General features: G+C 61.4%; 42 protein-coding genes (1 of these 42 running past the window's edge). 24 read left to right on the top strand and 18 right to left on the bottom strand.

Annotated elements, in window-relative coordinates:
• Positions 1–211 precede the first annotated feature (211 nt).
• Positions 212–1726: a fumarate hydratase gene (locus DWU98_RS01150; protein ID WP_115493640.1), complete on the bottom strand. Its 1515-nt coding sequence runs from the start codon at positions 1724–1726 to the stop codon at positions 212–214.
• 141 nt (positions 1727–1867) lie between these two features.
• Complete coding sequence (locus DWU98_RS01145) at positions 1868–2512, bottom strand: outer membrane protein (protein ID WP_115493639.1); 645 nt, start codon at positions 2510–2512, stop codon at positions 1868–1870.
• A 499-nt stretch (positions 2513–3011) separates the two neighbouring features.
• Here DWU98_RS01145 and DWU98_RS01140 point away from each other — a divergent pair, with 499 nt between their 5' ends.
• The gene (locus DWU98_RS01140; RefSeq protein WP_115493638.1) at positions 3012–4940 is read left to right on the top strand and encodes a S53 family peptidase; all 1929 of its coding nucleotides are present in this window, start codon (positions 3012–3014) and stop codon (positions 4938–4940) included.
• A gap of 200 nt (positions 4941–5140) precedes the next feature.
• Positions 5141–6013, top strand: a complete 873-nt coding sequence (locus tag DWU98_RS01135) for a PhzF family phenazine biosynthesis protein (protein WP_115493637.1) — start codon at positions 5141–5143, stop codon at positions 6011–6013.
• Positions 6014–6071: 58 nt separating this feature from the next.
• Here DWU98_RS01135 and DWU98_RS01130 read toward each other — a convergent pair whose 3' ends face one another.
• Positions 6072–6677, bottom strand: a complete 606-nt coding sequence (locus DWU98_RS01130) for an outer membrane beta-barrel protein (protein ID WP_158544920.1) — start codon at positions 6675–6677, stop codon at positions 6072–6074.
• A gap of 235 nt (positions 6678–6912) precedes the next feature.
• Between DWU98_RS01130 and DWU98_RS01125 the strand changes: the two genes are divergently transcribed.
• The 3 genes from DWU98_RS01125 to DWU98_RS01115 all read left to right on the top strand — a co-directional run bounded on the left by DWU98_RS01125 (position 6913) and on the right by DWU98_RS01115 (position 11344).
• Positions 6913–8232, top strand: coding sequence for an APC family permease (locus tag DWU98_RS01125; protein ID WP_115493635.1), 1320 nt, complete (start codon positions 6913–6915; stop codon positions 8230–8232).
• Positions 8233–8558: 326 nt separating this feature from the next.
• Positions 8559–9095, top strand: coding sequence for a (2Fe-2S)-binding protein (locus DWU98_RS01120; RefSeq protein ID WP_115493634.1), 537 nt, complete (start codon positions 8559–8561; stop codon positions 9093–9095).
• The gene (locus DWU98_RS01115; RefSeq protein ID WP_115493633.1) at positions 9092–11344 is read left to right on the top strand and encodes a xanthine dehydrogenase family protein molybdopterin-binding subunit; all 2253 of its coding nucleotides are present in this window, start codon (positions 9092–9094) and stop codon (positions 11342–11344) included. The genes DWU98_RS01120 and DWU98_RS01115 overlap by 4 nt, the downstream gene beginning before the upstream one ends.
• Positions 11345–11413: 69 nt before the next feature.
• Here the strand turns inward: DWU98_RS01115 and DWU98_RS01110 are convergent, their stop codons facing one another.
• The 3 genes from DWU98_RS01110 to DWU98_RS01100 are packed head-to-tail and all read right to left on the bottom strand — an operon-like array spanning position 11414 to position 14953.
• Positions 11414–11911: a GFA family protein gene (locus DWU98_RS01110; protein WP_115493632.1), complete on the bottom strand. Its 498-nt coding sequence runs from the start codon at positions 11909–11911 to the stop codon at positions 11414–11416.
• Positions 11912–11926: 15 nt separating this feature from the next.
• Entirely contained in the window at positions 11927–13909 is a 1983-nt protein-coding gene (locus tag DWU98_RS01105; protein ID WP_115493631.1) for a hypothetical protein, read from the bottom strand.
• A gap of 54 nt (positions 13910–13963) precedes the next feature.
• Positions 13964–14953, bottom strand: coding sequence for a hypothetical protein (locus DWU98_RS01100; protein WP_230474610.1), 990 nt, complete (start codon positions 14951–14953; stop codon positions 13964–13966).
• Positions 14954–15263: 310 nt separating this feature from the next.
• Between DWU98_RS01100 and fusA the strand changes: the two genes are divergently transcribed.
• Both fusA and DWU98_RS01090 read left to right on the top strand, forming a co-directional pair.
• Positions 15264–17303 carry an elongation factor G gene (gene fusA / locus DWU98_RS01095; RefSeq protein WP_115493630.1) on the top strand — a complete coding sequence of 680 codons (2040 nt, stop codon included), beginning with the start codon at positions 15264–15266 and terminating at the stop codon, positions 17301–17303.
• 123 nt (positions 17304–17426) lie between these two features.
• A complete protein-coding gene (locus DWU98_RS01090) occupies positions 17427–17924 on the top strand; it encodes a GreA/GreB family elongation factor (protein WP_115493629.1) in 498 nt (165 codons plus the stop codon).
• Positions 17925–17994: 70 nt separating this feature from the next.
• On the opposite strand, the gene DWU98_RS01085 is transcribed toward DWU98_RS01090, so the two are convergent.
• Together DWU98_RS01085 and DWU98_RS01080 are read right to left on the bottom strand one after the other, a co-directional pair.
• Positions 17995–18543: a type 1 glutamine amidotransferase domain-containing protein gene (locus DWU98_RS01085; protein ID WP_115493628.1), complete on the bottom strand. Its 549-nt coding sequence runs from the start codon at positions 18541–18543 to the stop codon at positions 17995–17997.
• Positions 18544–18628: 85 nt separating this feature from the next.
• Positions 18629–19108: an SET domain-containing protein gene (locus DWU98_RS01080; protein WP_115493627.1), complete on the bottom strand. Its 480-nt coding sequence runs from the start codon at positions 19106–19108 to the stop codon at positions 18629–18631.
• A gap of 354 nt (positions 19109–19462) precedes the next feature.
• Here DWU98_RS01080 and DWU98_RS01075 point away from each other — a divergent pair, with 354 nt between their 5' ends.
• The 6 genes from DWU98_RS01075 (at position 19463) to DWU98_RS01050 (ending at position 26789) form a co-directional block, all read left to right on the top strand.
• Positions 19463–19960: a hypothetical protein gene (locus DWU98_RS01075; protein ID WP_115493626.1), complete on the top strand. Its 498-nt coding sequence runs from the start codon at positions 19463–19465 to the stop codon at positions 19958–19960.
• A gap of 25 nt (positions 19961–19985) precedes the next feature.
• Positions 19986–21761 carry an acyl-CoA dehydrogenase C-terminal domain-containing protein gene (locus DWU98_RS01070; RefSeq protein WP_115493625.1) on the top strand — a complete coding sequence of 592 codons (1776 nt, stop codon included), beginning with the start codon at positions 19986–19988 and terminating at the stop codon, positions 21759–21761.
• A gap of 253 nt (positions 21762–22014) precedes the next feature.
• Positions 22015–23976, top strand: a complete 1962-nt coding sequence (locus tag DWU98_RS01065; protein WP_230474609.1) for a CocE/NonD family hydrolase — start codon at positions 22015–22017, stop codon at positions 23974–23976.
• A gap of 200 nt (positions 23977–24176) precedes the next feature.
• The gene (locus DWU98_RS01060; RefSeq protein WP_115493624.1) at positions 24177–24650 is read left to right on the top strand and encodes a GNAT family N-acetyltransferase; all 474 of its coding nucleotides are present in this window, start codon (positions 24177–24179) and stop codon (positions 24648–24650) included.
• Between the two features lie 94 nt (positions 24651–24744).
• On the top strand, positions 24745–26352 hold the full coding sequence (locus DWU98_RS01055) for a flavin monoamine oxidase family protein (protein ID WP_115494125.1): 1608 nt from the start codon (positions 24745–24747) through the stop codon (positions 26350–26352).
• Positions 26349–26789 carry a c-type cytochrome gene (locus DWU98_RS01050; protein ID WP_115493623.1) on the top strand — a complete coding sequence of 147 codons (441 nt, stop codon included), beginning with the start codon at positions 26349–26351 and terminating at the stop codon, positions 26787–26789. Before DWU98_RS01055 ends, DWU98_RS01050 begins: the two co-directional genes overlap by 4 nt.
• Positions 26790–26979: 190 nt before the next feature.
• Here DWU98_RS01050 and DWU98_RS01045 read toward each other — a convergent pair whose 3' ends face one another.
• A complete protein-coding gene (locus DWU98_RS01045; RefSeq protein ID WP_115493622.1) occupies positions 26980–27741 on the bottom strand; it encodes a SapC family protein in 762 nt (253 codons plus the stop codon).
• A 258-nt stretch (positions 27742–27999) separates the two neighbouring features.
• Between DWU98_RS01045 and DWU98_RS01040 the strand changes: the two genes are divergently transcribed.
• The 3 genes from DWU98_RS01040 (at position 28000) to DWU98_RS01030 (ending at position 33423) form a co-directional block, all read left to right on the top strand.
• On the top strand, positions 28000–28599 hold the full coding sequence (locus tag DWU98_RS01040; RefSeq protein WP_115494124.1) for an HNH endonuclease: 600 nt from the start codon (positions 28000–28002) through the stop codon (positions 28597–28599).
• Between the two features lie 180 nt (positions 28600–28779).
• Positions 28780–30594, top strand: coding sequence for a 1-deoxy-D-xylulose-5-phosphate synthase (dxs, locus tag DWU98_RS01035; RefSeq protein ID WP_115493621.1), 1815 nt, complete (start codon positions 28780–28782; stop codon positions 30592–30594).
• A gap of 228 nt (positions 30595–30822) precedes the next feature.
• Entirely contained in the window at positions 30823–33423 is a 2601-nt protein-coding gene (locus tag DWU98_RS01030) for an MMPL family transporter (RefSeq protein ID WP_115493620.1), read from the top strand.
• Between the two features lie 41 nt (positions 33424–33464).
• On the opposite strand, the gene DWU98_RS01025 is transcribed toward DWU98_RS01030, so the two are convergent.
• The 3 genes from DWU98_RS01025 to DWU98_RS01015 form a co-directional block, all read right to left on the bottom strand.
• Entirely contained in the window at positions 33465–35774 is a 2310-nt protein-coding gene (locus DWU98_RS01025; protein ID WP_115493619.1) for a TonB-dependent receptor, read from the bottom strand.
• A 224-nt stretch (positions 35775–35998) separates the two neighbouring features.
• On the bottom strand, positions 35999–36862 hold the full coding sequence (gene prmC / locus DWU98_RS01020) for a peptide chain release factor N(5)-glutamine methyltransferase (protein ID WP_115493618.1): 864 nt from the start codon (positions 36860–36862) through the stop codon (positions 35999–36001).
• Positions 36863–36983: 121 nt separating this feature from the next.
• A complete protein-coding gene (locus DWU98_RS01015; RefSeq protein WP_115493617.1) occupies positions 36984–39668 on the bottom strand; it encodes a M1 family metallopeptidase in 2685 nt (894 codons plus the stop codon).
• A gap of 145 nt (positions 39669–39813) precedes the next feature.
• Between DWU98_RS01015 and DWU98_RS01010 the strand changes: the two genes are divergently transcribed.
• The 7 genes from DWU98_RS01010 to DWU98_RS00980 all read left to right on the top strand — a co-directional run bounded on the left by DWU98_RS01010 (position 39814) and on the right by DWU98_RS00980 (position 51446).
• Complete coding sequence (locus tag DWU98_RS01010; protein WP_158544919.1) at positions 39814–40569, top strand: response regulator transcription factor; 756 nt, start codon at positions 39814–39816, stop codon at positions 40567–40569.
• Between the two features lie 426 nt (positions 40570–40995).
• Complete coding sequence (locus tag DWU98_RS01005) at positions 40996–45477, top strand: ESPR-type extended signal peptide-containing protein (RefSeq protein ID WP_158544918.1); 4482 nt, start codon at positions 40996–40998, stop codon at positions 45475–45477.
• 151 nt (positions 45478–45628) lie between these two features.
• Positions 45629–47560: a S8 family serine peptidase gene (locus DWU98_RS01000; protein ID WP_115493614.1), complete on the top strand. Its 1932-nt coding sequence runs from the start codon at positions 45629–45631 to the stop codon at positions 47558–47560.
• A gap of 127 nt (positions 47561–47687) precedes the next feature.
• Positions 47688–48632: a DNA-binding transcriptional regulator OxyR gene (oxyR, locus tag DWU98_RS00995; protein WP_115493613.1), complete on the top strand. Its 945-nt coding sequence runs from the start codon at positions 47688–47690 to the stop codon at positions 48630–48632.
• A 148-nt stretch (positions 48633–48780) separates the two neighbouring features.
• Positions 48781–49200 carry a rubrerythrin family protein gene (locus DWU98_RS00990; RefSeq protein ID WP_115493612.1) on the top strand — a complete coding sequence of 140 codons (420 nt, stop codon included), beginning with the start codon at positions 48781–48783 and terminating at the stop codon, positions 49198–49200.
• 276 nt (positions 49201–49476) lie between these two features.
• Positions 49477–50820 (top strand): heterodisulfide reductase-related iron-sulfur binding cluster, encoded by a 1344-nt coding sequence (locus DWU98_RS00985; protein WP_115493611.1) that lies wholly within the window; start codon positions 49477–49479, stop codon positions 50818–50820.
• A 44-nt stretch (positions 50821–50864) separates the two neighbouring features.
• Positions 50865–51446 carry a DUF3501 family protein gene (locus DWU98_RS00980; RefSeq protein WP_115493610.1) on the top strand — a complete coding sequence of 194 codons (582 nt, stop codon included), beginning with the start codon at positions 50865–50867 and terminating at the stop codon, positions 51444–51446.
• Between the two features lie 99 nt (positions 51447–51545).
• Here DWU98_RS00980 and DWU98_RS00975 read toward each other — a convergent pair whose 3' ends face one another.
• The 6 genes from DWU98_RS00975 to lgt form a co-directional block, all read right to left on the bottom strand.
• On the bottom strand, positions 51546–52064 hold the full coding sequence (locus DWU98_RS00975) for an adenine phosphoribosyltransferase (RefSeq protein ID WP_115493609.1): 519 nt from the start codon (positions 52062–52064) through the stop codon (positions 51546–51548).
• A 188-nt stretch (positions 52065–52252) separates the two neighbouring features.
• The gene (locus DWU98_RS00970) at positions 52253–52531 is read right to left on the bottom strand and encodes a putative signal transducing protein (RefSeq protein ID WP_115493608.1); all 279 of its coding nucleotides are present in this window, start codon (positions 52529–52531) and stop codon (positions 52253–52255) included.
• Between the two features lie 43 nt (positions 52532–52574).
• On the bottom strand, positions 52575–53534 hold the full coding sequence (locus DWU98_RS00965) for a Nudix family hydrolase (RefSeq protein ID WP_230474608.1): 960 nt from the start codon (positions 53532–53534) through the stop codon (positions 52575–52577).
• A 9-nt stretch (positions 53535–53543) separates the two neighbouring features.
• Positions 53544–54032: a dihydrofolate reductase gene (locus DWU98_RS00960; RefSeq protein WP_115493607.1), complete on the bottom strand. Its 489-nt coding sequence runs from the start codon at positions 54030–54032 to the stop codon at positions 53544–53546.
• 137 nt (positions 54033–54169) lie between these two features.
• A complete protein-coding gene (locus DWU98_RS00955; RefSeq protein ID WP_115493606.1) occupies positions 54170–54964 on the bottom strand; it encodes a thymidylate synthase in 795 nt (264 codons plus the stop codon).
• A gap of 10 nt (positions 54965–54974) precedes the next feature.
• Positions 54975–55871, bottom strand: coding sequence for a prolipoprotein diacylglyceryl transferase (gene lgt / locus DWU98_RS00950; protein WP_115493605.1), 897 nt, complete (start codon positions 55869–55871; stop codon positions 54975–54977).
• 168 nt (positions 55872–56039) lie between these two features.
• Between lgt and DWU98_RS00945 the strand changes: the two genes are divergently transcribed.
• Positions 56040–57671: the 5' portion of a S9 family peptidase gene (locus DWU98_RS00945; protein ID WP_230474607.1), read on the top strand. 330 nt of this gene lie beyond the right edge of the window; 1632 of the gene's 1962 nt are visible here — the first part of the coding sequence; its start codon is at positions 56040–56042; its stop codon lies beyond the right edge, outside the window.

Here is a 57671-nt window from a genome sequence, read left to right as displayed (position 1 = left end):
GTCAATTCCGCCAGTGTTGCGCTGCGTCAGCCGGAATGCAACCGGCGATTGGGCATATCGTTTGGATGGCTAAATGCGGGACGCCCTCCCCCGCTTGCCGGGAGGGCTTCGGTGGCGTGAGCTTGCCGCAAAGTTCGAGTTCGATGCGCATGGCTGCACCCCACCCCGGCCCTCCCCTACTGCACGTAGAGAAGGGAGCAGATGGTCGCATTCATTCAACCAATACAGGAATCTTGCCGATCTTCGCCTGCCACTCGCGCGGCCCCGTCTTGTGCACCGAGGTACCGGCCGAATCCACGGCCACCGTCACCGGCATGTCCTTGACCTCGAATTCGTAGATCGCCTCCATGCCCAAATCCTCGAATGCCAGCACGCGACTGGCCTTGATGGCCTTGGACACCAGATATGCCGCGCCGCCCACCGCCATCAGATACACCGACCGGTGCTTCTTGATCGCCTCGATGGCGGCCGGGCCGCGCTCGGCCTTGCCGACCATGCCCAGCAGGCCCGTCTGCGCCAGCACCTGTTCGGTGAATTTGTCCATGCGCGTGGCGGTGGTCGGGCCGGCCGGGCCGACGACTTCTTCGCGCACCGGATCGACCGGGCCCACGTAATAGATGAAGCGGCCATTGAAATCGACCGGCAGCGTCTCGCCCTTGTTCAGCATATCCACCATGCGCTTGTGCGCGGCGTCGCGGCCGGTGAGCAGCTTGCCGTTGAGCAGCAGCACTTCGCCGGGCTTCCAGGTCGCCACATCCTCGCGCGTGAGCGTGTCCAGATTCACGCGGCGGCCCTTGGAGGTGTCGTAGGTGAGCTTGGGCCAGTCTTCCAGCGACGGTGGATCGAGCATCACCGCGCCCGAACCATCCAGGGTGAAATGCGCGTGGCGCGTGGCCGCGCAATTGGGAATCATCGCCACCGGCAAGTTGGCGGCGTGAGTGGGGTAATCCTTGACCTTTACGTCGAGCACGGTGGTGAGGCCACCCAGCCCCTGCGCACCGATACCGAGCGCGTTGACCTTCTCGTACAGCTCGATGCGCAGTTCCTCGGCGCGATTGCGCGGGCCGCGCGCGATCAGATCCTGGATATCGATCTCTTCCATCAGTGCTTCCTTCGCCAGCAGCATCGCCTTCTCGGCCGTGCCGCCGATACCGATGCCCAGCATGCCCGGCGGGCACCAGCCGGCGCCCATGGTCGGTACGGTTTTGAGCACCCAATCGACGATGGAGTCGGAAGGGTTGAGCATGACGAACTTGGACTTGGCCTCCGAACCGCCACCTTTGGCCGCGACGATCACATCGACCGTATCACCCGGCACGATCGAAACATTGATCACTGCCGGCGTATTGTCTTTCGTGTTGCTGCGCTTGCCGGCCGGATCGGCCAGCACGCTGGCGCGCAGCTTGTTGTCCGGATCGTTATAAGCACGGCGCACGCCCTCGTTGACCATGTCCTCCAGGCTCATCGTCGCGTCCCAGCGCACATTCATGCCCACCTTCAAAAACACGGTGACGATGCCCGTGTCCTGGCACAGCGGGCGATGCCCTTCGGCGGCCATGCGCGAGTTGATCAGGATCTGTGCCATCGCATCCTTGGCGGCGGGCGATTCCTCGCGCTCATAGGCTTTGGCGAGGCTGGTGATGTAGTCGACGGGGTGGTAGTAACTGATGTACTGCAGAGCGTCGGCGACGGACTGGATCAGATCGTCTTGCTTGATGATGGTCATGGCGATGGCTTCGGCTGGGGAATGACGCCCGGCGAGCCTTGCACTCGTTGGGCATAACCACCTTATTGTGCCCCAAATACGCCCTGCATAAAAAAAGCGGCCGCACGAGGCGACCGCTTTGGATAGCAATAAACAGTTGAATCAGAAGCGATATTCAGCCTGCAGCGAGTACATGCCGATGCGGTTGCTGCCTTCGAACATGCTGCGGTCGCCACCGCCCTTGCTAACCGGCGCACGATACGTGTCATAGGCAAGACCGACGCTGAAGTGCTGGTTGACGTTGTAGCCGCCACCCACACCGAAGTATTCGCCGGTACCCACGGCTACTGCGCTAGCACCCATCTTGTAGTTGGCCGGGCTGGTGCCCAGGAAGCGACTTTCCATCAGAGTGCGCGCCCGGAACCAACCACCACGCGCATCCAGATACCAATGTTCGCTGATGTTGTAATTGAGGTTGCCGCCCAGCAGCCAGCCGCGCGTCTTCACCTGCACGCGTCCGGCACCCACGCCATCCGCGCTGGCACATGCATTGGCATTGCCAAGGAAGCCATAACCGGCTTCGACGCCGTAATCCACCACGCTGTTCCAGCGATAGCCCGCGCGCAGTGCGCCGGCCTTGCCGGTGTTGCTGAAGTGGTTGTTTGCCACGCCGGAAAACGGATTGCTGACGTTGTAATGGGAGGCACCCGCGTTGGCATTGACGAAGGCGTTGCCGCTGTCGGCCAGAGCCGCGGACGAAACCGTGCCCAGTGACAGCGCGATAGCGAGGGATGCGAGCGTGCGCATGAGTGAACTCCTTGTGGGGTTTTAGGGGATTCCATCGATCGAACCGCGCGATAGGGGGAAGCGGTTCGGGGCGTAAAAATTTTGCAAAAGGTACCCAATCGCACTGCGGATACCTAAAGAGACATCCGATGCAAAGGTAGGGATTCACCTACGCAAATCCGTTTAAGGCAATGCCTATGCAAACCTGGGCACGCGATTTGTTCTGCATGAACGACGCAGACAAGGTCAGTTTGCCGTTAAGTCGAGAAAAATTTCAGATATCACTGCCACATGAAATGTCTTCTCACCTACATGCATTTCAGAAACTTCCAGGTTCCGTTTCAGCGCTATAGGCTCATTTGTGCGACGCGATGCTGATCGCCAGGGGGACGGGCAACGTCGCAGGGAAGACCTTTATCAGCCACATGCGCAACGGCCTCCGTTCGTGCACGGCAAAGTGCGTGTCGTTTGCGCCTCTGCCGCCTGCGTGCGTGCCCTGCGCTCATCCGGGAGGAGCAACATGTTTGCAACGCTGCATCGCAAGTCGCTTTCGATGTCCCTTGGCGTACTACTGGCCGGCGCAAGTGCCTGCACCTGGGCTGCGTCCACCACGGCTGCAGTGGACGCAGGCGCGGCACCCGCCAATCAAACCGCGCAAGTCACCTTGATTTTGAAGTTGCACAATCAAGCAGCGCTGGAGGATTACATCCGCCAGACCGTCACGCCAGGCAGCGCGCACTATCAGCAATTCCTCAGCACCAGCCAATTCGCGCAGCAATATGGCGCAACCAATGCCGACATCGCGCGCGTGCAGTCTTACCTGCGCGCCCAGGGGCTGAGCGGCGAGGTATTGCCAAGCCATCTTGCGGTCCGCATCAGCGGCACGGTAGGGCAGTTCAACCAGCTGTTCCAGACCTCCGTTCACAACTATGTCTCGCATGAGAATGGTCGTGGTTTCCATAAGCCGGCTATCCATCCGCAGGTGCCTTCGGCCATCAGCGACGTCGTGGATGTGATCTCCGGCCTGAGCAACGAGAACCTCTATCGTGCTCATCATGTCTCCGCGCCGGCATTTGCAGCGCTCGGCGCAGCGAATGCGAAAACGAATGCGTTGTCGGCGAAGGGTTCCAGCGGCGCCAGCAGCAACCCCACTGCCTCTGGCATTCCGGGCGAGTACACCGTGGGTGACGTGGCCAACTTCTACGACATCAATCCGCTTTATAAACGCGGCGTAGTGGGTAAAGGTTCGACCGTGGCGATCGTGACGCTGTCGAATTTCTACCCGAGCGACGCCACCACGTATTGGTCGGATATCGGCCTTGCCACCAAGCCCAACCGCATCACCCAGGTGCATGTGGACGGCGGTGGCGCCATCGATGGCGGCAGCGGTGAAACCAGCATCGATGTGGAGCAGTCCGGCGGCATTGCGCCGTACGCCAACATCATGGTGTATGACGCGCCCAATACGCAGTCCGGCTATGTCGATGCGTTTGCGCAAGCGGTTTCCGATAACGTTGCCGACAGCATTTCAACGAGCTGGGGCGGTCCGGAAATCTTCGACTTCGCCGCGCTCAATGTGAATGGCGCCAGCGACACCGACACCACCGATGCAGGCGATCTGCGCGCGTTCCACGCCATCTTCCTGGAAGCGGCAGTGCAAGGGCAGTCGCTGTTCGCGGCAGCGGGCGATTCGGGCGCGTATGACACGGTGCGCGAACTGGGCACCGGCACCGGCGCAGGTGACTTCACCGCACCGCTTACTGTGGATGCGCCGGCTTCCGATCCGTACATCACCGCAGCCGGCGGCACCACCACGCCGTACAGCTATGCGTTCGGCAACGGTCCGGTCGCGTCGATAACGCAGGAAAGCGTATGGGGTTGGGATTACATCCAGAACTACTTCGACACCTACGTTCAGCCCATCAATCTGTTCTCATCGGGCGGCGGCGGCGGCGGCGTGAGCGTGTATTGGCATACGCCGTTCTATCAGTTGTTCACCAACGGCATCCGTCGCAGCGAACCGAACCAATCGCTGGTCTATAACGATCCCAGCGCCGGCCCCACCACGCTGCTGAAGCTGCCCAGCCATTTCGCTGGCCGCAACGTACCGGATATTTCGCTCAATGCCGATCCGGAGACTGGCTATCTGTATGTTTCCACCGTAGACGGCGGCCTCAACTCAGGTGAAGGTGGCACCAGCTTCGTGGCGCCGCAGCTCAACGGCATCAGCGCCTTGCTGCGGCAGAGCACGGGCCATCGCATCGGCTTGTGGAACCCGCAGGTATATGCGCTGCAGAACATCTTTGGCTACGGCTCGTTCTCCGCGTTCAGAAGCATTCGCGCCGGCGACAACTGGTTCTACCACGGTGCCCCGCACTACAATCCGGGTGCAGGTATCGGCGCGCTGGATGTGGCGAATCTGGATGTGTTCTTGCGTAGCGGGTTTTAAGTCACTGGACTCGCGAGTTCGCCGCAATGTATTTCCTCCCCTACGACGCAGGGGAGGGTCAGGGTGGGGTCAAACAACCTCGCGGTGAATTCAAATCGTGCGGTACGCAGGCGCCCTCTTCCCTCCCCGCGCAGGGGAGAGGGCATGAGCACGGATATCAATTGCTATGATGAGCACTCATCTCGCAACGTGGTGTATCCATGTCCAAACGCCGCTTCATGCAGCTCGATGTATTTTCCCGCCAACCGTTGAAAGGCAATCCGCTGGCGGTAGTGATCGATGGCAATGGCCTCGATGAAGACACGATGCGTGCGTTCGCCCGCTGGACCAATCTTTCGGAAACCGCCTTCCTGCTGCCGCCGACGACGCCGGAAGCGGATTACCGCGTGCGCATTTTCACACCGCACCAGGAGTTGCCGTTTGCCGGCCACCCCAGCGTCGGCAGCGCGTATGCGGCGATCGAAGCTGGGCTGGTTCCACGCACCAAGCATGCGTTGATCCAGGAATGCGCCGCGGGTCTGTTACCTATCCGCGTCGATGGCGATGATGCCGAGCGCAGCATTCATGTGCAGGCCCCACCTGCGCGCGTGCATCGCGTCGATGACCCATTACGTCGGCTCGTTGGCGATGCACTGCGTTGCACCTTGGACGAGGAGCAGTTGCGCCTCGTCGACAATGGACCGCATTGGCTGATCTGCGATCTGCGCGATGCATCGCACGTGCGCGGCCTTGAACCCGATTTGCCGGGCATCGCCGCTTTGTGCCGCAACTACCACGCCATCGGGGTGAGTGTCTTCGGCGCCGAGCGCGCAGGCGGTGTTGCCATGGCAGTGCGCGCGTTCTGTCCGGCCGACGATATTCCGGAGGATCCGGTCACCGGCAGCGCCAACGCCGCGATCATGGCATTGCTCACCGAGCGTGGCGCGCATCGCTACGGATCGCGCTACCGCGCCAGCCAAGGACGCGAAATTCAGCGTGACGGTTATGTGGATGTCGCACGCGATCCTGCCAGCGGCGCCATCACCATTGGCGGCGATTGCGTGATTACGATTCGCGGCGAGCTGGAACTTTGAACGACAAACATCGCAACGGCCGCGCGATGGCGGCCGTTGCAGAACATGTCACACGCGCTTAGAAACGGTATTCGAACGTGGCACCGTACATACCGGTGTTGAAACGGCGGCTGTAGATACCATCCGCATGGGTCTGATAGCTGTCGTAGTTGAACGCAATGCCGGCATGTTGAGTGAAGTCGTAGCCCAAGCCGATGCCCGCATACACACCGTCACCGCTGGCGCTGCTCGACGTGGTGCCGTAGGCATCGTTGACCGTAGCATGCACATTGGAGTGGTACCAACCCAGCCGACTGGAAACAAACCAATCACTCTGGCCGAAGTGCGCCTTGAAGTTGCCACCGAGCATGCTGCCGCGGTTGGTGACCGACGCGTGCAGGCTTGGCGAATAGCCGTAGGTGTAGGTGTAGTCGTTGTAGCTGCCGGTGACTTTGCCCAGATCCACGTAACCGGCTTCTACGCCCCAGGTCATCGGGCCACCGTTCCACAGGTAACCCAGGCGAACGGCGCCGGCCGTGCTGGTGGTGTTTTGAAGGTTGCTGATGTTGGCGTTGGAGCCGGCCACTTCACCGTTGACGAAGAAGTTGCCGTCCACCGCCATCGCACTGCTGGAAACGGCCGCGAGCGCGAACGCCACGGCGATCATCGAAATCCTTTTGTCCATTGAAGCCCTGCTTGCTAGTTTTTGTTGTCGATGCGATGCGCCGGTCACTTGACCGGCATCCCCTCCTTCACTTGCACGATCCTGATTGTGCAAGCTTTTACACCCAGCCACCGTGCAGGCGACCGGGGCCGCCATTGTAAAAATCGCCGGCAGCGGCGCAAGGGCCGCCCTTGGCAGCTTGCCGTGACGCGACCCGATTGCGATGCTCTGGCTTTCCGATCCCAAAGGCGCAGTCATGACATCACCGGTTACGGGTTACCAGCGCAGTCTTCGCTTGAGAGACGCCGCGCTGGTGGTCATTGGCGGCATCATTGGCGGCGGCATCTTTCTCAACCCGGGCATTGCCGCGCAGCGCACCGAATCGGGGCTGGCGCTGTTGCTGATGTGGGTAGGCGCCGGGGTGCTCACGCTGATCGGCGCGCTGTGCTATGCCGAGCTGGGCGCGCGCCGCCCGCATGCCGGCGGCAGCTATGTCTACCTGCGTGAAGCGTTCGGCCCGCTGGCCGGATTTCTGTTTGGCTGGACCATGCTGCTGGTGATCTATTCCGGCTCGAGCGCGGCGGTGGCGACCATTTTCGCCAGCTACGCCGCCGCGGTGTTCGGATTGCCCGCCGGCATGGCCACGCCGCTGGCGATTGGCGCGCTGGCCCTGGTGGCGCTCATCAATCTGTTTGGGCTGAAGTTCGGCGTGCACATGCAGAACCTCTTCACGCTGCTGAAGCTGCTGGCGGTAGCGGTGCTGGTAGTGTGCGGCCTGTTTCTCGCGGGGGTGGGCAGCACGCCGCTGCTGGCGGCCGATCCGGCGCACCGCGGCGTGGGTTTCATGAGCGCTTCGCTGCCGGTGCTGTTCGCCTACTCCGGCTTCACCTACCTCAACAACCTGGCTGGCGAAGTGAAGGAACCGCAACGCACGCTGCCCCGCGCGCTGCTGCTGGGCATGCTGGGTGTGATCGTCGCCTATGCACTGGTCAATGTGGCCTATCTGGCCGTGCTGGGCCACGGCGGACTGGCGCTCAGCCGTACGCCCGCCGCGGATGTGATGGGCAAAGTGTTCGGCTCGGCCGGGGCCAAGCTCATTGCCGTAGGCATCGCCATTTCCACCTTCGGCTTCTGCAACATCACGCTGGTGGCCGGCGCGCGTGTATTGCAGGTGATGGGTGAAGACGGCCTGTTCTTCGCCAGCGTGGGGCGTCTGCATCCGCGCCACCACACACCCAACCTGGCGCTGGTGCTGCTGGTGGGCTGGTCGATCGTGCTGGTGCTTTCAGGCAGTTATGGCCAGCTGCTTGACTATGCCACTTTCGGCGACTGGCTGGCCTGCGCGGTCGGCGTGAGCACGCTGTTCTGGTACCGCCATCGGCAGCGCAGCGAAGCGGTGGTTTTCCGCGTACCCGGCTATCCGCTGCTGCCGCTGACTTTCATTGCCACGATCGCGCTGGTGGTGGTTCAAAGCCTGCGTACAAGCCTGGTCAATACGGGGATCGGCCTGGTGATCATGGCGGCCGGCATTCCGGTGTACCTGGTCTGGCGACGATTGTTCAGCCCGGTGCACTAGGGATGCTCTGATCAAACCTACGTAGGCGGCATGCTGTTCAGAAGGCCCGCAGGATGTGTTGCGCGACGCAGGGCAGACTGGCCGCCTGTTTTAAGTCGCGCGGCGCAGCCTGCGGGCCTTCTGAACATCACCCTTCGGGCCAGCGCTGTCCCTCCGCATGCCTTCGGCCCATCATGTCGGCAGACAGCCAATCTGCCTTCCCCGGTGGTCCTGTGGCCTGCGAACGGAAAGCACTGGTGACGCCTGCGTAGATTTGACCAGAGCATCCCCAAAATTCTTGCGCCGATGCGACAATGCTCAGATAGGTACCAAGGAGACCCTACCTGATGGCGCAAGACCACGCCGCGCTCCCCACCAAAGCCACGGATATCACGCCGGTGCCGGTTCGTTCGGGCATCGATCTCACCATCAATGGCGAATCTTTCCGCCATACCGGCGATCCCGACATGCCGTTGCTGTGGTACTTGCGCGACGTGCTGCAGCTTAACGGCACCAAATACGGTGGCGAGCATGGGAAAGGCGGCGCGGACCTGGTGCTGGTGGACGGCAAGGCGACCTCCGCGATCGGCATACCGATGAGCAAGCTCGGCGGCAAACATATCGTTACGGTGGAAGGCTTGGCCGATACCAAGGGCAACCTCCATCCGCTGCAGCAGGCTTTCATCGATGAAGATGCGATCGGTTGCGGCTATTGCACGCCGGGTTGGCTGATGGCCTCGATGGACCTGCTCAACCGCATCAAGAACCCTTCCGACAACGACATCGACACGCTGCCCAATCTGTGTCGCTGCGGCTGCCAGACGCGCGTGCGCCAAGCCATCAAGCGTGCCGTGGCGGCCATGAAGCAGGGAGCGAAGGCATGAGCGGCACGGTCCGGTTGTCTCGCCGCCGCTTCTTGCAGGTGATGGCCGGCACTGCGGGCGCATTGATCGTGGGCATTGGCGCCGCCGATGCGAGCACGCCACCGGTGCCATCGGACATGCTGGGCGATGCATTGTCCGAATTGGGCGCATACGTGCGCGTCGACGCGGATGGCAGCGTACTGATCGGCGCGCGCGATCCGGAAACAGGCACCGGCGTGGCGACCTCGCTCACGCGGATCATCGCCGATGAAATGGATGCCGACTGGCAACGCGTGCGTGTGATTCCGCTGGGCCTCGGCGTCGCCGACGACAATGGCAAGCCGCGTTGGCTGTATGGCCAGCAAGTCGGTGGCACGGGCAATTCCATCCCGCGCGCATGGCGCGATTTGCGTTCCGCCGGCGCACTCGCACGCCGGCTGCTGCTGCAGGCCGCCGCGCAACAGCTCGGCGTAGCCGCCGAACGTTTGCGTACCGAAAAAGGCACCGTGATCGCGCCCGATGGCCGGCGCCTCAGCTACGGCTCGCTCGCGGCGGCCGCTGCGAAGATCACGCCAACGCCGCAGCCCATCGTGCTCAAGGCGCCGGATCATTACAGCTTGATCGGCCAGTCCGCCGGCGACGTCGACGCGCGTGAGATCGTCACGGGACAAACGCCCTACGCACTCGATCAGCATTTCGGTGACATGGTGGTCGCCGTGCTCTCGCATTGCCCATGGCCGGATGGAGAGCTCACCGGCCTGGACAGCAGCGCAGCGCTTGCCATCAAGGGCGTCATGAAAGTGGTGGAGCTCAAGCCCGATCCGAAGCTGCCGCCCGGTGAAACGGTGATTGCACCTGCCGTGGCGGTGATCGCAAAAACCACCTGGGCCGCGCTGCAAGGCCGTCGCGCGTTGAAACTCGCCTGGAAACCCGGCGCCAGTGGTACCGAAAGCAGCGCAGCACTGGAACAACAAGCCACGGGGCTGCTCAACAGCGACGCCGCCCCCACCACGCGCGTGCGCGATGATGGGGACATCGACAAAGCAAAACGCAAGGCTGCGCGCCGCGTCGAAGCGGTGTATTACCAGCCCTGGCTTGCGCACGCCACCGCCGAGCCGATGAATTGCCTGGTGCGCCTGGACAAGACCAGCGCCACACTTTATGTGCCCACGCAATCGCCACGACAAGCGTGGACGGTAGTGCAGCGCCTCACTGGCCTCGCACCCGATCAGATCGACATTCGCGTACCACGCGTGGGCGGCGGTTACGGCCGCCGCCTCGATCATGATTACGTCGCCGAAGCGGTGTTGCTGGCCAAGGAAGTGGACAAGCCGCTGCAACTGTTCTGGCCGCGCGACGAAGACCTCTCGCACGATTTCTATCGCTCCGGCTGCGTGCACAAACTCAACGCCATCGTCGATGCCAAGCGCAACATCATTGCCTGGAACCAGCGCATGGCCAGTGCATCGGCGCTCACCGGGCGTGGAGTGTCGAGCGATCATTTGTGGACCTCCGAAGTGGGCGCCAATCAATTGCCCGCTGGATTGGTACCCAATTACCGCAGTGACTGGTTCAGCGTTGCCTCCTCGCTGCCGCGCGGTCCGCATCGCGGCATGCCCGATGTCGCCAATGCGTTTGTCGTGGGCAGCTTCCTTGACGAGATCGCGCATGGGCTGAAGGAAGATCCACTCCTCACCCACCTGCGTTTGATCGGCGAACCGCGATTGATTCCCTTGCAGGGTGGTGGTGCCATCGACACCGCACGCCTGGCGAATGTCTTGAAGCTCGTCACCGATCGCATCAGTTGGAAGGATTGGCTGCACTCCGTAAATGGCTTGGGCATCGCCTGCTGGTACATGGACGGCGCGTACGTCGCACACGCGATTGAAGTGTCGATGCAGGGTGAAAAACTCACCATCGATCGCGTCGTATGCGCGGTGGACGTAGGCCGCGTGATCAACCCGATGGGGCTGGAAGGCCAGGTGGCCGGCGCCACGCTCGACGCACTTTCCACTGCGCTCAACCTTGCCATTACCGTCAAGGACGGCAAAGTGCAGCAGAGCAACTGGAAGGATTACCCCCTTGCCAGCATGGCGCAGTTGCCGCGCAGCGTTGAAGTGATCACCGTGCCGGGCGAAGGCGACCCTGCCGGCGCAAGTTTTCTGGCGATGCCCACCGCGGCACCGGCGCTTGCCAATGCCGTGTTCCGTGTCAGCGCGGTGCGCGTGCGCAGGTTGCCGTTGATGAAGGAACTTCTGCGGTTGCTGTGAAGCGCGATGCGCCCCCTGCCCTGCTTGCAGGGGAGGGCGCTGGCGACGGGAGTATGCAGCGCAATGCTTTCAGCTCGCCCTACCCACCTTTGCCAACAACGCGCGCCGCCGTTGGAGACTCGCCTGCGGCCAATACGTCTCCCGATCGTAATACGCATCCAGCACCGGCACGCCCGCTGGAATCATCACCCACGGCTGCTTGGATTGCGTGTAGATATGGATGTCCGGTGGGAAACGATCTGGATCGTCGAGCGTACCCACACGCACGAAACGGATCAGCTCACCCGCTCCCGCATAGGTGCTCCATAAAGCGAGGCGACACTCCGGACAACGCGAGATGTTCTGCCCTCGCCCGCTGCACGATGGTGTGTGCACCACGTCCACCTCGCCACAAAGCAGCTCCACCCGTTCGGCCTCAATCATCGCGTTGAGCGCGAACGCGCTGCCGGTTTCACGCTGACACCAGCGACAATGGCAGCAATGCACGAACAACGGGTTGTCGGTCATGCGATAACGCACCCGCCGGCAATCGCAACCGCCTTCGAAAGCGTAGGCACCTTCGTTCATGGCATCGCTACCTCGTCAGTGGAATTGATCGCTCGCCGGCACCCATGAACTCGACGCATGCGCCGGCGCGTTGAACGGCTTCGGCGACGGCAGTGACGTAACCGGCGCAGAAGATTCACAGCCCGGCGGTAGCGGGCCGCCACTGAGACGCGCCGCGGCGCACTCGGCGCTGTTGTCCAACACAACGGGTGACGCAGGCGCCGACGCACTTGCCGCGGGCGCCGGTGCGGTCTTGGGTATCGACGCATTCTGCGTCGGCAGGTTCAAGCGATCGTAGACCTTCTTATCCAACGGCTGCGCGGGTGGATCGGGATTGTGGCAGCCGAACAGCGCCGAGGGCAGCAGCGGCATAATCGCGCATTGGATACGCACGCCTTGCGGCAGGTTGAAGGTGTGTTTGATCGTGGTTTTTTCCACGGCATGTCGCAATGCCGTGTCGACGGAACTTTCCCCTTCCGGCGTCCAGTATTTATCGAACACGGTCGGGCGATACTTCGGAAGATTCGTGTTGTGCGACATGATCTCCGTGTCGCCACGCGGCTTGAGCTGGATATAGGTGCCGTTTGGCGTACCGGGCGTACCGCCACCCGTCTGGCCCGCCGTGTTGTTGCCAGTACCGATGGCCGGCGATGGTTGTGTGCCTTGGCTGCCGTTGTTTTCTGTTGCCGACTGGATCACCCCGTTAGGCTGCCCGGGATTGGCCGTTTCGCTGCCTTGAGGCGTGGCGTTGGGTGCCGTGCTGACGCTTTCTTTGCCTTCGTTCGCGGGCGCATTCGATGGCGAGGTGCTTGGTGCGGGAGTGCTGGTGGCCACCGTGGCCTTTTCGGTGCTGGGCGAGGTGGCAGGCTTGGTTTGTGTCTGCGGCGTGGCCGGTGTCGTGGACGGCGCCGGACTCATCTGCGGGCGCAGCGATACCTCCGGCACGGCAAGCTTCGGCGCTTCGATGCTGAGCGCCGGCGCCGCGGGTGTGACGCTTGGCGTCTGCGCAACCGTCGGCGTGACGGGAACCGGCGCAAGTTGCGGGGTTTCCTGGGGACGCACGACCGGACCCGCCTCCACCGGCGATACGCGCGACACGCTGGGCGTCACCAATGGCGTGGCCAGTGCTTGCAAGTTCACCGTCGGCGACACCTGCGCAGGCTGCGGAATCGGCTGCAGCGACGGCGATGGCGGCGCTGCCGCAGCCTGGCTGGATTGTACGGTTGCGACGCTGGGCATCTGCACCGGCGTCAACGATGGTTTTTCCGCCGCGATCGTGGGCGGTGCCGCCGTCAATGCCGATTGCGCAGGTTGCGTGGGAAGCGCCACCGACGGCAGCGGCGGCATCGGCTGCGTGCCTTCCGGTTGCGGTTTGCGCACGGGTTCGGGTTGAAATGGCGGCGGTATCGGCTGCGGAACCTGCACCGCCTGCAACGACGGCGCCGGAGGCGGCAACCCCACCGGCGTGGGCTGCACGATCGGCGGCGGCGAAGGTTTGGGTAGCGTGATCGGTGGCAATGGCGCGGCTGATTGCTGTTGCTTTTGCGCCGCCGGTGGCTGCTTCTGCGCGACGACCGGCTCCTGTTTGGGCGCTGGCGCAGGCGGTTGTGTCACGACAGCGACGGGGGCGGCGGTCGAGATTTCGTGGGTGGCGTGCGTTACCTGTGCCGTGTTGCCGCGATGCGTCGGGCCGTGTTCCTTCGGGGGCACACCGCGAATCGGCGGCGGCGGTGGCGGCGGCTGGGGTTTGTTCTCGATCAGGCGCACCAACAATGCATTGCCTTTCGGCTCAGGCGGCGGTGGCGGCAGCTCATAAGCGGGGCCGAGTATTACCCCGAGCAGCACCATCAGATGCACCAGCAGCGTGCCGATCAATCCCAACAGGTTCAGCAGCCGATCGCGCGGTTTGTCCCGCAAGCGGCGCCGATAGACCATCGCCCACGTCGCCGCATCGCGCGGCGACTTGATCACGACGACCTGTCTGGGCGAGGCGGGCTTATCGGGAGGCGGCTGCGACATGGCGCCAGTGTAATGGGCATGGCGCTTTTTCTATCCGCCTCCGCGGCAGTGCTGCTATGACTTGGGCTTCTTTTGCACATCCACCACACGCGCAGGCGTATCGACCGGACACCCGTAAGGCAGCGGTTTGCCGGCGCGGTAGTCCGCGATGCACGTGGCGAGGTCTGGCTTGGGCATGTTTGTACCTTTCACCAGCGGTGCGGGCGCCATGTTCAAGCGCTCATCGCCGTCGGTCGACGGTGGCGGCGGCGGCGGATCACCGCCGCATCCACCCGCCAATGCGGCCAACGAAACGCCGCAATGGATGCGAACACCGCCAGGCAATTGGATTGTTTTCGTCACCGTGGTTTTTTCGACCACTTTCTGCAGCATATCGTCGACGGCATCGGTGCTCTTGCGCCAATACGGGTTCAAGCCGGTGGGTTTGTACTTGATCACATCACGATTGCGCATGATCTGCGTGTCGCCCTGCGGAGCGCGTTGCACATAATCGGGCGCAGGTGCAGTGGGTGCGCTGGATGCATTGGCCGGCAGCACGATGCGGCCGGTGCGATCGAACAGCAGCGGAGGTGGCGCGGAGCTCGCCGGTGCGGGTGGTTGCGGTGCCGTCGAGATTTCGGTCGTATGCACCGCGTGCTTTGAAAAAACCGGTGCACGCGCTGGCGGCGGGGGAGGCATAAGCGGCGGCAACGAAACCTGCGCATGTGCTGGCTGACGCGTGATGAAATGCACCTGGATGCCTTGATCGAGTTCGACATTCACCACTTGCGGTCGTGGCGCGGCCGGCTTCATCTCGTACCACACCGCCGCCACGAAAAAGACGTGCAACACCAGCGCAATCGCCAGACCTACCCACAGGCGGCGGCGATCACGCGGCGGTTTGCGCCAGCGCATTTCGTGCAGCATGGCGCGCGTGGAGGCATCGAGTGGGGCCAATCCGTGGCGCCCGTCACTCGGCGGCGGAAACCAGCGATGGTGCTCGACCTGATCAGGGTGTTCGATAAGCCGTCCTCGGTTTGCAGCCAGGCCACGCCTTGCGGCCATCGTGCGGGCGGTGAATGGTCTTCCACAGACCATGCCGCGGCGGCACGGTTCCGGGGGCAGATCACACAGGATTAACGATTGTCGCCGAACTGTCTTCGCAGTGCAGCTTGACCATCCGTGTCAATGAGAGAAGGCTAACCGAACGACAGAGGACGCCCGGCGTCCCTGCCGCTCCCCGCCATGACCGCCCTACGTCCCGCACGCGAAGGACGACCATGACGGCCCGCCAGCATCAGCCGCTGCGCGCGGCCTCGTGCGGTGCCGTAGGTCTTCGCACGCGTCGCGCCTCACGCTTAAGGAGGGTCGCATCGTGTCCTACCACACGGAACATATCCGCAATATCGCGCTCGCCGGTCACGCCGGCGTGGGCAAGACCACGTTGTTCGAAGCGTTGCTTCACGCCGGTGGCGTGATTCAGAGCATGGGATCGGTAGAGCGCGGCAGCACGCAATCGGATACGGATCCACAGGAAAAGGCGCGCAGCCATTCCATCGACAGCTGCATCGCCAGCATCGACCGCGACACCTGCCACATCAATCTCATCGACACGGCCGGCTACCCGGATTTCCGTGGCGGCGCGCTCGCCGCATTCGCCGCGGTGGAAACCGTTGCCGTGGTCGTGAACGCGGCCAACGGCATTGAACACGGCACGCGCCGGATCATGGAGCACGCGCGCTTGCGCGGTCTGGCGCGCTTGCTGGTGGTCAACAAAATCGATGCCGAAGGCGTCAACCTGCAAGCGCTCGTGGACGCGCTACGCGAGGAGTTCGGCAGCGAATGCCTGCCGGTGAATCTGCCTGCCCAGCACGCCGGCACTGTGCTGGATTGTTTTTTCCATCGCGACGGCGGCACTGATTTTTCCTCGCTCGCACAAGCCCATCAGCACATTCTCGACCAGGTGGTGGAAATCAACGAATCCACCATGGGTGCGTACCTGGATGCGGGCGAAGATGCACTGACGCCGCAGCAATTGCACGACGCCTTCGAGCAATGCCTGCGCGAAGGGCACCTCGTGCCGATCTGCTTCGTGAGTGCGCGCACGGGCGCGGGCGTGAGCGAGCTGCTGGATATCTTCGATCGCTTGCTACCCAATCCCACCGAAGCCAATCCGCCACCGTTTCGCAACGCCCACAACCGCCAGCTCGCGGTAGAGCCGGACCCGGATGCGCATGTAATCGCCGATGTCTTCAAAGTGGTGAACGATCCGTTCGTGGGCAAGCTGAGCATTTTTCGCGTGTGGCAAGGCACCGTTCGGCGCGATAGCCAACTGTATATCGACGACAACCGCAAAGCGTTCAAGGTCGGCCACCTGTTCCGCCCGAACGCCAAGTCACATGTGGAAATCGATCAGGCCATACCCGGCGACATCGCCGCCGTGGCGAAGGTGGAGGACATTCATTTCGATGCGGTGCTGCACGATTCGCACGAGGAAGACAGCATCCACCTGGAGCCCCTGCATTTTCCGCAACCGATGTTCGGGCTGGCGCTCGAACCCAGGCACAAGGGCCAGGAACAGAAGCTCTCGCAAGCACTGTCGCGGCTGGCCGAAGAAGACCCCTGCTTTCGCGTCGAACACCACAAGGAATTGAACGAGACGGTGATTCGCGGACTTTCCGATCTGCATCTTAAAATCATGCTGGAACGCATGAGAGATCGCTACGGCGTGGAGGTCATCACGAAACCGCCACGCATTGCCTACCGTGAAACCATCTCCAACTCGGCCGAAGGACATCATCGTCACAAAAAGCAAACCGGTGGCGCAGGACAATTTGGCGAAGTGTTTCTGCGCGTCGATCCGCTTGAACGCGGTGCGGGCTTCGAGTTCGTCGACGCGGTCAAAGGCGGCGTGATCCCCGGGCAGTTTCTTCCTGCCATCGAGAAAGGTGTGCGCCAGGCGATGGAAATTGGTGCAGTGGCCGGCTATCCGCTGCAGGATCTGCGCGTGACGGTGTACGACGGTAAATATCATCCGGTCGACTCCAAAGAGGTGGCTTTCGTTGCCGCGGGCAAGAAGGCGTTTCTCGACGCGGTCGCCAAGGCGCGGCCGATCGTGCTCGAGCCGATCGTGGACGTGGAAGTGGCCATTCCCGAGCCCAGTGTGGGCGACGTCACCGGCGGCCTGGCCGGCAAGCGCGCGCGCATCATGGGCACCGACGCCAAGCGCGACGGCGAGCTGGTGATCAAAGCCCAGGCACCGTTGGCCGAGCTCACCGACTATCCCACTGAACTGAAGGCCATGACTGGCGGTCGCGGCCGGTACAGCCTCGACATCAGCCATTACGAACCGGTGCCGCCACCCGTCCAACGCCAACTTAGCGAGGCATGGAAGCCCAAACTGGACGAAGACTGACCCCGCCAGCCCCTGTCACGGAGCAAGCGGTCGGGCGATGTGGCAGGCGCCCGACCTGACGTTCGCGCCTTCGCAACGCAACGCCACCACCACTTCACACATAACCACAATAGGGAGTGCCGCATGAGCCGAGCCTTCGTAAAAGACGATGACGGCGATGCTCCAGATGCATTGCCGGAGCTGCCTATCAGCACGCATCCCAACTACGTCACCCCGCATGGTCTGACGCTGTTGCGCGAACGCCTGAACGCTGTCACCGCACGGCGCGACGCCTTGAACGCGAACCAGCAGGATACGCTGGCCCAGCGCAACGAACTGGCGGCGCTAGAGCGCGAATTGCGCTACGCCACTGCGCGTGTGGCCAGCGCGATTGAAGTGGATTTATCCAGGCAACCGCACGATCGCGTGGCGTTCGGCGCTACGGTTACGGTCGATAGCGATGAAGGTGAACGTCGCTGGCGGATCGTGGGCGAGGATGAGGCCGATGCCGAACATGGGCTGGTGAGTTACGTATCGCCGTTGGCGAAGGCGTTGCTGGGTGCGCGCGTGGGGGATCAGGTGCGCTGGCAGCGACCGGCGGGCGATATGACGATCGAGGTGTTGAGCATCGATTATGAGTGAGCTCACCTTCCCTTTCGCGCCATCGTGGTCCCGGTGAAAGCCGGGGCGACGAATCCATGCGTGGCCCCCTTCAAGCCGCCAGCAACGCGATAAACGCTTTGCCAAAGGCCGGAATATCATCCGGCTTGCGGCTCGTAATCAGGTTGCCATCGCGCACCACTTCGCGGTCTTCCCAGTGCGCGCCGGCGTTTTCCAGATCTTGTTTCACGCTCGGCCAGGACGTCATGGTGCGTCCTTTCACCTGGCCCGCGTTGATCAATGTCCATGGGCCATGGCAGATCGCCGCGATCGGCTTGTTGGCGTCGCCGAAGGCACGCACGAAGGACACCGCGTCTTCTTTCATGCGCAACTTGTCAGGATTGATGACGCCGCCGGGCAGCAGCAAGGCTTCGTAGTCATCAGGCCTGGCCTGTGCGAGCGAGCGGTCCACTTTGACCGTGCCGCTCCAATCGCTGATCTTCCAGCCCTTGATTTCCTTGGCATCGCCGGGCGCGATCACTTCGACGGCGGCACCGGCTTCTTCGAGCATCTTTTTCGGCTCGGTGAGTTCGGCGTATTCGAAACCGTCGGTGGCAAGTAGCGCAATCTTCTTGCCGGCCAGGGATTTGCTTGCGTTCATGTGTGGACTCCGGTTTGAAACTCGTGCCCGGAGTCTGCATACGCAACCATGGAGGTTGCGTATGACCACAGTGAGTGACGTGTGATCAGCTCTTCGCGGCGCGCTTGGGCTTGAGCAGCGTGCCGGTGCACTTGGGCGAACCGCACAGGCACTGCCATTTTTTCTTCAGGCGCGCGGTGTGTGGCACTTCCAGCACGATGCCGTAGTCGTAAGTAAGTTCTTCGCCCGCCTTGATGTTGCGCTTGGCTTCGATCACCACCCTGTCCTTGCGCGGATTGCCGGTGTCGTTTTCCAGCACGAAGGCCGCGCAGTTGGGCGCGCAGCTATGGTTGATCCAGCGCGCGATATTACCCTTGCGGTTGGCGTCGATGATGTAGTCGTCGTTGAGCGTGAACAGAAAGGTGTGGCCCGTTTCGCCGCCGTCGCCGTACATGTCGTCCGCTTCCGTGTGGGTCATCAACGTGCCCTTGTATTCGATGATTTCTTCACCCTTCTTGATGGGTGCGACTGCAAATACGCCATTGCCATGGATGGGGGAGCGACGAGCAACGATGCGAGAGGACATGAATGACCGTGTGATAAGAGAAGGAGTGCAACCACCAATGATGCCTGCTCTGTATGACGTTGGGAACCGCAAGGGCGTGTGACGGCTCCCTCCCTCCCCTGCTTGCAGGGGAGGGTTGGGGGTGGGGTTGTTCGAGCTTGCGGAGTAATGAGACTTCATCACGAAATTGAACACTGCACCCCCCAGCCTCCCCTACTGCACGTAGGGGAGGGAGCAACTGCCGACGAACGCGATGCGCCCCACCACCTCTTTTCTGTATAACTCTTTTTGTTTCAAACGTTTCGCGTATGGCGGAGCCCTGTTTCACCTGTCCCGTTCCCTGTTATATTCAAACAATCGTTTGAGGTGCTTTCCATGAAACGACTGCTCCACGGATTGGCCCTTGTGATGCTCGCCGCCCTGCTCGCGGCCTGCGGACCTCAACGGCAGAGCGTGTTCCCGCCCACGATCACGATTCAGCAGATGCATGTGCAGCCTGATGGCGCATGGCAGCTCACCCTGCGCATCCAGAACAACAGCTACACCGGCATGAAGTACCAATCGGTGGAAGGTCAGTTGCAGATCGCGCAAGGCATTCCGGTGCGCGTGCACAGCACGTTCGACCTGGACATCCCCTCCTTCGCCGGCGACGTGCTGCACGTGGACGTGCTTCCCACGCCCGCCATGAACCAGGCGTTGCAAGTGGTTGCCGCCAAAGGCAGTGCGGGCTCCCTGCCCTACACGCTCAGCGGCATCGTGCATTGCATGCCCAATCTGGAAGACCACCCGGACGACAAGAACCCGCGCGACTTCCCATTCAACAGCAGCTCTTTCCTCTCGCCCGTTCCAGGCATTGCCAACACGTTCCGTTGATACATCTGCCTCAAAGGATCCAGCCATGACGCTCTACAAGGCCCCGCTCGATGATCAGCGCTTTGCACTCTTCGATGTGCTCGGCGCCGAAGCCCTGCTCACTGCACTGCAAGGGGGCGAAGCTCACACACGCGACCTGCTCGATGCAGTGCTGGAAGAGGCCGGCCGGTTGAGCGAACAGGTACTGGCGCCCACCAACGGGCCGGGCGACGAGGAAGGCTGCCATTACGACAAGGCCACGCGCAGCGTCACCACGCCGAAAGGATTCAAAGAAGCCTTCAGGCAGTTTGCCGATGGCGGCTGGCCGGGCCTCACCCAAGCCGAAGCGTTCGGCGGCCAGGCGTTGCCTTCGGCGATGGGCATTGCCACCACCGAGCTGTTTCAGTCGGGCAATTTGTCATGGAGCCTGTATCCGCTGTTATCCGAAGGCGCCTGCCACGCGCTGGAATTGCACGGTACGGATGAACAGAAGCATGCGTATCTCAAGCCGATCGTCGCCGGTCAATGGACCGGCACTATGTGCCTCACCGAGCCGCAGGCCGGCTCCGATCTGGGCCTTTTGAAAACCCGCGCCGAACCCGGCGCGAACGGCAGCTACACGATCTCCGGCACCAAGATCTTCATCAGTGCCGGCGAGCATGATATGGCCGAAAACATCATCCACCTCGTGCTTGCCCGCCTGCCCGATGCGCCGGCCGGCAGCCGCGGTATTTCGATGTTCATCGTGCCAAAGTTCAAGCTGAAAGCGGATGGCTCGCCGGGTGAGCGCAACAACGTCTACGCGGGCGCGATCGAACACAAGATGGGTATTCGCGGCTCGGCGACCTGCGTGATGAATTTCGACGGCGCGGAAGGCTATTTGATCGGACAGCCGCACAAAGGCCTCGCTGCGATGTTCACCATGATGAATGCGGCGCGTCTTTCGGTTGGCGTGCAGGGGTTGGCGCTGGCCGAACGCGCGTGGCAGAACAGCGCCAACTATGCGCGCGAGCGCTTGCAATCACGTGCGCTTTCCGGCGCGAAATTCCCCGACAAACCCGCCGACAATCTGATGGCGCAACCGGACGTTCGCCGCATGCTGCTGACTCAACGCGCCTTCGTGGAAGGCTCGCGCATGTTGTTGCTGTATTCCGCACTGCAAACGGATATCGAAGCGCGCGGCGCCGATGAAACACAGCGCCAGCAAGCGGGTGAACTGCTCGCCTTCCTCATTCCGATTGCCAAGGGCATGGTCACCGAACTGGCGCAGGAATGCACCAAGGAAGCGTTGCAGGTGTATGGCGGTCACGGCTTCATCGTGGAAAACGGCGTGGAGCAATTCGTGCGCGACGCACGCATCATCACGCTGTACGAAGGCACCACCGGCATCCAGGCTGCCGACTTGCTCGGCCGCAAGATTCTCCAGCTCAAAGGCGTGGGCCTGCAGCATTTCCTCGCCGAGATCGGTGCGTTCTGCAAACAGCATGCGGCGAACGAAGCATTGAAGCCCTACATCGGCACACTCGGTGCGCTCGCCAAGGAATGGGGCGAACTCACCCTCAAGCTGGCCCAGCGTGTGCAGTCCAATCCGGAAGAACTCGGCGCCGCGGCCAACGATTATCTGTACTACAGCGGTTACATCACGCTTGCCTATTTCTGGGTGCGCGCGCTAGCGGCGCTTGACCAAAGCGCGCAGCAACCAGCGTTCAAGCAAGCCAAGCGCGATACGGCGGCCTTCTACTTTGCGCGGTTGCTGCCGCGTACGCATATGCATAGGGCGGCGATTGAGGCAGGGATCGAGAGCATTCCAGCGATAGCCTAAACCTCCAATAAGTGAAGCCATAAAACGCCCGGCCAGTCCGGGCGTTTTTATTTTTTACCCCAAGCATCCACTCTTGCACGGTGGCTCATACCTCCCTGACGTCATTCCGGCGAAGGCCGAAATCCATGGCGAGTGCGAAGCACGGATTCCGGCCTTCGCCGGAATGACGTCGAGGCAAGCATTCGGCACTGCGACATGCCAAGCTCCTTCGATTGACGCTAGGCTACCTCTGCTTATCCAAAGGGGAGTCACCATGAAGATCGCTGTAGGCGGGCTCAAGCCCGTATTGCTTGGCTTGCTGCTGTGCCTGAGCGGCGCAGCACTGTCCATGGACGACACTTCCAAACCGCAATACCCGAATTACCCTAGCGAGACACCCGCTCATTTCAAGCCGGTCACGGAAAGCTTCGACTACGTCGAGCGCGACGTGGATATCCCGATGCGCGACGGTGTGAAACTGCACACGGTGATCCTGATTCCCAAGGGCGCGCATCATGCAGGCATCGTGCTGACACGCACGCCTTATGACGCCAAGGAACTCACCCATCACGTGATGAGCGGCCACCTCGGCCCGATGCTGGAGGGTTACGACAACGCCACCGACGTGATCGTGGAAGACGGCTATATCCGCGTGATCCAGGATATCCGCGGCAAATACGGCTCCGAAGGCGATTACGTGATGAACCGGCCGGTGCACGGCCCGCTCAACCCCACGCCGGTGGATGACGCCACCGACACGTACGACACCATCGACTGGCTGGTGAAGAATATCCCTGAGTCGAACGGCAAGGTCGGCACCATCGGCATCTCCTACGACGGCTTCGAACCGCTGATGTCGCTGGTAAACCCGCACCCGGCACTGAAAGTCGCCGTGCCGATGAATCCGATGGTGGACGGCTGGATGGGCGATGACTGGTTCCATCATGGCGCGTTCCGTCAGCAAAACATGTCCTACATCTACGAGCAGTCGGCCAGTCGCGACAACAGTTACAAGTGGTGGACCGACTATCACGACGAATACGACCTGTTCATGCATTACGTCTCCGCTGGCGAACTCGGTCGCGCGTACGGCATGGAGCAGCTTGGTTTCTGGAACAAAATGACTGCACACCCGGCATACGACTCGTTCTGGAGCGAGCAAGCCGTCGACAAAGTGCTCGCCGCGCAGCCACTGAAAGTGCCGACGATGCTGGTGCACAGCCTGTGGGATCAGGAAGACATCTACGGCGCACTCGCCGTCTATCGCGCCATCAAGCCCAAAGACACGAGCGGGGACATGGTGAAGCTGGTGATGGGCCCGTGGCACCACGGCCAGGAAATCGACGAAGGCAGTTCACTGGGCGCGATTCAATTCGGCAGCGACACGGCCAAGTATTTTCGCGAACACATCCTGCGTCCGTTTCTGGCGCAATACCTGAAGGATGGCGCGCCCAAAGCGGATATCGCGCCGGTGACCGCCTTTCAGACGGGCACTAACCACTGGCAGCGCCTGAGCCATTGGCCGCTCGCCTGCGAGGATGGGTGCAACGTGAAGAGTCGTCCGCTGTACCTGGAGCCGGATAACAAACTCGGTTTCCAGGCACCCAACGGTGGCAACGCGTATGACCAATACATCTCCGATCCCGCGCATCCGGTGCCGTTCCGTGCGCGCCCGATCCAGCCGATCGGCTACGACAACGGCCTCACCTGGTCGCAGTGGCTGGTGGACGATCAGCGCGAAGCGTCCGGTCGCACCGACGTGGTCACCTATGTGTCGGATGTGCTCACGCAACCGCTGACCATCGCCGGCGCACCGGTGGTGCATCTGGTGGCGTCCACCAGCGGCACGGATAGTGACTGGGTGGTGAAGCTGATCGACGTATATCCCGATCAGGTGGCCGAGCAACCGGAGATGGGTGGCTATCAGCTGGCCGTATCGATGGACATTTTCCGTGGCCGTTACCGTGAAGGCTTCGACAATCCCAAGCCGCTCGCCGACAACCAGCCGCTCACCTTCCGTTTCGATCTGCCGGCCGCGAACCACGTGTTCCTGCCCGGCCACCGCGTGATGGTACAGGTGCAATCGAGCTGGTTCCCCCTGTACGACCGCAACCCCCAGACCTTCGTGCCGAACATCTTTTTCGCCAAGCCTGGCGACTATCAGAAGGCCACGCAACGGATCTACCACTCGGCCGATCAGGCCAGCTACATCGCGTTGCCGGTGATTGGTCAGTAATTTTCCGGATGTGCCCCCTCCCCTGCTTGCAGGGGAGGGGAGGGGAGGGTAGGGGTGGGGTCGTGTGAGCTTGTCGCACGACCAGCACTCAAGGCGAACTTGACTTCACCCCATCGCCTTCACCGCTCAAAGGGTCTTCCACCCACAACCCTGTTGGGTGTAGAACCGCCCTACCCGTTCTTTATCGACCGGCATGGCGCATGAGTGACAGCACTTTTCTGATTCGTCTGGCCGAGGATGACGACGACTTTATCCTCGGCCTGGTTTCCCGCTTCGTGGATTTCACCTTGCCTACCTGGCGCAAGCGACACGAATGTATCGAAGGCATCCGCAAGGACCTTAGCCGTCATCTGGATGATCAGCCCTCCAACAGCTACGTCTTCGTGGCGGAGAACGATGAGGGCGAGCGGGTGGGCTTCATTCACCTGCAGAAAACGCAGGATTACTTCACCGGGCGCCACAACTGCCATATCTCCGATCTTGCCGTCGTGCCGCGTCACGAGGGCCAGGGCGTGGGCAAGGCATTGATCGAGCACGCCGAGGCGTGGGCGCGCGAACATCAATGCCAGCTCGTGACGCTGGCGGTGTTTCCCGGCAACGAGCGGGCGCGGGCACTGTACGAGGCGGCGGGCTACAACCTCGATCTGCTGCGGATGGCCAAGCCCGTGCACTGATGCACCCTCCGAAGGGAGGTGGGTATGCCTTCTGTCACTGTCCCCGGCGCGCCGAATGCGTTGTGCTGACAGCTTGAACATGATGGGGCAAGCCATGCAAGGGGAACAGTCGCAGCTTTCGATGACGCGCCGCGATTTGCTGCGCCTGATCGGCCTCAGCGCGGGCGGCGCCATGATGTACCAGGCCATGAGCAGCCTGGGCGTCGCCGCCGATTCGCCGTACAAGGGCACGCCCGTATTGCAAGGCACGCCACGTGGTGCGTCCGTGCTGATTCTCGGCGCCGGTCTTGCCGGGATGGTGGCAGCCTACGAACTGCGCCAGGCCGGTTACAAGGTGCAGGTGCTGGAATACAACGCACGTCCCGGCGGCAGGAACTGGACACTACGCGGCGGCGACACGTACACCGAGCTGGGCGGCGACACGCAGCACTGCCAGTTCGATCGCGGTCTTTACATCAATCCCGGCCCGTGGCGTATTCCTTATCATCACCGCGGCTTGCTCGATTACTGCAAGAAACTCAATGTCCCGCTCGAGCCGTTCGTGCAGGTCAATCACAACGCGTATTTGCATAACAGCGACGCGTTCGGCGGCAAGCCGCAGCGCTATCGCGCCGTCAATGCCGATTACCGCGGCTATGTAGCCGAATTGCTAGCCAAGGTGACGCAGCAGAGCAAGCTCGATGCGCAACTCACCAAAGACGATCAGGCACAACTGCTGGAATCGCTGCAGCGCTGGGGCGCGCTGGACAATCACTACGCTTATGTGGCCGGTGGCCGCACGAGCAATCGTCGCGGTTATGACAAAGAACCCGGCGGCGGCCTCTCGGCCAAACCGATCGATTCGCAACCGCTGCAATTGCACGACTTGCTCACGTCGAAGCTGTGGTCCGGGCTCGCCGATGGCGAAAACTACGAATTCCAGACCACGCTGTTTCAGGCTGTAGGTGGCATGGGGCGCATCGGCGAAGCCTTCGGGCGACAGTTGCAAGGCGTGATCCACTACAACGCCAAAGTCACCGCCATCCATCAAGACGATCACGGCGTCGCCGTCAGTTACGAAGACGCGCGTCGTCCTGGGCACGTACAAACGGCGCGCGCAGACTGGTGCATCTGCACCATTCCGCTCTCCATTCTCAGTCAGATTCCCATGAACGTCAGCGCTGCGATGACCGATGCGATCAGCGCCGTACCGTATGCGGCGTCGGTGAAAATCGGGCTGCAATTCAAGCGGCGCTTCTGGGAAGAAGACGAAGACATCTACGGCGGCATTACCGCCACGAGTTTGCCGATCAACACCATCAGCTACCCGAGTAGCGACTTCAACAGCAAGGGCAAAGGTGTACTGCTGGGTGCCTACGCCTATGGTCTGGACGCCTATCAGTTCACCGCGATGTCGCCGGAAGAACGCGTACGGCAAGCCGTGGAAATGGGTAACCAGATCCATCCACAATACAAACAGGAATTCGAAAACGGTATCGCCGTGGCGTGGCATCGCGCACCGTTCACACTCGGCTGCTTCGCCGCATGGTCGGACGACTTGCGCGCCAAACACTACGACAATCTTTGCCAGATCGACGGCCGCATCGCGCTGGCTGGCGAACATGCTTCATATCTGCCCGCGTGGCAGGAAGGGGCGGTAACGTCGGCCTTGGATGTGATCGCTCGTCTTCACCAGCGCGTGCTTGCCAGAGGTGCCGCATGAAACGCTTCCTCCTCGCCGCCGCGCTGTTTTTTGCATGCGCAGGTCTGGCCGCTGCGCAATCCTCCGCCCCGTCTTTCTACACGTACACCTCGCTCAAAAGCGCCAATGGCGAGGAGATTTTTCACCACATCTGCCAGGGCTGCCATATGCCCGACGGCAAAGGTGCCATCGGCGCAGGAACCTACCCGGCGCTTGCCGGCAATCCAAAACTCGCTTCGCCGCAATATATGGCCGCGGTGATTCTGTTCGGTCGGCATGACATGCCGTCATTTGAGTCCAAGCCGCCGAGCCCGGGAAATTTTTTCCGGAACGCCAGCTTGACGGATGCGCAGATTGCCGACGTGATCAATTACGTGCGCTCGCATTTTGGCAATCACTACAGCAACACCATCACGGCGACCGAGGTGGCGGCTATGTATCCACAGCAGACGCGATAGAGCGACCTGATTTCATTACGTGACTTCATCGAGCCCTGTCGTCATTCCGGCGAAAGCCGGAATCCGTGCTTCGATTCGCGATGGCTTCCGGCCTTCGCCGGAATGACGCTGAGGCGTCATGCCATTTGACTAAACAAAAATCCCCTGCTGCAAGCAGCAGGGGATTTTTTATGCAACAAACTTGGAACGATCAGTTCTTGGTCGCGCGAGCGGCTTCCGTCTCTTCGATCTGCGCCAGACGCTGGCCGACGCGATCGATGTTCATCAGCGAAAGCAGGTGGGCGTAGATCCAGCCCAGCGTGCCGTCGGTGAGGAAGCGGTGCGTGGTTTCCGCGTCGAGCTTGCGCAGCTTTTCCTCGTTGACCACGTACAGGCCATTGAGATTGATGACGTTGCCGTTGCGCTCCATGCGAATGTTGCGCGGCTCCAGCAGGTCGTATTTGCGCAGGTCTTCCATGAATTGGCGGGTGCGGGCGACGTGTTGCTGGAATTCGCCGAGGAAGTTCACGGCATTCTTCAGCATGTCGCTTTCAGTACCGTCTTCCTTGAACAGGCGCTCGCCTTCGGCGCTGTTGAAGCCTTCGTAGGCTTCATCGAGGAACACGGTGAAATCGTCGCCTTCGGCGCCCACCGGCTTCTCGGCCAGCACGAACGGATAGCGGCGCACGAATGCCGGAATGTACACACCCTGTGCCCACAGGCCTTCGGCGTCGACGAACAGATTTTCGTTCTGACGCAGACCAAGCAGGGCCATCGGGCCGGCGCTGGCCGCGTCGGGACCGGCGAACAGGATCGGGATGTCGCGCGCGGTAACGGGGAACTCCGCGCACGTCACCGGCACCGAATGCACGTTGTGCGCGAACTTGAGGTTCTGCAGGCCCTTGATGCGCAGATCCTTATGTACGGTGCGGTTGAGCGGAACCGGGCGCTCATAGAAAAGTACGTCAGCCACTTTACTTACCTCTGCCCCGCCGTGCCGGGGTCGCCACGCGCGGCTCCCCCTCCCAAACCCGGCGTCGGGTCTACAGATGAACAAGCACTATATCAGCGCTTTGTGGCCGGGGCGAATCGGCCTGGACCATAGGTTTTTGGGACGCCGGTCCCCGGCTTGTGCATGCGTTTTGCAATGAATTTGTTCTATGCTGCGGAAAAACCGAGCACCATTGCATCGATGGGACGCTCTTTCGCTACAGGTGAAGGACGAAACAGCATGCTTATGGAAGTGCCACATCGGGCGGACCTCAATTCGACCCGGGTACTCTCACTGGACGCCGCCGGCCGCATCCTCGACTGGATCAGCTGGCAAGACGCCGTATGCCTCTACGTCCGGGACGCTGTGGCCTGGACGCTCGGTGACCCCTGTCTTACCGTGCACGGCGGCCATAACCGCCACCTGGGCGCGCAGAGCCGCATCCAGTTGCATCCCATCGTCGCCAGCCGCGGACACTGCCGGGACCACGCCATTGATCCGGCACCGGCGCTTACCAATGCCGCGTTGTTTGGCCGCGACCGCTATCTGTGCATGTACTGCGGCGGGCGTTTCGCCCGCAGCGAACTGACGCGCGACCACGTGTTGCCGCTGTCCAAGCGCGGCCGGGACGAATGGGAAAACGTGGTGAGCGCCTGCCTCGCCTGCAACCTGAAAAAGAGCAACCGCACGCCGCAGGAAGCGAACATGCCCTTGCTCGCAGTGCCATACCGGCCGAGCTGGGTGGAGCATCTGATTCTTTCCAACCGCAATATCCTGGCCGACCAGATGGAATTCCTGGTCAGTCATCTGCCGCGGCATCGACGTGAAGCGATGATGTAACACCTGCGGTTTGGCCGGGATTATCTGAAAAGCCACCATGCCCGCGAAAGCGGGCATCCATTTTTGGTCTTTTCCATCCGGGCACATGGATGCCTGCATTCGCGATACATGACGGCAATACGGCGGTGCGACCTTCTGGCGCCCCTCTCTCCAAAAGACAAGAGGGGGCACAATAGACGGATGATCGACCTCTCCCGCTATCCCCATCTCGCCGCCATCCAGACTCCTGACGACCTGCGCCGCTTCCCGGCCGACCGGCTCACCGCGATCGCCGATGAACTGCGTGGCTACCTGATCGAAGCCGTCGCCAGCTCCGGCGGCCATTTTGGTGCAGGCCTGGGCGTGGTGGAGCTGACCGTGGCGCTGCACTACGTCTTGGATACGCCACATGACCGCTTGATCTGGGACGTAGGTCATCAGTGCTATCCGCACAAAATCCTCACCGGACGTCGCGACCGCATCACCTCCATCAAAAAGAAAGGTGGCCTGGCGCCCTTTCCGCGTCGCGAGGAAAGCGAGTACGACGCCTTCGGTGTGGGCCATTCCTCCACCTCGATTTCCGCCGCGCTGGGCATGGCGATTGCCGCGCAGCGTAAAGGCGATGCGCGCAAATTCGTGGCCGTGATCGGCGATGGCGCGATGACCGCCGGCATGGCCTTCGAAGCACTGGATCACGCCGGCGACTTGAGCGCGAACCTGCTGGTGGTGCTCAACGACAACGGCATGTCGATCAGCGAAAACGTGGGCGGTCTTGCCAAGCGGCTGGAAAAACGCGGCGATGGTGTAGCGGTGCCAAGCACGATGTTCGAGGAACTGGGTTTCGATTACAGCGGCCCGATCGATGGCCACGACGTGCCCAAGCTGCTGGAAGTATTGCGCACGCTCAAAGACGCGCGCGGCCCGCAACTGCTGCACGTGATCACCACCAAGGGCAAGGGATACGCCCCAGCGGAACGGGCACAGATCGAATATCACGCCGTGAGCCCGTTCGACCCCAACGCGGGCGTGGTGAAGAAAGCCGGCACCGGCAAGCCAACTTATAGCGATGTGTTCGGCGACTGGCTATGCGATATGGCCGCGGCGGACGAGCGCCTGTTCGGCATCACGCCAGCCATGCGCGAAGGCTCGGGATTGGTGCGTTTTTCCCAGGAATATCCCGATCGCTACATCGACGTGGCCATCGCCGAACCACACGCGGTGACGCTCGCTGCCGGCATGGCCTGCGAAGGTGCCAAGCCGGTGGTCGCGATTTATTCCACTTTTTTGCAGCGCGCCTACGACCAGGCCATTCACGACGTCGCGCTGCAAAACCTCGATGTGACCTTCGCCATCGATCGCGCCGGCATTGTCGGCCCGGACGGCGCCACGCATGCCGGCAGTTTCGATCTGAGCTTTCTGCGCTGCCTGCCGAACATGCTGATCATGGCGCCCGCCGACGAGGACGAATGCCGCAGCATGCTCACCACCGGCTTCCTTCATCCCGGGCCGGCGGCGATCCGGTACCCGCGCGGCGGCGGCCCCGGTGCGGCCGTGCGCAGCACGCTCGATGCGCTACCCATCGGCCAAGCGGAAGTGCGCCGACGCGGGCATCGGCTGGCGCTCTTGAGCTTCGGCGCGATGCTCGCGACGGCCGAGGAAATCGCCGAGGAAATCGACGCAACCCTGGTCAACATGCGCTTCGTCAAACCGCTGGACGAGACGCTCTTGCTGGAACTGGCCACCCGCCACGACGCTTTCGTGACCCTTGAGGACAACGCGATCGCCGGTGGTGCGGGCTCCGCCGTGGCCGAATGCCTGGCGGCGCACGGGATGAGCGTACCGATGCTGCTTCTGGGCCTGCCCGATGTGTACCTGGAGCACGGCAGCCGTGACGAAGTATTGAGCGAGGCCGGCCTGGATCTGGCAGGTATCCGCAAGGCTATCGAGGCACGATTCCCCCAGGTCACGCATGCCTTTCGCGGGAAGGAGCCCGCACCCGACTCGATCGGGCGCTAAGGGGCAAGCTCAGCGGCCTCAGGGTTTTACGGAAAGTTCTTGCGAAAAATCTGATACTTACGATGCGGCCATCCGCTCACCCTCGTCTTTTCAGGCAACCCGTAGGGAGGTGTTGCGGGCAAGCGGGATCCCTACGCACAAGGGTAGTTACCCGCGCCTAAGGGAAAGCTGAGCGTTATGCATTATCCTTAACGTTTTTCATACATTGCTCGAGGAGCCATCGGGCCCGTGACTGAGTTCATCGTCCGCATTGTCCAATTCTGCCGACGCTATGCCGCGCTGGTCGCGCTGTGCTTCTTCGTCCTGGCCGGAATCAGCATTTGGCTCGCCGCGCAGCGGCTGAGCGTGGACACCAATACCGATAACCTTTTCGCCAAGACGCTCCCGTGGCGTCAGCATGCGGCGGCTTTTGACCGCGAATTCCCGCAGTTCAATGACGTACTTGCGGTGGTCGTGCGCGGCGATACGCCGGAGGAGTCCGATGAAACCGCCGCACAGCTCGCCAAGGCGCTTGCAGCGGACAAAAAGCATTTCATCGACGTAAGCCGGCCCGACGCCGATCCGTTTTTCCGCACGGAAGGCTTGCTGCTGCTCGGCCCGGATGACCTGAGCAAGATGCTCGATTCGCTGATGAACGCACAACCGCTGCTCGGCCCGCTGGCGGCCGATCCGTCGGCACGTGGTCTGCTGAACGGTGTGTCGCTGATGGCAGCGGGTGTGCGCATTCAGCATGCCGATCTTTCTCCGTATAAGCCTGCGCTGGATCAGCTGACACAGGTATTGAACAACGCCGCCGATGGCCACCCCACGCCGCTGTCGTGGCAAGGCTTGCTGGGTTCGGACATCACACAGCAGCCGCAAAACGTGCGCTTTGTCCTGACTCACCCCGTACTGGAGGAAGGCTCGCTGCAACCGGGTCTTGCCGCGACGAAGGCGCTGGAAAAGATCCGCGATACGTTGCCGGATGTGAAAGCCGGCCGCGCACGTGTCGATTACACCGGCTCGGTTGCACTGGCCGACGTGCAGTTCGGCGCACTCACCAAGGGCATCGTCGCCAGCACGCTGGTCAGCTTGTTCCTGCTGGCGCTATGGTTGTACCTGGCGATGCATTCGTTCCGTCGCATCATTCCGATCCTGCTTACGTTGCTGGTGGGCTTCGCACTGACCACCGGTTTTGCCGCGCTCGCCGTGGGCACCTTGAATGTGATTTCGGTGGCGTTCGCGGTGTTGTTCGTCGGCCTTGCGGTGGATTTCGGCATTCAATTTGCCGTGCGTCTGCGCGAGCAGCGCATGCTGCTTGATGACATCGACCTGGCGCTGGCCGAAGGCGCTCGCGTATCAGGCAGCCAGATCGCCGTGGCGGCCGCAGCCACCGCGTGCGGATTTCTCGCCTTCTCGCCGACCAATTTCGTGGGCGTGGCCGAGCTGGGCACCATCGCCGGCGTAGGCATGGGCATTGCGCTGGTGTGCACACTCACCTTGCTGCCCGCGCTGCTCAGCCTTGCCAAGCCCGTGCGCCAGAGCAAGGAGCTGTCGCTGCCGTTCGGCCCAAAGATGGATTCCTGGCTGCATCATCACTACAAGCCGGTGCTGATCGTGTTCGGACTGCTCGGCATCGCCGGCCTGGTCACGGGCGCGCGCATGCCGTTCGACGCAAACCCGCTCAATACGCAGGATCCGCATTCCGAGCCGATGCGCACGCTGCGCAGTCTGGCGGACAACCCGGTCACCAACCCGTTCAACATCAACATCATGGTGCCCAGCGTGGAGGCGGCGCGCACGCTGTCGGACAAGCTGTCCACGTTGCCGGAAGTTTCCTCCGTAATTTCCGGGGCGACGTTCGTGCCGCCCGACCAGCAGGCGTCGCTGGATCAGCTCAATCAAGCGCAGGTGTTGATGCTGCCGTCGCTGGATGTCGATCCTTCCGGGTCACCCGTCACGCCACAAGCGTTGCGTTCGGCCATCAGCGACACGCTCGACGCCATCAACGACGCGAAGCCGGAAATGACCCCGGGCTCCCCGTTGTTCGGCATCGAAGCGGCCCTGCAACGATTGGCCAAGGCACCGGACGATCGGTTGATGGCCATGAACGAAGCCGTAAGCCGCTTCCTGCCCGCGCAATTGAATAGCCTGCGCGATGCCTTGAACGCCAAGGCCGTTACGCTGCAAACCTTGCCCGAGTCGATCAAGCGCGACTGGGTCAGCCCGAACGGGCAAGTGCGCATCCAGGTCTCGCCCACCGTCAACGAGCAGGACACCTCCGGCCTGCGCCGCTTCGTCGAAGCCGTGCAACGCGTCGCACCCGACGCAGGCGGCCCGGCAGTAACCACGATTGCCTCGGCCGATACCATCATGCAGGCCTTCAAGCAGGCGGCGGTACTGGCGATCATCGCCATTGCGATCGTGCTGATGCTGGTGATCCGCCGCTTGAAAGATGCAGGCATCGTGCTGTTGACGTTGGGCATGTCGGCGCTGCTTACAGCCCTGCTTGCGCGCTCGCTGGGCATGGCGATCAATTACGCCAACATCATCTCCTTGCCGCTGCTGCTGGGTGTGGGTGTGTCCTTCAACGTGTACTTCGTGATGAACTGGCGTGCGGGCATGCGGCGCTTCGTAAGTTCTGCATCCGCACGTGCCGTGCTGTTCTCGGCGCTCACCACCGGTACCGCGTTTGGCTCGTTGGCGTTGTCGCATGATCTTGGCATGGCCAGCATGGGGCGCATGCTGCTGGTAAGTCTGGTGGCGGTGTTGCTGGCAACCTTCATCTTTCTGCCAGCGTTGCTGTATGCGATCAACCCGCCTTCGCAAGTCAGCGGAACTGGTCATTGATTGATGCTGGGCGTTGCCGCACCGGCAACGCCAGCGTCGGATCAAAATGGCACGTTGAAGGCGACGCCGACGGTTCGCGGTGTTGACATCTGCACCAGCATCGGCCCACCGACTGTTGCGAGAAAATCCACCGCCTCATCATTGAGCGTGCCGATTGGCACCTGGCGATTGAACGCATTGCGCACGTAGATATCCACATTCGTTCCGCCACGCAGGTTCACGCCCAGGTTGAAGTCGACGAACATGAAACCTGGTAGCTTGAAATTCGGATCGCTTACATCGCCATCAAAACCCGCGTTGCGGTGACTCGACGCACGCACGACCGCACCCACATAGGCATCCGTTCCGGCCACCATGAAATGGTATTTCCCATTGACTGTGCCAGCCCAACGCGCCGAATACGGTAACGGCGCATCCGGCTGAATGCCCAGCTGAGGCGCACCATTGTTGGTGAATGCATCCGTGTAGGCACTGGATGCGCCAAACTCCCATGCACCGTTTTTGTAATCGCCTTGCATCTCCAGACCCTTGATGCGCGCATCGCCCGCGTTCTGGATGATCGTGTTACCCAGCGTATAGGTATAAAGCTGCATGTGATGCCATTCGATGTCGTAGCCATCGATACCCACGTTCACATGATGCTCAAGATAACTGCCCTTGTAGCCCAGCTCGTAGCTATCCAGATTGTCCGAGGCGAACGTGTCGGTTGCATTGGGGTTCGGTCCTAGCAGCGTGCTCTGTATCGGTGCTTGCAGACCACCGGGGCGATAACCGGTGGACGCACGCATGTAATAGCTGCCCTTGTCCGTGGGCCGCCACGTCAAGGTGATCATCTTGGTGACGTCCTGGCTGTTCACGCGTTCTTGAAAACCACCCGGACTACCCGCGAACGGACCTTCCTCAAAATTGGAAAGATGCTGCGAGTTGCCACTCGCACGCGCACCGACCGTGAGATCGAGTGTCGGATTGATGTGCCAGGTGAGATCGCCATAACCGGCGTATTCCTTGAAACCCGCATTCACGCTCTGCAGGATCAATGGGGTCACGCCCGGTGGTGGAACGTTATCGCCCTCCAGCACGTATTGCTCCCACACATTTTCGCGATTGAGCCAAATGCCGAACAAGCCGTCGAGCGTTTCGTTCTTGCGCGACGTAAAGCGGATTTCCTGCGAGGTCTTGTGCACGGTGTACTGCGAATCGACATACAGCGAACTGAGCGGCTGATCCAGACCGAACAGCGGCCCGATCCCATTGAGCAGATCCAGGAAGGAATCGGGATAATCCTGCACGCTGTGATTGACGAAGTTCTGATAGGAACTGATCCAATCCAACGTCGCCCAATTGAAATCGTAACCTGCATGAAAGGAGTACAACTCCAGCGTCTGCGTAAACGGTTCGCGGTGATTGAGGCTGCGGTTGTAAGGGCCGCCAGAAATAGGTTGCCCTTGCAGATTGAAATCACCCATCGACAAACCATCGGCCATGATCTTTTGCGCCATGGCCGTAAGACCGAGCGTCAATTTATCGACCGGATCGACCTCCAATTGCACGCGCGCGCCCTTGGTGTGGGTACGATCGGCGCCGCCCGCCGGCGTTTCGCCTACCGCCTGGTACACACCGGTGATGTGCTGATCGACGGCAGATACGCGCAGCGCGGCTTTGTCCTTTATCAGCGGAATGTTGAGCGTGGCACGTTCGGTGTAGCTCATGCCTCCTCGCTGCGTGCCCGAGATATCGCCACCGACGCTGCCGGAAAAGCCACTCAAATCCGGCTGGACAGTGATGTACTTCACCAGGCCGCCCATCGAGCCTGCACCGTAGAGCGTGCCTTGGGGTCCATACAAGAACTCGATGTGATCGAGATCGAGCAACGCAGGATCAAACAAGAACGTCGCCGCGGCGGCGTAGACAGTGCTTCCACCCACTGGCACATCATCGATGTACAACGACACCGTTGGACTGGTTTGGTTGCCGGTGGAAACACCGCGCATCACCAATTCGCCTTGCCCTGTGCCGCCTGCGCTGGCAAAGAACACACCGGGCTCGTACGACACGTAATCGCTGAGATTCTTGGCCCCCAATTGCTGCAGCGATGCAGCCTGTATGGTGGCCACGTGCATGGGCACTTCACGCTCGGGTTCGCGACGACGGTTTGCGGTAACCATCACTTCGTTCAATGTCACCGCTTGTTTACGGTTCGACGATGACGGTGTGCCTGGGTTGGACGATGGCGATGCATTGGTTTGCGCCGCGGATGGCGACGCGAGCATGGACATCAGCAATAACCCGATCACCTGCGACAGACGATGCTGTACGAACCCAGGATGAGCGACAACACGATGCATATTCATAGCGGTGTGTCCGGGCGACGTTATTCGTTCGCACCCGGATGCACGGTCGTAATCCGGGCCCGTTTCGAGTCGCTAAAAAATGTAGTGAGCGGCCGTCAGCCAGGCGTGGGCGGCGCGCAGGAATCGGGGTGCACTCGGGCGACCATGAGGATTCCTCGCACCCGCTGCGTCCGCCTGGCGGCTGCGCAGACGTTTTATCAGCGGCTCTTAATAACGGCTGTAGTCTACGCCGCGGTTGATGGTGAACCACAATCCTCGCTGACTGGCTTTTGCCCCGCGCTGACGCGGTCACGTTGTTCGAGATCGCGCGTCGTGGAAAGCTCCACGAAACCTGCGTCGCGCAGCAGCGTGCGTACCGCATCGCCTTGGTTCCAGCCATGCTCGAACAGCAACCAGCCGCCGGGTACCAAATGATGCGTGGCCTGCGCCACAATGCGGCGAATGTCATCGAGTCCGTCGACGCCCGACGCAAGCGCGCGCATTGGCTCGAAACGCAGATCTCCTTGCTGCAAATGCGGATCACCGCTTTCGATATAAGGCGGATTGGAAACGATGACATCGAACCGCCGCTCACCCAACGGCGCAAACCACTCGCCAAGGCTGAAGCTAATGTTGTGCACGTGATGGTGCCGTGCATTGTGTTGCGCCACCGCAAGCGCATCGGCATTCACGTCCGTAGCAACGACATGCGCACGCGGGCGTTCACGCGCCATCGCCAAGGCGATGGCACCGGAACCCGTACCAAGGTCGAGCACGTGACATGCCTTGTCTGCAGGCACATGCTGCAAGGCACGCTCCACCAGCAGTTCTGTTTCTGGGCGCGGTATCAACGTATCGGACGTCACCTGAAGATCAAACGTCCAGAAGCCGCGCCGACCTGTGATATACGCCACCGGCTCACCCGCTTCACGCTGCTCGATCAGCAGCTTGTATGCCGACACGTGCTCCGGCGAAAGCGCATCGTCTGCATGCGCGATCAGCCAGCTACGCGGTTTGCTCAGGGCATAGGCAAGCAGCACTTCGGCATCGAGGCGATCGCCGAGTCGCTGGGTTGCCGTCGTGAGGAGTTGGCGAATGGTGGCGGTCATGCACGGATTCTATAACCGAGTTGCAGCATGCACATGCGCGCTTGATCCAACAAATAAAATCCAGGCATAAAAAAACCGGGTGGCGTGCCACCCGGTTTCTTGCAACAAACTGCGCTTTTTATCAGTGCAGGATCGCGTCAGGATCTTGCTTTGCCTTCAGCGCTGCGCACAGCAGTGTCTGCTCACGCGTCTGTGCCAGGCCGCGGTCGGCACCGGTGATGTCCTTCAAGCGCGGCTCGAAAAACGCCTGCAGACGATCCGCTTCGGCCGTGGAGCAACTGCCACCGCTCACCAGGCGCGGCAGCATGCCGCTGGCGAAGCTGCCGGTACGAGCCAGCACCTGGTCGTAGTGGCCGGTGAACCACTGCCACAGCGCATCGCGTGCCGCGGGCGTGTCATGACTACCACGCACAATGGCCGCCATTTCGCCGACCTTTACTTGCTTGGTCAGAGCGAAATTGCGCGCTTCATCGGCAAGTTCCGGCGTCTCGGCAGCGCTCAGGCCGGCCAGCATCGCATTACGCCACGCCGGATCGGTGGTTTGCGGGATTTCTGCGATCAATGCGTCGACCGCCGGCTTGCCACGTTCCTGCACGGCCACGGCTAGCGCGTCACCCAGCAGATCAGGATCAGCGGAGGTCAGGTTGAGATGGCCATCGGCCTTCTTGGCCAGTGCCGCATCGCCTTGCTTGAGCAGAGCCGTGCGTACCTCGGGAATCTTGAAGTCCAGCGCCAGCACGTCGGCCAGCGTGGAGCGCAGCAAGCTGTCGCCATCCGGCTCGCCTGCCTTGCGCTGGTAGCCCAGTTGCTCCATGCGCTGCAGGTAAGCGTCTTTCACCCAGCCCACGACTTTGGCGCGCTGGGCCTCCGTGCTTGCTTCGTTGCGATAGATCCACTCGACGGTGGGCAGCGGTGCAACGACCACCTCGCGCGTTTTCGCGCTGGCGAGCGGCTTGAGTGCATTCAAGGCATCGGCAGCATTCAACTCACCGTGACGGAAGCCTGCATCGATGCCATCGGCATAGGCGAGCTGTTCCGTATCACTCAAGGAGGCGACGTGCTGAGTCAGCTCCGCCCATTCCGACTTCGCCAGGCTGAAGCGGTAGTAGCCGCGGCCATACGCATTGGGCATCACCCAGGTGGCGTTGCTGGCGCCGGCGAGCGTCATGGTGCCGGTGGGCCTGTCGAACATTTCGCAACTCACCTTGCTGCCGTCGGCGGTGCCATAACGCACGCAAACCGGAATACCCCACACGCGCTTGGCGTCACCGGTGCTGCCTACCGGCAGATAACGGCTCTGGCTCAGATGCAGAACGGTTTTGCCATCTTTCTGTTCCAGCTTGGTCTGCACGTAAGGCACGCCGGATTGATCGAGGAAGCTGTTGAACGCGTGCTTGAACGCGTCGCCCTGATGGGCAGCGGTGGCGATGGCGCCGACCAGATCATCGGCCGTGGCATTGCCGAACTTGTGTGCTTGAATGTATGCGCGCATGCCTTTCTGGAAGACGTCTTCACCGACATAGCCTTCGAACATGCCGATCACGGCGGCGCCCTTCTGATAGGTAATGCCGTCGAACGCCGTTTCGATATCGCCATTGCCGGTGATCGGCTGACGAATCTTGCGCGCGCTGACCAGGCTATCGTTCTGCATGGCGCCTTCGGCACCGGTGATGCGGTCGAGATCGGCGCGGTATTCCGGATGCACCTTCATGGTGACTTTCTGCTGCATCCAGGTGGCGAAGGCTTCGTTGAGCCAGATGTCGTTCCACCATGCCAGCGTCACGGTATCGCCGGTCCACTGGTGCGCGAGTTCGTGCGCGGTGACGTTGAACGAACCACGCACATATTTGGCCGGGGAATCCGGATCGAGCAGCAGCAGCCAATCGCGGAAGGTGACCAGGCCCGGGTTCTCCATCGCGCCGGCAGAGAAATCCGGCGCAGCAAGCAGGTCGAGCTTGCCGAACGGATAGCCGAAGCCGTAGTAGTTTTCCAGCGTATGGATAATGCTCGGCGTTTCGCTCAGCACATGCTGCATGCGATGGCCTTCACCATGCGCAGCGATGCCGCGCAGCGGCAGCACGTCGCTGCGATACGCATCCGGAGAAATATCCGGTCCTTTCACGACATCCCACGGACCGATCGCAAAGGCGACCAGATATGTCGGCAGTGGCCGCGTCTGCTCGAAGGTGACCGTTTTCCACTTATCGCCAGCAGGCGTTTCGCTGATCTGTTTGGTGTTGGCCACAGCCACCTCATCAGACGGAACCGTGAGCGAGATGTCGTACGGTGTCTTGAAGCGCGGCTCATCGAAACCGGGGAAGGCGTAGCGTGCGCTGATCGGCTCCATCTGCGTCATCGCATACGGCACACCGGCGTGGCTCACCTTGTACAGACCCTGCAGTTGCTGATTGAGCGGCGCGGTGTAATCGATGGTCAGCGTGAGCGACTGCGGCTTGAGCGTGCTGCCGAAATCGATCCGCGACACGCCTTCGTTCGGCGCCACCGCCACGTACTTACCGTCGTGCGTTTTGCCGCCAGCGTCGGTGATCGTCACCTTGGAGACGTTCAAATCACGGCCGTCCAGCCACAGATGATCCGATGCCTGCTTCAGATCGACTTTGATGGTGGTGGTGCCCGAGTAGGACTGCTGCGAAGGATCAACTTTGAATGCCAGTCGATACGAGACGGGTACGGCCCACTTGGGCAGCTCTCCATGCGGCACGGAATCGGCGGACGTCGCGGCGAACGCGGCACTGCAACAAAGTGCCAACGCGGTCATGGCGAAGGGACGGATAAGACGATGCATGGATAACCCCACCTACGGTATCGAAAAGCATTCACGCTAGGCCAAGTAGGACCTTTGCCACAGTGCCAAACGGCATAGGCCGATAATCGGATTGATCTGAACTGCTTAAGCTAAATGACCGTTCCTTATGCAGGATCATCAGTCGATGGCGGATCGCCGATTGTTCGCCTACGCCAACCCCTCTCTTCGCGTGGCGGTGCTCGATCAGGATGCACCCTTGCGCGAATCGGTCCTATTGCCGACTTTGCGCGATGCCGGCTTTCAGGCGCATGGCCTGACGTCGGCCATGGAGCTCTATCGAAGCATGCTGGCGCAGTCGTTCGACATCGTGGTGCTGGATGCCGATCTCCCCGGCGAGAGCGGCTACGATATCGCCCAACATTTGCGCGCCACGTCCGACATCGGCATCGTGATGCTCACTGACGCGGATTGGCGACACGCGCCCATCCAGGCACTCACGAGTGGTGCGGATTTCTACCTTCACAAGCCGGTGGATGCCAATCTGCTCACCGCCATGTTACGCAGTCTTTCCCGCCGCCTGATACGCGCGCCATCGCACGGCGCAATAGCCGATCACGCGCGTGCACGCGGCTGGCAATTGGACGCCGACGGCTGGCGCTTGTCCTCCCCGCATGGCGGTGTCGTCGCGTTGACCACGTCCGAGCACAGTCTTGTCAATGTGCTCGCCAAAGAGAACGGTCGAATCATGACGCGCGAAGCGTTGATCGATGCGATTGCGCACGACGTGTACGACTTCGACCCGCATCGCCTGGAAATGACTATCCATCGTCTTCGCCGCAAAACCTACAACGTCACGGGCGAAACACTTCCACTTCGCACGGTACGCGGCAGGGGCTACCTGTTCAGTTGCGACGTAACGCCTGAAAAGCTGCCGAAGTAATCGCCTGGATGCATCGCCGCCTTCAACACCCTACATCGGCGATATAAGCCAAAACCGACATCTCATATCAGGGGATCGCGCCAAATGCCTACCGGGTTTGGCATCCCTCTGCGACGGCTCAGCAACCCTGACCCGTCATCCGTCGCTGCGCTTTGTCCATGGCGCAGCACGTATCCATCTCAGGAACACACGCCATCACGCCGTGAGCGCGTGTGAGGAAGAGTGATCTTCCGTGCATTTATGTGAGTGACGCCTCTGGCATGAGTCGAGATGCTCCAAGCACACACCACGTTCAAGCCTGACAAGAGGGTTGTCGCTGGACACACGGATGTAGGCCGGAGGGAAACATGGCTTCCCCCGCGCATCGCTGCCTGCATGCAGTGCATGGCCTGCGTCCTTTTCATTTGCACGGAGGAAACAACAAGCATGAACAGGATCTACAGCAAAGTCTGGAACGCGTCGCTGGGTGCCATGGTGGTGGCTTCGGAGCTGGCTCACTGCAAGGGTGCGTCGCAAAGCGGCACGCCGCCGCGTCGTGGCATTCGACTGCTTGGCATGTCGCTGGCCGTGATGATGGGCATCGCGTGGGCACCTCGGTCCGCCCATGCCGACGTTTGCAACGGATCGTTCACCATCGCCAACCAACCCGTTGCGGCAGACAATGCATTTGCCTGTGGCGTATTGGCCGATGCGTCGGGCAACTACGGCACGGCGCTGGGCAATCGCGCCACCGCAATGGGTGATTACGCGATGGCGTTGGGTTATATGTCGCTCGCACGCGGCGCGAACAGCGTGGCGATCGGTCATGACGCCACATCGACGGGCACCGGCAGCGTGGCGGTCGGCCAAGATAGTGCCGCCTCAGGCAACCGCAGTGTGGCATTGGGCGCAGGATCGGTTGCCGACGAGGATAACGTCGTATCGATCGGTATCATGGGGCAAGAGCGCCGCATCACACATGTCGCCGCTGGCGTGAACGCAACCGATGCGGTCAACGTATCGCAGCTGGATTCATTCGCTTCCAGCGTCAGCGATGCGCAGCATTACTTCAAAGCCGAAGGCAAGCACGATGGCAGCGACGATGCCAGGAGCAGCGGCGGCGACGCCACCGCGGCCGGCGCCAGCAGCGTTGCCAAAGGCTACGGCGCCACGGCACTTGGCAGCTATACCGTCGCCGGTGACGATTACGCATTGGCGGCAGGTACTCAAGCCCTCGCATTGGGTGCCGTTTCCACGGCGCTGGGCCCTCAGAGCGAAGCGTTCGGACGCGGCGCTGTCGCGCTCGGCGGCATGGCGGGTGCATATGGCGAACTGGCCACCGCGATTGGCGCCCAAGCGCACGCCTATGGCGACGGATCAATTGCCATGGGAGGGTTCAATCTCTGCTCGCCAGACGACAAGGCGTGTCTGTTCACCGAAGGCGCCGAAGCCTATGGACGCAACGCCATTGCGGTAGGCTCCGTGGCACTGGCCGACGGCGACAACGCGGTTGCGATCGGCAACTGGGCGCACGGTCAAAGCAACAACAGCGTTGCGCTGGGCGCCCACTCTCTTGCAGCGGGTGATAACAGTGTTGCTCTTGGCGCGAACACCATTGCGGACCGCGCCAACGCTGTGTCCGTGGGTAGCGCCGGTTCGGAGCGTCAAATCACCCATGTGGCCATCGGCACTTCAGCAACGGATGCGGTGAACAAATCGCAGCTCGATGCCGTCGCTGACAGCGTAGGTTCGGCCAGCCATTACTTCGCGGTGCAGGGTCAAGGTAATGACGATGCCGTGGCATCAGGTCACTACACAACCGCCGCGGGTTCCGGCAGTTTCGCCATGGGCACCGGCGCTTCGGCGTTCGGCAGCGGCGCTGACGCCATCGGCGATTACGGTCTTGCCGCCGGTTACGGCAGTGCTGCAGTGGCTGCCAACAGCACTGCGTTGGGTGTCAATGCCACTAGCGCGGGTGAAAGCAGCATCGCCATCGGTGCAAACAGCACCGCATCGGCCACGTACAGCATCGCCATCGGCAGCGGCGCCACGACCATGGGCACGGCCAGCTTCGTTGCCGGTTATGGTGCACAGGCGATGGAAGATCAGGCCACGGCCATCGGCGCGCTCAGCGAAGCCGGCCTGTCAGGCAGCGCCTTCGGCGTAGGTTCCTCAGCCTTGGGGGTTGGCTCGCTAGCCGTGGGTTTTGCTGCATCGACCGGTTGGGATGCCTACGGCTCCGTCGCTTTGGGCCTTTATTCAAGAGCGTTGGGTGTAACCGCGATCGGCATCGGTCCGGGCGCGTGGGCGGACGGCGATGGCAGCGTAGCAATAGGTCAGTCCTCGTGGGCCAGCAGCAGCAACGGCGTTGCCGTAGGCAACAATGCAGTGGCGACGGCCGCGGGAGCGATCGCCATCGGCGGCACTCAGGGTGAACAACTTACCCGCGCGGAGGGTGTCAACGCCGTCGCGATAGGTCTCGGGGCCGCCGTTGATTCGACAACGAACAACAGCATGGCCCTGGGTGCACACGCACAGGTCGATGAAGATGCCAACAATGCCGTGGCGTTAGGAGCCAATGCCTACAACGACCGCAGCAATACTGTTTCAGTAGGCCGTGCCGGTGCCGAACGCCAGATCACCAACGTTGCCGCCGGCACACAAGCCACCGACGCGGTGAACAAGTCGCAGTTGGATGCAGTGGCCAGCAGCGTCAGCTCTGCCAACCATTACTTCGCCGCCACCGGTCAAGGTAACGACGATGCAACGGTTGCCGGTCAATACAGCACGGCTGCAGGTTCGGGCGCGTTTGCGATGGGCGATGGTGCATCGGCATTCGGCAGCGGCGCCAATGCGATTGGCCAGTTCAGTAGCGCCGTGGGGTACGGCAGTACTGCGCTGGGCGATTCCAGCACCGCCATGGGTAACAACGCGCAGGCCAGCGGGCAAGCATCCATGGCGATCGGCGCCAACACCATGGCGAACGGCGTCGGTTCGCTGGCGTTGAACGGCGCCGCCGTGAAAGATGGCGCGGACTACAGCATCGCGATCGGCCCATTCGCATCGGTGAGCGCCCAAGCGCAAGGTGGCATCGCCATGGGCTTGGGCGCGGGCATTGGCGCGAATGCAAGCCAGGGAATTGCCTTGGGAACGGGTGCCGCCGTATTTGGCAATACCACCGATGCCATTGCCATCGGTACGGGGACGATTGCCAGTCAGAACTTTGCCACGGCCATGGGCGGTTTCGCTGTCTTCGATAACGGCGACGCGTTTGGCGTTTATGGTCAAACTATTGCGACGGGCGTGGGTGCCACCGCTGTGGGCGGCTTGGCTCAAGCAACCGGTGATGAGAGCGTTGCGTTCGGCATCGCCTCCCGTGCAACAGGCCAGCGTTCGATTGCCGTTGGTGCTGGCGCAGGCCTAAATGGCCTGACGGATTCAAGCATCGCTATCGGCACCATGAGTTCCGCCACGGGCAACAACGCGGTGGCCTTGGGTGCATCGTCCTTGGCCGATCGCGACCATTCCGTCTCGGTGGGTTCTGTGGGCAACGAGCGTCAGATCACTAACGTTGCAGCGGGCACGCAAGCTACCGACGTGGTGAACAAATCGCAGCTGGATGCGGTGGCCGCCAACGTCGGCGATGGAAAAACCCATCGTTACTTCCAGGCCGATGGCGCGAACGACGGCACGGACGATGCGGCTGCCAGCGGTCAGTTCTCAATCGCCAGCGGCGCGAACGCCAAGGCCCACGGCGACGGTGCCGTAGCGATGGGTGCCATGAGCAACGCGTCTGGCATGCAAAGCACGGCGCTTGGTTTCGCAGCGTCCGCCTCGGCCGGGGCTAGCCTCGCACTCGGTGCATATACCTCTGCATCGGCCTTCAACAGCGTGGCAGTGGGCAACGGCAGCCGCACCGACAACCGCGCGAACACGCTATCGGTGGGCAGCAGCGGAGCCGAACGTCAAATCACCAACGTTGCGGCCGGCACCCAGGACACCGATGCGGTGAACGTTTTGCAGCTCAAGCAGATGGGATTGCTGAGCCTGGATGGCAGCGGTGTTATTGGCATGCCGCCGTTCACCATCCAGAACAACCTTTACTCCACGGTGGGTGATGCGTTCGCCGCGTTGGACGGCAACCTGACCGGAGCGCTCAACAGCATCAATGCCTTGAATGGCCGCGTAGGCAATGTCGAAGCCCAGGTAAAAATCCTCGGCACAAGCGCTCCGGCAGCACCGCCTGCGCCCACACCGTCCACGCCCTTGGCGGCCAGTACGGTCGACACCAACACGGCGATCGGCAACAACACGCAAATCGCCGACAGCGCATCCAATGCTACGGCTGTCGGTACGGGTAGCCGTGTTACTGCATCGAACGCCGTCGCCATCGGTGCGGGCTCGGTAGCCGATCAGGCCAACACCGTGTCGGTGGGCAGCGTGGGTTCGGAACGCCAGATCACCCACGTTGCGGCCGGCGTGAATGCGACGGATGCAGCGAACGTGAGTCAAGTCGCAACGGCTCAGCAAAGCGCCATCGACGCAGCCAACACGTATACCGATCAAACCGCGGCGCAAACGCTGAGCTCGGCGAATGCATACACCGATCAAAAAACGGCTGGACTTGTCACGAATGACAATTTCAACGCCTTCCGCGATCAGGTGAACAGCCAGTTCCACACCGTCAACCTGCGCTTGAACCGCGTAGGCGCGATGGGCACGGCCATGGGTGGTATGGCGGCCGCGATTGCGGCAGCGCCAGGCACCGACAACCGCATCAGTGCGGCGGCGGGTACCTACTCAGGCCAAAGCGCGTTGGCCGTGGGTTACGCGCACCGTATTCCGGGCAATGGCGCCGTGCTGATCGGCGGCTCGATTGCCGGTGGTGGCGAATCCAGCGGCACCGTTGGCGTCAGCTTCGGCTGGTAACGATCCGCACTCTCTTCATGACGCGCAATGAAGAGGGTGCTTCGCCTTTCGCCTTGCCTCTGGCGGCATGGCGATAACCGGGCGATCGCGCGTCGCCCGTCCATTCCTTTCGGAGCGTGGACAGCTTCGAGCCTACTTCAAGGATCAATGCATGAAGTCGCTTCATTGTTTTCGTATCGGCGCACTCGCCGCTGCCATGCTGTTGGCCGTTCCGGCCATGCATGCAGCGAGCGCATCTGCATCGTCAGCCAAGTATCTTGGTGTAAAGCAAGCGGATCAAACGTATGACCGCTTTATCGTGACGTATAAAATCGGCACCACGCAGCGCAGCGATAACTCGGCCGCGCTGCAGAACGTAATGGCCGCGATCCAGCGCGCGGGGCTGAACATCGCCACCCTTTCGTCGAACGGCAGCTCGACACCCGCCGTTTCGGCGTCCTATCAGCGCAAGCTCGCCGTGGGTTCCGAGCTTGTTCGCACGTCACGCAAGCTCAGTCAGAGCGAAGCCAATGCCTTCTTGGCGCAGCTCGCATCCGATCCGGCCGTTGCCTACGCTCAGCCGGATCGCAAGATGTATCCGGTGAAAGACATCAAGGCATCCACCTCCTTGGCCAAAGCGACCGATACGCAAGATCCCTTCACGCCGAACGATACGCACTACCAGGACCTTCAGTGGAATTTCTTCAATGCCATCGGTGGGGCCAACGTCAACCATGCCTGGACCATTGCCGATGGCACCGGCGTGACGGTGGCAGTGATCGACACCGGCATCACCCGGCATCCCGATCTGGATACATCGCTCGGCGACGCAGGTTACGACTTCATCTCCGACCACACTGTTTCCGGCCGCGCAACTGATGGCCGCGTGCCGGGCGGCTGGGACACGGGCGATTGGACGACCAGGAACGAGTGCGGTCGAGGCACCTCTGCCGAAGACAGCAGTTGGCACGGCACCATCGTCGCCGGCGAGATCGGCGAACTGACCGATAACAATCTGGGCATGGCGGGCATCGCTTACCACGCCAACGTGTTGCCGCTTCGCGTGCTCGGTCACTGCGGCGGCTACGATTCGGATATCTCCGACGCCATCGAATGGGCATCGGGTGGGCACGTGGATGGCGTGCCAGACAATACGCACGTTGCACAGGTCATCAACATGAGCTTGGGCGGTGACGGTCAATGCACAGCTGCAGATCCGGAATACCAGGCGATTGAGCATGCACTCGGCCGCGGCACCACCGTGGTGGTGGCGGCAGGCAACGACGCTGAGGACGTGTCCAACGCTACGCCTGCCAGCTGCCCAGGCGTGATTGCCGTCGCCTCCAACGGCATCACCGGCAAGCGCGCGTTCTACTCCAACTACGGCAAGGGCATCACGCTCTCGGCGCCGGGCGGTGGCGTGTATGCCAATGATGCTTCGTCGGGTGATGAGGTGGCCGACGGTTTCGTCTGGCAGGCGATCAACCTGGGTACGACAACGCCCCTCTACCCTGCCGACCCCGAGGAAGCTTACGGCGGCATGGCCGGTACCTCGCAGGCCACTCCACATGTGACGGGTGTTGCCGCCATGATCATCGGTGCGGTGAAAGCGGCAGGTTTGTCGACGCTTACGCCGGCACAGATCACCGACGTGCTCGTGAAGTCCGCGCGCGCGTTCCCCGTGGTAGAAGACCAACCGATCGGCGCCGGCATCGTGGACGCCTATGCGGCTGTCAACCTGGCCTTAGGTAACGACAACGGCGGCGGCAATGATCAACCGGCCATCCCACTGGCCAAGGGCACACTGCTATCGGGCCAAAACGCGGTCAATGGCGGCACGCTTTACTCGATCACGGTACCCGCAGGCGCGACCACGTTGAACCTCCGAACCCTGGGCGGTTCGGGCAGCGTGGTGATGTATGTGAAGGCGGGCAGCGCACCGGCAGCCAATGGCAGCAATGCGGATTTCACCTCCGCCAAGCCGGGCACCAGTGAAGCCGTGGTGATCCCAGCCCCGCAGGCGACCACGTACTACATCCTGGTGACCGCGCCGCAAGGCGGCAGCTACGGCAACATTTCCGTGTTGGCGGACTACAACCTGTAATCGCGGTTTCGATGCCCAAACGCCTCGGCAGCTTTGCCGGGGCTTTTTATTGCGCCGATGCGCACTTGCATTGTTAAAATTGATCCTTACTATAGGAATTCATAGATATTATCTATCGAGCTGACTGATGAACCTGCGCGATCTCCAGTACCTGGTCTCCCTCGCCGAGCACCGCCATTTCGGCCACGCCGCGGACGCCTGCTTCGTCAGCCAGCCCACCCTCTCCACCCAGATCAAAAAACTGGAAGACGAACTGGGCGTGGCGCTGGTCGAGCGTACGCCGCGCAAAGTGCTGCTTACCGACGTAGGGCGCGAGATTGCCCATCGCGCACGCGAAGTACTCAACGAGATCGAGCAGATCAAAGGTATCGCCCGTCGCACGGTAGATCCCGAATCGGGCACGGTGCGCCTCGGCATCTTCCCCACGCTGGGTCCTTATCTTTTGCCACATGTCGTGCCAATGGTGCGCGAGCGCTTTCCGCGTCTGGAGCTGCTTTTGGTGGAGGAAAAAACCGAAGTCGTGCTGCATCGCCTGCGCGAAGGAAAGCTCGACGCCGGCATCCTCGCCCTGCCGATTCACGAGGACAGTCTGCATACCGAATTCCTGTTCGAGGAACCGTTCGTGCTGGCCGTTCCGCAATCGCATCCGCTGGCCAAGCGTGTGCAATTGAAACTCAACGATCTCTCCGATCAAACCTTGTTGCTGCTGGAAGACGGCCATTGCCTGCGCGATCAAGCACTGGAGGTCTGCCATCTGGCCGGCGCTGGCGAAAAAAGCGGCTTTCGCGCCACCAGCCTGGAAACCTTGCGCCAAATGGTGGCCGCCAATGTCGGCATCACGCTGCTGCCCACGCTTGCGGTGAAGCCGCCGGTCGCTCAAGCGCCCAACCTGCAACTGGTCGAATTCGGCGGCCATCCGCCGAGCCGGCGCATCGCCATGGTGTGGCGCAAGAGTTCGGCCATGGCCGGTTTTCTCAAGCAATTGGCCGATGTGTTCAAAAGCCTGCCAAGCGATCTGCTCGATCCCCACACCACGGTCGCTCCCCCGGCAAAGCGGCGTCGCATCGCGTGATTTGCTGCAACGCGCCATAGTTCAAGCCAATCGTCTTCATAAGAACAATCAATTTCATACGCAGCTTGCGTAGCGGTACGCTCGCCCGATGAGACCGATGAGGTCGTCTTGCATTGCCATCTCAAGCCCAACGCCACGAGGTGATGTCATGAGCAAGCTGAAAGGCTCCAAGACGGAGCAAAACCTGAAAGACGCCTTTGCCGGCGAATCCATGGCCAACCGCCGGTATTTGTACTTCGCATCGAAGGCCGACGTGGAAGGCTACAACGACGTATCGACCGTGTTCCGTTCCACCGCCGAAGGCGAAACGGGCCACGCTCACGGACATCTGGAATACCTGGAACAGTGCGGCGATCCCGCCACCGGTAAACCGTTCGGCCCCACCAAAGAAAACCTTCAAAGCGCTATCGCGGGCGAAACCCACGAGTACACTGACATGTATCCAGGCATGGCGAAAACCGCGCGCGACGAGGGCTTCGACGAAGTAGCCGACTGGTTCGAGACACTCGCCAAGGCCGAGCGCTCGCACGCAAACCGCTTCCAGAAAGCGTTGAACGAATTGGTTTGATGGGGTAATCGCCTTTCTCTTTTCGAGAGGCGCGAGGTATCGGCCGTCATTTCCGCGCAAGCGGGGATCCGTCTTGCTCTTCAACCAAGGGCGAAGATGGGCTCCCGTTTGCGTGGGAGCGCGTAGCGGGCATAGCGATGTATCCGGCGTTGAAGAGCAAGGGATGACGGCAGCTCAAGGCAGTGACGCGCTTGACCGCGCGATCAGACACACGCGCAAGCGACCCCTTCGATTGTTCGTGATGACCCACGCATAGCGCCCATCGGAGACGGCACCATGGCAGACCCCACCGGCACCACCCGCGAAGGCAACCTTGAAGCGCCTACCCGCCACGCGCTGGACTGGGAAAATCCTGAATTCTGGGACCGTCAGGCGCTCGATACAGAACTCGAGCGCGTATTCGATATCTGCCACGGCTGCCGCCGTTGCGTCAGTCTCTGCCACGCTTTTCCTACACTGTTCGACCTGATCGATTCATCGGCATCGATGGAGATCGACAGTGTCGCAAAAAGCGATTATGGCAAGGTCGTCGAGCAGTGCTATTTGTGCGACCTGTGCTATCTCACCAAGTGTCCTTACGTGCCGCCGCATCCGTGGAACGTGGATTTTCCGCACCTGATGCTGCGCGCCAAGGCGGTGGAATTTCGTGAGCACGGTGCGCCGCTGTCTGCAAAAATCCTTTCCAACACGCGCGCCGTCGGCAAAATCGCGTCGATCCCGGTCGTCGTGCAAACTATCAACGCGGCGAACAAGAACAAAACCGCGCGCACGTTGCTTGAAAAAACCATGGGCGTGGACGCCAAGGCACGCGTACCCACCTATCACGTGCCCACCGCACGCAAGCGATTGCGCAAGCTGGACGGTACAGGCGAGGTCAAACCGGCCGGACGCACGCACGGCAAAGTCGCCATCTTCGCCACCTGCTACTGCGATCACTCCGAACCCGGCGTCGTGGAAGACCTTGCCGCCGTATTCCAGCACAACGCTATTCCCGTACGCCTGGTGAAAAAGGAACGCTGCTGCGGTATGCCGAAACTCGAACTCGGCGATCTGGATACCGTGCGCAAGTACAAGGAACAAAACATTCCCGTACTTGCCAGGATGGCGCGTGACGGCTGGGATTTCACGGCAGCAATTCCATCATGTGTCTTGATGTTCAAACAGGAACTGCCACTGATGTTTCCGAACGACGATGACGTAGCGCTGGTGCGCGACCGTTTCTTCGACCCGTTCGAGTATCTGGCCGAGCGTCACAAAGCCGGCATATTGAAAACCGATTTCAAGCAATCGCTAGGCAAAGTGGCATGGCAAGTGCCCTGCCATCAGCGCGTACAAAAAATCGGACCGAAGACGAGTGACATTCTGCAACTGGTTCCCGACACGGAAATCACCACCATCGAACGGTGCTCCGGTCACGATGGCACCTACGGCGTGAAACACGCGACCTACGCGCTATCGCGCAAGCTTGCCAAACCAGTGGAAAACCGCGTTGCGCAAAGCGAAGCCACGCATTTCACCAGCGACTGCCCGATGGCCGGCGGCCACATCGCCCATGGCCTCGGTGACAAACCGGCGGCGGAACATCCGCTGACGCTTCTACGCAAGGCCTACGGCATTTGAGACCCGGCATGAACTCACAACCTTCATCCCACACCCATCACCCTATGAACAAACTGCAGCGCGACGATCTTCTTTCGCTCGAAGCCTACGCCACCCAGCGCACGGATTTTCGCACCCGCGTGATGGCGCACAAGCAACATCGCAAAGTGCACTTGGGCGACCATCTCACTCTCACCTTCGAAGATCGGCTGACCATTCAGTATCAGGTGCAGGAGATGCTGCGTATCGAGCGTATCTTCGAAGCAGAGGGCATCAACGACGAACTGGATGCCTACAACCCGCTCATCCCCGATGGGAAAAACCTCAAGGCCACGTTGTTCGTCGAATACCCCGACGTGGACCAGCGCAGACAAGAGCTGGCACGCCTGGTCGGGATCGAACATCACATCGTGCTGACCGTTGCCGGACACGCGCCGGTTACCGCCATCGCCGATGAAGACATGGAACGCAGCAATGAAGAAAAAACCGCGGCCGTGCATTTTCTTCGTTTCGAGCTGGACGATGGCATGATCGTGGATTGGAAAGCGGGCGCACGGGTGACGCTTGGGTCCACGCATGCAGGCATGCACGAGGATGTGACGTTATCGCATATGTTGCAGAAAACGTTGGCCGCGGATTTCGATTGAACCGAACATCGACCGCTGTTTCGTAAGCGCTATACGTACGTCGCCCCAGTGAAGGCCGGGGCGACGTACTGGCGCGTTTTCAGCGCTGTAAAAACCGCCTCAATAGTGCAGCACAGTGTGCAAAGGTACGTTCTGCGGCCACAGTGCGCGACCTTGCAAAGCCAGCAATTCAATCACCACCGATGCGCCAACCAGGTCGGCGCCGAGTTGCCCCAGCACATTGCGCGCCGCGCCGAGTGTTCCGCCCGTAGCAAGCACATCATCCACCAGCAGCACGCGCTCGCCCCTACGCACGGTGTCCACGCGCGCCTCGAGCCGGTCGGTGCCGTATTCGAGTTGATAGTCGGCATGCATGACCGGGGGCGGCAACTTGCCGGGTTTGCGCAACGGGATGAAGCCTGCGCCAAGTTTCTGCGCCATCGCCGCCGCAAAGATGAAGCCGCGCGACTCCACTCCGCAGACGGCTTGAACGCCATGGTTTTTCCATGGCTCGATCATCGCGTCGACGCAGCGCGCGAACGCGGGGCCATCGGCCAATAACGGCGTGATATCGCGAAACGTAATGCCGGGCTTTGGGAAATCCGGTACGGCACGAATCAAACGTTCAAAATCGGTCATGCAAACTCCATGATGAGCGCCGTGGACGCAGCGTGCGCAATAGCATACCCGCGAGTGCAACTCGTAGCGGACTTAGTGACGATGCGATCGGGCGACTGAGCCGCCAGCGGCCGCTCGGTGCGTCGAAAAAACGGGCAGGCGGTGGTTGCCATGCGGCTACGTGAGCCATACCGCGGTGCGAACGGACACTAACCAGGTTGCGGCATAACCTGATCCATATCGTCATCCCATTCCTGGATGACCGACCTGGCTTCGGCCAGCGCGTGATCGATCTCGCGCACGATCGACTCGGCCACATCGACGCTCGATTCGGGCACCAGCACGGCGACGTAATCCATCGCCGGCAGTTGCCCTACCCCTCCGGTGAGGTACTCGCCGGAGATGAAGGCGGGCACCTGGGCATGCTCCAGTGCATCCTTCACCAGATGGGCGTCGATCAGATTCTGGGCCCGGTAGACGATACGCATGGGTGCACGCTACTGCTGCATGCGCTGGGGGGCAAGCTTGCCGTCACCAGAAGGCGCCAATGCCCGCCACGCCCTGGCCGCCGTGCTGGCGCGCGTCATCCGTCAACGCAGGCGCCATCCCGCCCAATGCATAGACAGGCAACGCCGCCGCTTCCGTCAAGGCCTTGAACGAACCCCAGCCCAGGGCGGGGGTCCCGGGATGGCTGGCGGTGGGCGCAACCGGCGAGAGCGTTGCGAAATCGGCAAGCTGCACGCTTGCTGCCAGCTGGAGCGCATCGTGGCAGCTCGTGCCCACCAGTTGGGACCATGACAGCGGTCGCTCCCTCAACGTTGGCAGCTGGGCCGATCTCAGCTGCACACCGACGCCCGCCCCGAGCTGACGCGCCCCTTCGATGTCCCCGTTCAACAGCAGGCAGGCGCCATGTTGCACCGCCTGTGGCTGCAGTTCTGCAGCCAGCGCGCGAACCTGTTCGACCGACCACAGCGGAAAGCGGAGCTGGATCAGGCGAACCCCTCGCTCGAGCGCCGCGACCACGCGCGCATGCCAGATCCGGACATGATTCGACGCCGCATCAGCCGGCGTGATCGCATACAGCATGGGCAGGCGAAGCGCCTGCAAAATCGGGCGATCGGCCGGCGCCAGCATGGCAAGGTCCACCTCAGCGGGCAGACACCACTGCAACGCCTGGCCCTCCAGCGACGCCGGCGTGCCCCGCCAGCGAACGAATTGCCATGCGTCGAGCAGCAACGGGCGTTCGCTGTAGTGCCACGGGATGCGGATCAGCGGTGTGCCGTCGCCCGTGCTGACGTCAATATCCAATTCTTCGCGCAATTCACGCGCCAATGCGCATTGCGGAGACTCGCCCAGTTCGCACTTGCCGCCGGGAAACTCCCAGAAACCGGCCAGGTGTTTACCTTCCGGCCGCTGCGCCAGCAGCACCCTGCCGTGCGCATCGCGCAGCACGCCGGCCATGACGTGCAGCGGCGCGGGATGGTCGTTCACCGGGAAAAATCAGCGATTGCGAATGTACTCGACCATGTCGAAGTCGTAGGTGTGCTGCGCATCCCGCGTATGATGCGTGCGCTTGACTTCGATCCAGTCGCTGAAGTGGATGCCGGGGAAGAACGTATCGGCGCCATCCACCGCCGCGCTCACCCAGGTAAGATAAAGACGCTGCGCCATCGGCAGCGCATCGTGGAACACCTTGCCGCCACCGATCACCATCAGGCCGGTGCCATCGGCGCGCGCCTGTGCTTCCTCGATCGAACGTACCGTGACCTGCCCGGGGAACGGCGCCTCATGACGGTGCGACAGCACCATGTTCACGCGCTCCGGAAGCGTGCGGCCGATCGAGACGGCGGTGTTGTAGCCCATCAGCACATGCTTGCCGACGGTCAGTTCCTTGAACCACTTCAGATCATCCGGCAGATGCCAGGGGAGCTGGCCCTTACGACCGATAGCAAAATTCTCGTCGAGGGCAGCGATCAGCGAAATGGCCATGGAAGCTCCGGAGGGGCAGTCATTGTCATATTGGCCGGGTGGCCCGGCGGACCGCCCATTATAGCCTCTGGCGCGGCAAGCGATGCAGAAGACGGCGCCAAATCAGCCGCCCTCCGCGCAAAGTGAGAGGGGCGACGCTACACCGCCACCGGTGCCTTGATGGCCGGATGGGGGTGGTAGTCCTCGATCGCCACGTCCCCGAAGCGGAAATCGAAAATCGAGGTGACATCGGGATTGAGCTTCAGCCGCGGCAGCGGCTTGGGCTCGCGCGTCAATTGCAAGCGCGCCTGCTCCAGGTGATTGCTGTAAAGGTGCGCATCGCCCAGCGTATGCACGAAGTCGCCCACACCAAGCCCGCACACCTGCGCGATCATGTGCGTGAGCAAGGCATAACTTGCGATGTTGAACGGCACGCCCAGGAAGATATCGCCCGAACGCTGATAGAGTTGACAGCTCAATTTGCCGTTTGCCACATAAAACTGGAACAACGCATGGCAAGGCATCAGCGCCATTTTCGGCAGATCGCCCACGTTCCATGCACTCACGATCAAACGACGCGAATCGGGATTGCGCTTGATCTCCTCCACTACCCAGCGGATCTGATCCACTGCGTGCCCATCGGCGGCCTGCCATGCGCGCCACTGCTTGCCGTAGACGGGGCCAAGATCGCCGTGCTCATCGGCCCACTCGTCCCAGATGCTGACGCCGTGTTCCTTCAGATAGCCGATGTTGGTGTCGCCCTGCAGAAACCAGATCAGCTCATGCACGATCGATTTCAAATGCAGCTTCTTGGTGGTGACCAGCGGAAAGCCTTGGTTGAGATCAAAACGCATCTGCCAACCGAACACGCTACGCGTGCCGGTGCCGGTGCGGTCGGTTTTTTCCGCACCGTGCTCCAGCACGTATTTGAGCATTTCTAGATAGGGACGCATGCTCGCAAGTTTACGCCGACCGCTGCGGCTCTGTCGTAGCCAGCGGCAGCGTGGGCGCCTTGCGAGCGAGCCACAACAGCGCGAGGCCGATCAGGATCAACGGCAGCGACTGGATCTGGCCCATGGTCAGCCAGCCCCATGCCAGATAGCCCAGCTGAATATCCGGCACACGCACGAATTCCACCGCAAAGCGGAAGCAGCCGTACATCAGCGCGAACAAACCGGAAATGAGATAGCGCGGACGCGGCTTCATCGAGACCACCCACAGCACGGTGAACATCACCACGCCTTCCAGCGCCAGCTCATAGAGCTGCGAGGGATGTCGCGGCAAGCCGCCATACTGCTGCATGAGTTGCGCCAGATGCGGATCGCTCGCCGCCAGCGCGGCATCCTCGTCATGCGCGTTGGGAAAGATCATTGCCCACGGCACGCTGCCAGGTTTCCCCCACAACTCGCCATTGATGAAATTGCCCAGGCGTCCAAGGGTTAAACCCAATGGCACCAACGGCGCGACGAAATCCACCGTATCGAAAAAATGCAGTTTGTGCCGGTGCGACCACCAGAAACCGGCAACCAGCACGCCTACCAGGCCACCGTGGAAACTCATCCCGCCGTCCCACACGCGGAACAGCGCCAGTGGATCGGTCCACATCCAGCGATTGCCGCCAGCGTAATAAAACAGCATGTACCAGATGCGACCACCCACGATGACGCCCATCATCAGGTAGAACATCAAATCGCCCAGCGCATCGCGACTGACGGGCAAGCGCCCGCGCTTGCGGCGGTACTCCCCGAGCATCCAGCAGCCCAGGAACCCGAACAGATACATCAACCCATACCAATGCACCTGGATCGGACCCAGGTGCACTGCAACCGGGTTGAATTGCACGACAAAAGGCTGCGTCATGGCGTAACCGATAAAGCCCAAAGTCCAAAGTTTAGCTGGTAGGCGCCGGAACGAAAGGGTACTGCCCCGCCCCGGGTGACTTCGATACACTGCCTGGGCCGACGCTGGGGAGCCGAAGTCGGGCTGCGTACGGCATTGTCATCGTGCCACCAGGGGAAAGGGAAAATCATGAGAAATGGACGAGTGCGCGCCCTCGTGGTCGCGCTGTGCTTATGGATGCCGGTTATCGCCACGGCGGAAGATCGGGTACCGGTCGAAGCGTTTGCAACACACGCCAGTTACACGCTGCCGAAGCTTTCTCCCGATGGTAAATATCTTGCTTTGGCCGTCGAGCAAGGTGACCAGCACGCCGTGTTGATTTATCAGCTCGACGACATGGGCCACCCCAAGAGCGTATTGCGGCTTCCAAAATTCCAAGTCGCTGGCGACCTCCATTGGGTCGGGCAGGAACGGCTGGTGGTCGAACTGGCCAAATTTGTCGGCTCGCTGGACCGGCCTGAATGGCTGGGCGAAATCATCGCCACTGACGTCGATGGCAAGCGCATCACTCCGATATTCAATCGCAGCTGGTATGTCGCCGGGCGTAGCGGCGATGCACGCAGTGCCGATGAGGGTTATGCCTTTGTCGCAGGTGTTCCGGTTAAAACCAACGACCACTTCTACATGCAGACGTACATGTGGGATGACGAGAACGACACCTGGCTGTATGACGTCAACGCCAATAACGGTCTGCGCCATTTGATCGGCCAGATCAACATGAAGAACATGAAATTCATGGTGGACCCCGATGGCAACGTGCGTTACGCATACGGATTGAACAACGCCGACAGCTATGTGCTCTACCTCAGGCAAGGCAGCCAGTGGGCGCCGATCCACACCAGCTCGCAAGGCATTACGTTCGAACCCATCACGCTCTCGCAGGATGAGCAGCATCTCTACGTGTATTCGAATACGAAGCGCGGCCCTAACTCGCTGGTCGATATGTCTCCCGATGGCACCCACTCGACAGTTCTGGCCAAGGACGACGGTTTCAGCAGCGTCGACTACATCCAATGGGGCCCGGACGACAAGCCGATTGCCGTTGGCAACGCCGCGGGCATTCCCAACCCAGCCGTTCTGGATGCCAGTCAGCCACTCGCGCAGCTCTATCAAGGCCTAAGCAAAAAATTTCCCAACGACTTCATCGATTTTTCGAGTTTCAGCGAAGACGGCAGCAAACTCGTCTTTGAGGCAGAGAGCGATCGCAACCCCGGCGTTTACTACCTGTTCGACCGCAAGCAGATGAAAATCGAAAAACTCTTCTCGGAAAATCCAGCCATCGATCCGAACAAGATGGGCGCGCGCGTCCCCATGCACTTCAAGACCGATGACGGCCATACGTTGGAAGCCATCCTCACCGTGCCCGCCGGCGCCTCAATGAACAATCTGCCGATGGTGTTGATGCCCCATGGCGGCCCGTTCGAGATCAGCGACACCTGGTTTTACGATGACTACGCGCAATTCCTGGCGAGTCGCGGCTATCTGGTGCTGCAGATCAACTACCGCGGCTCAGGCGGCCGCGGACCGGGCTTCGTCAAGGCCGGTTACGGCAAATGGGGCACGCGTATCCAGCAGGATCTGATCGATGGCGTGAAATGGGCGGAAGACCAGCACTACGCCGATCCTGCTCGCGTCTGCGTATTCGGTGGCAGCTTTGGCGGCTACTCGGCCATGATGACGGTGATCCGCGCGCCGGACATGTTCAAGTGTGCGATCGGTTACGCCGGTGTTTACGACCTCGCCATGATGTACAACAAGGGC

Origin of the sequence: Dyella monticola, from assembly GCF_003363155.1 — a bacterium.
GTDB classification, from domain to species: domain Bacteria; phylum Pseudomonadota; class Gammaproteobacteria; order Xanthomonadales; family Rhodanobacteraceae; genus Dyella_B; species Dyella_B monticola.
This window is presented reverse-complemented; position numbering and strand designations above follow the sequence as displayed.

Bases quoted from the DNA above. Each gene is read 5' to 3' on its own strand.
- dxs (WP_115493621.1), top strand. From the start codon at position 28,780: ATGATCGACCTCTCCCGCTATCCCCATCTCGCCGCCATCCAGACTCCT.
- DWU98_RS00955 (WP_115493606.1), bottom strand. From the start codon at position 54,964: ATGCGTCCCTATCTAGAAATGCTCAAATACGTGCTGGAGCACGGTGCG.
- DWU98_RS01005 (WP_158544918.1), top strand. From the start codon at position 40,996: ATGAACAGGATCTACAGCAAAGTCTGGAACGCGTCGCTGGGTGCCATG.
- DWU98_RS01040 (WP_115494124.1), top strand. From the start codon at position 28,000: ATGCTTATGGAAGTGCCACATCGGGCGGACCTCAATTCGACCCGGGTA.
- oxyR (WP_115493613.1), top strand. From the start codon at position 47,688: ATGAACCTGCGCGATCTCCAGTACCTGGTCTCCCTCGCCGAGCACCGC.
- DWU98_RS01025 (WP_115493619.1), bottom strand. From the start codon at position 35,774: ATGAATATGCATCGTGTTGTCGCTCATCCTGGGTTCGTACAGCATCGT.
- DWU98_RS01120 (WP_115493634.1), top strand. From the start codon at position 8,559: ATGGCGCAAGACCACGCCGCGCTCCCCACCAAAGCCACGGATATCACG.
- DWU98_RS01060 (WP_115493624.1), top strand. From the start codon at position 24,177: ATGAGTGACAGCACTTTTCTGATTCGTCTGGCCGAGGATGACGACGAC.
- DWU98_RS01100 (WP_230474610.1), bottom strand. From the start codon at position 14,953: ATGGCCGCAAGGCGTGGCCTGGCTGCAAACCGAGGACGGCTTATCGAA.
- DWU98_RS01135 (WP_115493637.1), top strand. From the start codon at position 5,141: ATGTCCAAACGCCGCTTCATGCAGCTCGATGTATTTTCCCGCCAACCG.
- DWU98_RS01015 (WP_115493617.1), bottom strand. From the start codon at position 39,668: ATGCATCGTCTTATCCGTCCCTTCGCCATGACCGCGTTGGCACTTTGT.
- lgt (WP_115493605.1), bottom strand. From the start codon at position 55,871: ATGACGCAGCCTTTTGTCGTGCAATTCAACCCGGTTGCAGTGCACCTG.
- DWU98_RS01085 (WP_115493628.1), bottom strand. From the start codon at position 18,543: ATGAACGCAAGCAAATCCCTGGCCGGCAAGAAGATTGCGCTACTTGCC.
- DWU98_RS01110 (WP_115493632.1), bottom strand. From the start codon at position 11,911: ATGAACGAAGGTGCCTACGCTTTCGAAGGCGGTTGCGATTGCCGGCGG.
- DWU98_RS00990 (WP_115493612.1), top strand. From the start codon at position 48,781: ATGAGCAAGCTGAAAGGCTCCAAGACGGAGCAAAACCTGAAAGACGCC.
- DWU98_RS01150 (WP_115493640.1), bottom strand. From the start codon at position 1,726: ATGACCATCATCAAGCAAGACGATCTGATCCAGTCCGTCGCCGACGCT.
- prmC (WP_115493618.1), bottom strand. From the start codon at position 36,862: ATGACCGCCACCATTCGCCAACTCCTCACGACGGCAACCCAGCGACTC.
- DWU98_RS01140 (WP_115493638.1), top strand. From the start codon at position 3,012: ATGTTTGCAACGCTGCATCGCAAGTCGCTTTCGATGTCCCTTGGCGTA.
- DWU98_RS01125 (WP_115493635.1), top strand. From the start codon at position 6,913: ATGACATCACCGGTTACGGGTTACCAGCGCAGTCTTCGCTTGAGAGAC.
- DWU98_RS00970 (WP_115493608.1), bottom strand. From the start codon at position 52,531: ATGCGTATCGTCTACCGGGCCCAGAATCTGATCGACGCCCATCTGGTG.
- DWU98_RS01075 (WP_115493626.1), top strand. From the start codon at position 19,463: ATGAAACGACTGCTCCACGGATTGGCCCTTGTGATGCTCGCCGCCCTG.
- DWU98_RS01050 (WP_115493623.1), top strand. From the start codon at position 26,349: ATGAAACGCTTCCTCCTCGCCGCCGCGCTGTTTTTTGCATGCGCAGGT.
- DWU98_RS00980 (WP_115493610.1), top strand. From the start codon at position 50,865: ATGAACAAACTGCAGCGCGACGATCTTCTTTCGCTCGAAGCCTACGCC.
- DWU98_RS00985 (WP_115493611.1), top strand. From the start codon at position 49,477: ATGGCAGACCCCACCGGCACCACCCGCGAAGGCAACCTTGAAGCGCCT.
- DWU98_RS01000 (WP_115493614.1), top strand. From the start codon at position 45,629: ATGAAGTCGCTTCATTGTTTTCGTATCGGCGCACTCGCCGCTGCCATG.
- DWU98_RS01130 (WP_158544920.1), bottom strand. From the start codon at position 6,677: ATGGACAAAAGGATTTCGATGATCGCCGTGGCGTTCGCGCTCGCGGCC.
- DWU98_RS01115 (WP_115493633.1), top strand. From the start codon at position 9,092: ATGAGCGGCACGGTCCGGTTGTCTCGCCGCCGCTTCTTGCAGGTGATG.
- DWU98_RS00975 (WP_115493609.1), bottom strand. From the start codon at position 52,064: ATGACCGATTTTGAACGTTTGATTCGTGCCGTACCGGATTTCCCAAAG.
- DWU98_RS01055 (WP_115494125.1), top strand. From the start codon at position 24,745: ATGCAAGGGGAACAGTCGCAGCTTTCGATGACGCGCCGCGATTTGCTG.
- DWU98_RS01080 (WP_115493627.1), bottom strand. From the start codon at position 19,108: ATGTCCTCTCGCATCGTTGCTCGTCGCTCCCCCATCCATGGCAATGGC.
- DWU98_RS01145 (WP_115493639.1), bottom strand. From the start codon at position 2,512: ATGCGCACGCTCGCATCCCTCGCTATCGCGCTGTCACTGGGCACGGTT.
- DWU98_RS01070 (WP_115493625.1), top strand. From the start codon at position 19,986: ATGACGCTCTACAAGGCCCCGCTCGATGATCAGCGCTTTGCACTCTTC.
- DWU98_RS00960 (WP_115493607.1), bottom strand. From the start codon at position 54,032: ATGGCCATTTCGCTGATCGCTGCCCTCGACGAGAATTTTGCTATCGGT.
- DWU98_RS01105 (WP_115493631.1), bottom strand. From the start codon at position 13,909: ATGTCGCAGCCGCCTCCCGATAAGCCCGCCTCGCCCAGACAGGTCGTC.
- DWU98_RS01090 (WP_115493629.1), top strand. From the start codon at position 17,427: ATGAGCCGAGCCTTCGTAAAAGACGATGACGGCGATGCTCCAGATGCA.
- DWU98_RS01010 (WP_158544919.1), top strand. From the start codon at position 39,814: ATGGCGGATCGCCGATTGTTCGCCTACGCCAACCCCTCTCTTCGCGTG.
- DWU98_RS01065 (WP_230474609.1), top strand. From the start codon at position 22,015: ATGAAGATCGCTGTAGGCGGGCTCAAGCCCGTATTGCTTGGCTTGCTG.